Genomic DNA, 55,874 nt, shown 5'->3' with positions numbered 1-55,874 from the left:
CGACTACATCGGGGAGCACGCCGAGGCGGTGGTGCGCGAGACCGTGAGCAACGCGCTGCGCCACGCACACGCCACGGAGCTGACGCTCACCGTCGAGGCGGGCGACGCGTTGGTCATCTCGATGGTCGACAACGGCGTGGGCATGCCGCCTGACGTCGCCCGCAGCGGTCTGCGCAACCTCGAACAGCGCGCGGCCGAGCTGAACGGCGCGCTCACCGTCGGCGAAGAACCCGGTGGCGGCACGCGGGTGACGTGGCGGGTTCCGCTGGACTGACGGGTCAGCCGGTTTCGTTGTCGTGGGTGGGCTTGCGCAACTGCGAGGCCAGCACGGCGGCCTGGGTGCGGCGTTCGAGGCCGAGCTTCGCGAGCAGGTGCGAGACGTAGTTCTTCACGGTCTTCTCCGCGAGGAACATCTTGTCCGCGATCTGCCGGTTCGTCAGGCCGTCGCCGATGTGGTCGAACACGGTCCGCTCCTGCTCGGTGAGCGCGCGGACGGGGTCGCCCTGCTCTCGTTCGCGGCGGATGCGGTTGAGCAGCGCGGCCGTGGACCGGGCGTCCAGAAGGGACTGTCCGGCCGCGACGGTCTTCACCGCCGTGGTCAGGTCGGTGCCGAGGATGCGCTTGAGCACGAACCCGGACGCGCCGGCCATGATCGCGTCGAACAACGCCTCGTCGTCGGTGAACGACGTCAGCATCAGGCATTTGAGGTCCGGCATCCGGGACATCAGCTCCCGGCACAGCTCGATGCCGTTGCCGTCGGGCAGCCGCACGTCGAGCACCGCCACGTCGGGGTTGGTCGCCGGGATCATCGTGAGCGCCTCGGTCACCGAGGCGGCCTCGCCCACGACCTCCAGGTCGGGGGAGGCGCTGAGCAGTTCCCTGATGCCGACCCTGACGATCTCGTGGTCGTCCACCAGGAAGACTCGCGACACCACCGCAACCACCTTCTCTCGATCGTTCCGCGATCACGATCTCTCAGCCGGCCGGCGGCACACAGGGACCAAAGACCCTGTCACCGGGAATCGAGTGTCCTCCGGATCCGGCCGAACTCCTCGGTGTCGATGTCACGCCGGGCCGAGCTCGTCCGCGCGGAGAGTCCAAGTGCCCGACCCGGGTGAGCACGTCCGCTCTGTCCGCGCGGTGTGCCGCGGCGGAATCGTCGAGGCATGCGATGGAACCCAGCGGAGTCAGCGGAAATCGTCGAGGCAGCCGTCAAAGCGCCCGTGTACAGCGCGGACCGCCCGTGGGCGCTGGAGTTGCACGGCCGTTCGGTCTACCTCTTCGAGACAGGACAACGGTCAGGGCACGACCCGCTCGGCTTCGACCGGCTGCTCTCGTGCGGCGCCGCACTGGAACACGTGGTGCTCGCGATCCGGTACGCCGGGTGGCATCCGCACGTCGTGTTCCCGACCGACCAGGCCAGCCCCGACGTGCTCGCCGTCGTCCGGGCGGACCGCCGCGAGCCACCGGACCCGCAGGACCTCGACCTGCACCGGGCGATCCGCCTCGCCGACGCGTCCGGCTCCGGTGACGCTCACGCGCTCGGGTGGGCGAGCCACTGGGCGGGGACGGAGCTGCGCGCACTGACCGACCACGAACTCGTCGTGATCACCACCGGCGACCGGCGCCCTGACCACGTCCGGGGAGGTGCGGCCCTGCAGGCCGCGGTGCTGGCGGGACGCGGTGCGGGCGTGGCCGTCCGGCCGGTGGTCCACCTGGTGCACCGCCAGGAGTGGCGGGCGGGCCTGATCGAACGGCACGAGCTCGCCGGCTTCCCGCAGGCCGTGGCGATCGTCGGTGCCAAGGGCCCGGTCGGCACGGGACCTACGGCAGCGTCCGCCGGTCGTTCCGATTCCTAGCGTTGAAGCAGGTAAGGGAGTTCCCGTCGTCGACGGTGACGCCGTGCCGGGAGTGCGCCGTGCCCGTGTTCTGACTGGAGGACAACGATGAAAGCCCCATCCGCCCCGATCGTGGCCGGCGTCGACGGCTCCACCTCCGCCCTGCTCGCCGTGACCTGGGCCGCGCAGGAGTGCGCGCGGCACAAGGTGCCGTTGCGGCTGGTGCACGCCTACGTCCTGCCGACCCGCGGCTACCCCCAGATGATCCTCACCGGCGGCGAGATCCGCGAGGCGATCGAGCAACTGGGCCACGACAAGCTCGACGAGGCCATCGCGGCCGCGCGGGCGGCGGCACCCGGCGTCGAGGTGACCACCGAGATCGTGTGCTGCGGCTCCACCACGTTGCTGATCGAGGAGTCGAAGTCCGCGCGCCTCGTCGTGGTCGGCTCGCAGGGCCTGGGCACCGTGACCGGCATGATCGTCGGCTCCACCGCCCTGGCGCTGGCGGCACACGGCAAGAGTCCCGTCATCGTGGTGCGCGGCACGTCCGTGCCCGACGGGCCTGTCGTCGTCGGTGTCGACGGCTCCCCGACGAGCGAGGCCGCGCTGGCGTTCGCCTTCGAGACGGCGTCGATGCGCGATGCCCGGCTGACCGTCGTGATGTGCTGGACCGACTTCATGGTGGAGAGCGCGTACAGCGCGTCGCGGTTCACCGTGGACTGGGGTGAGGTGGAAGCCGACGAACGCAGGCTGCTGGCGCAACGCCTCGCCGGGTGGCAGGAGAAGTACCCGGACGTGCAGGTGCATCCGGTGGTCGTGCGCGATCGGCCCGTGCGGGCGCTGATGCGGTACGGGGCTGAGGCTCAGCTCGTGGTGGTGGGTAGCCACGGGCACGGCGGGTTCACCGGGATGCTGCTCGGCTCGACGAGCCAGGCACTCGTCTACAACGCGCCGTGTCCGTTGGCGATCGTGCGACCCGACTAGGCCGCGTTACCGGCCGGCTTCCCCTTCTCGATGAAGGGGAAGCCGGCTTACTTCAGCGGGTCGTGGTCGGAGGAATGACCACGACCGGGCATTCGGCGTGGCGCAGGCAGTTCGCGGCGACGCCATGCACGAGGAATTCGCGGACCGCTCCGCGCCCTCGCGTGCCGATCACCAGCAGCTCGGCGTGCTTCGAGGCCTCGGCCAGGTGGTCCGCCGCATCGCCCACCACGACGCACTCGGCGACGTCCGGTGCGTTGAACATCGTCGCGCGCACCTGCTGCACGGTGGCGTGGAGTTCGCGCGCCGGGTGCCGTCGAGGCATCTCGCCGTACGGGTTGAGGCCCATCGGCACGGCCGGCACGACCACGGGCTCCTGCTGGTAGGCCAGCATCGCCTCCACCCTGGCGCCCCGGTGCGCAGCCTCTTCCAACGCCCACCGCAACGCCGCGCGCGACTCCGTCGAACCGTCGACGCCGACCAGGATCACAGGTGTCCTCATGGCTGCTCCCGTCACTTGGAACCAGCGTGCGGCTCTGGGACGACCGTTGGCAGGGACCAACGTCACGAGCCAGGTGAGCCCATCCGCACTGCTGACGCGCACGCGCGTGACGAACTCTTGATCGCATAAACCGAACGGAGGACGTCATGAAGGCGAAGAGGGGCGACTGGCTGGTGGAGCCCAGCGGCCGGCGCGGACAGGTCACGGCGGTCAAGCACCAGGAGGGCAGACCTCCGTACCTCGTGCGGTGGCTGGACACGGAGCACGAGGCACTGGTGTTCCCCGGCCCGGACACGCACGTCGTCACGGCCGAGGAAGAGGCTGCGCGCCTGCGTGCGGGCTGAGCCGCCGGACATCGCTGGCGCACTCGGCCACCTCGCGATCGGGCCGGGCATGGCCTGGTGGAGCGGGGACGAAGGTCCCGGACGGCGCGGGACCGCGGGCACTCACCGGCCGCGGCCCGGACCGCGAGGCTGAAGTGCATGAGCGAGAACGAGTCCCGGCCCGTGGTGGTCGGAGTTGATGGATCACCCGCCTCACAGGCGGCGTTGCAGTGGGCCGTCGAGGATGCTCGGCGGCGCGGTTGCCCGGTCGACGTGATCTCCGCGTGGCACCCGGACTACGGCGGGATGATCGGCCCGGTGCCCGCCGAGGTGCTGATGGCGATGTCGCCGCAGGCGATGAAGGACGCGGCGCAGAAGGCGCTCGACGGTGCGGTGCACGGGTTCGAGGGCGTGGAGATCCGCCGGATCCTGGTCGAGGGCGACCCCAGGGACGCGCTCACCAAGGCGTCCGAAAAAGCGGAACTGCTCGTGGTCGGCAGCCGTGGGCGCAACACGGTGGTCGAGATCGTCCTCGGCTCGGTCAGCTCCTACTGCGTGCACCACGCGTCGTGCCCGGTCGTCGTGATCCGCGCGCCGAAGGTCGAGAAGGAGCACACGTTCGCTGCCGCGGCCGCGCCGCTGACGCCTGGGCCGCTGCTGTGAACGCGGCGGCGTTGCTGACGGACGGCTCGGTCGTCACGGTGCGCGAGCTGGGGCCGGGCGACGTCGCGGCGCTGCTCGCGCTGCACCGCGGACTGCCGATCGAGGACCAGTACCTCAGGTTCTTCAGCACGTCGCCGCGCCAACTGGAGGACTTCGTCGAGCGGATGGTCTCGCCGGACGCCCCGCACCACGTCGTGCTCGGCGCCTACCGCGACGACCGGCTGCTGGGGGCGGCGAGCTACGTGGTGGTGCGGCAGACGGACTTCGCGGAGGTCGCGCTGGTCGTGTCGCACGCCGAACAGGTTCACGGCGTCGGCACCCTGCTGCTGGAGCACCTGGCGTCATTGGCACGCGGCCGAGGGGTGCGGCGGTTCACCGCCGACGTGCTCACGATCAACGGCCGGATGCTGCGCGTGTTCACGAGCATGGGGCTCGTCACCTCGATCGTGCCCGACGGCGAGGTCATCTACGTCGAGCTGGTCCTCGAGCCCGGCGACCACTACCTCGACGTGATGAGCGAACGGGAGTCGCGCGCCGACGTCGCCAGCCTGACGCACGTGCTGCGTCCCGGCTCGATCGCCGTGATCGGCGCCGGCCGGGCACCGGATTCGGTGGGCCACGCGGTGTTGCACAACCTCGTCGAGGGCGGCTTCACCGGTGACCTCTACGCCGTCAACCCGCACGCGAAGTCCGTGGCCGGCGTCGACTGCTACGGCTCGGTGAACGACCTGCCGGAGGCACCCGAACTGGCGGTGCTGTGCGTGCCGGCGAAGGCCGTTCCCGCTGTCGCCGAGGAATGCGGTCGTCGCGGCGTGCGGGCCTTGGTCGTCATCTCGTCCGGTGTCGACGCGGAGGAACTGCTAAACGCGGTTCGTGGGCACGGCATGCGGCTCGTCGGGCCGAACTGCCTCGGTGTGTCGACCAGTTCGCCCGATGTGCGGATGAACGCGACCTTCGCGGCGCACAGCACGCTCGCCGGCGACGTCGGGCTGATCACCCAGTCCGGCGGCATCGCGATCGGCGTGCAGGAAGAGCTGCGCCGGCTGGGTCTCGGCCTGTCGAACCTCGTCTCCACCGGCGACAAGCTCGACATCAGCAGCAACGACCTGCTGATGTGGTGGGAGCACGATCAGGACACCCGGATCGTCGCGCTGTACCTGGAGTCCTTCGGCAACCCGCGCAAGTTCGCCCGCGTCGCCCGTCGTGTCGCCGCCACCAAACCGGTGCTGGCCATCCGCGCGGCCACCAGTGAAGCCGGCCAGCGCGCCGCCGCCTCGCACACCGCCTCGACCGCGACGCCGTCGGTCACCAGGGACGCGCTGTTCCGGCAGGCGGGCGTGATCGCGGTCGACAGCGTGCCGGAACTGACCGACACCGTCATGGCCCTGAGCTGGCAGCCGCTCCCGAGTGGACGGTCGGTCGCGGTGCTGAGCAACGCGGGCGGACTCGGCGTGCTGGCCGCGGACGCCTGCGTCCGGCAGGGACTGCACATGGCCACACTCGGTGAGGAGACGCGCAAGGCGTTGGCGCAGCTCGTTCCGCCGACGGCCAGCCTGCAGAACCCGGTCGACACCACCGCGGTCGTCGACGAGAAGACCTTCGCCCGCTGCCTCGACGTCATCGGCGCGGACCCTGCGGTCGACTCCGTGATCACCGTGACGGTGCCGACCGCACTCGGCGAACCCACGGGCAGCGTGCACAACGTCGAAGGCAAACCCGTGCTCGCGGTGCGCACCGGTCAAACCGAACGGCTCGTGGGTGACGTGCCCTGCTACGCCGAACCCGCTCGTGCCGCCGCGGCACTGGCGCGGCTGGTCGAACGCGCCGAATGGCTCGCCCGCCCGAGGGAGTTCGCCCGCCTGAACCGGATCGACCTCGACGCCGCGAAGTCGATCGTGGCCGGGGAAGAGGGCTGGCTGCCTCCGGGCGAGGTGATGGCGTTGCTGACCGCGTTCGGGCTCCCGGTGCTGGGCGGAACGCTCGCGACGACCACGGAACACGCGGTGGCGGCACAACTGGCCTACGACGCCCCGGTCGCGCTCAAGGCGGTGGCCGACGACCTGCTGCACAAGAGCAAGGGAGGCGGCGTGGAACTCGGTGTCACCGACGCGGGCGGTGTGGCGGAGGCCTTCCGTGCGTTCCAGGAACGCTTCGGCGACCGGCTGCGCGGCGTGTTCGTGCAGCCGATGGCGTCCGGCGGCCGGGAGTTGCTGGTCGGTGTCGTCACCGACGAGAAGTTCGGACCACTCGTGGTCACGGGCCTCGGCGGCGTGGACACCGATCTGCTCGACGACCGCGCCGCGGCACTCGCCCCACTGTCCACAGCGGACGCCGACGACCTGCTGCACGGCTTCCGCGCCGCGGGCCACGTGCTCGCCGGCGCCAACGAGGACGCCGTCAGGGAAGTGCTGCTCCGGGTCGCCGAACTGGCCGGCGCACTGCCCGAGATCGTCGAGCTCGACATCAACCCCCTGGTGCTGACGGACACGGGATGCGTGGTCGTCGACGCACGAGCGCGCGTCGCACCGGCCCAGCACACCGACCCGTTCCTGCGCCGCCTGCGCACCACCTGACAACGCGAACCAGAGGAGAAGAGCCATGAGCACCAAGCCGATCGTGGTGGGCGTCGACGGAACGCCCGCGTCGGACCGAGCGCTGGAGTGGGCACTGGACGAGGCGGTCGTGCGCGGATGCCCGCTGCACGTCGTCCACGCCTGGACCTTCGAGGCGCTCGCCGACTGGACCGAGACCACCGAACAGCGCGTGCGGGCCGAGTCGGAGACGTTGATCGAGAAGGCGGTGCGGAAGGCCTCGGAGCAGCGTCAGGATCTGCCCGAGATCATCCGCACGAGCCTGCGCGGCGACGCGGCCGAGACGCTCGAGAAGGCCTCGGAGGGCGCCGCGATGCTGGTCGTCGCCTCGCACACCGGGCACCGGATCCGTCAGATCGTCCTCGGCTCGACGAGCACGCACGTCGTGCGGCACGCACACGCGCCGATCGTCGTCATCCCGGTGAACGACCGCGAGCTCGCGGAGACCACGCGATGAAGGCCGCCGAGGCGATGGTCCGTCCCCTCGTCACGGTCGGACCGCGTGACTTCGCCCGCCACGCCGAGGGGCTGATGAACGACTTCGGCCTGACGATGCTGCCCGTCGTCGACGGGAACGTGTTCGTCGCCGTGGTGACCCAAGCCGGTTGCCGCCGCGGTGAGGGCGGCTCGCTCAAGGTCGAACAGGTCATGGCGCAGCCGACGCTGACGGTCGGGCCGGAGTTCGACGTGGCGACGCTCTTCGAGGCGATGACCCGCTACGAGGTGCTCTGCGTGCCGGTGCTCGACGACGGCCGGGTCATCGGCGTGGTCACCCGGCTCGACGTGCTGCGGGCCATCAGCCACGACGACCCGCACCTGCGAGTGGGCCATGCCGCTGAGCACGGCTGACCGCGAGGACGTCGTCCACCACGGACTGCCGGTGGCCGAGGTCGTCCTGATGGCGGAGACCGACGAGGCGGCCGGACTCACCACCACCCAGTGGCGGGACCGGCTGGCCGCGCACGGGCCGAACGAGCTGGCCGCCGTGCGCGGCCAGAGCTGGGTGGTGCGGCTGCTCGGACAGCTGCACCACCCGCTCATCTACGTGCTGCTGGTGGCCGCGGGCATCACCGCGGCGCTGGGCGAGGTCGTGGACGCCTCCGTGGTGTTCGCCGTCGTCGTGGTCAACGCCGTCATCGGGTTCGTCCAGGAGGCGCGTGCCGAACGGGCCCTGGACGCCCTGACGGCGATGGTGCGCACCGAGGTGACCGTCGTGCGCGACGGTCTCACCGCACGCGTTCCGTCCGCGGAGCTCGTGCCCGGCGACCTGGTCGTGCTGGAGGCGGGCGACCAGGTCGGCGCGGATCTCCGGCTGGTCACCACGAAGGAGCTGCGCGTCGACGAGTCGGCGCTGACCGGTGAGTCCCTGCCGGTGGCGAAGAGTCCGGGGGAGTTGCCCTCGGACACCGCGCTGGCCGACCGGACCAACATGGCCTACTCCGGCACGCTCGTGACCGCGGGGGGAGGGCGCGGTGTCGTGGTCGGGACCGCCGCGGACACCGAGATCGGCCGCGTGCACCACCTGGTCAGCACGACCACCACCGTGCAGACCCCGCTGACCCGCAAACTCACGCGGTTCAGCCAGATCCTGACCGTGGTGATCCTCGGGCTCGCGGCGTTCAGCGTTGTGGTCGGCCTGCTGCGCGGCGAACCGCTCGCGGAGATGGTCACCGCGGCCGTCGCGCTCGCCGTGGGCGCGATCCCGGAAGGCCTGCCCGCCGCGGTCACCGTGACGCTGGCCATCGGGGTGGCGCGGATGGCGAAGCGCAACGCGATCATCCGCAGGTTGCCCGCCGTCGAGACGTTGGGCAGCACCACGGTGATCTGCACCGACAAGACGGGAACGCTGACCGCCAACGCGATGACGGTCAACACGGTCGTCGCAGGAGGTACACGGCACGACCTGTCCGGCATCGGGTACGAGCCGGCCGGTGCCATCACGCCTGAAGTCACTCCTGCCTTGCGTGAGTGCCTGCTGGCGGGTCTCGCGTGCAACGACGCCCGGATCGTCGAGGACGGTGGGCGCTGGCTCCCGATCGGTGATCCGACCGAGGCCGCGCTCGTCGTGGCGGCGCGCAAAGCCGGGCTCGACGAGAGCGACGTACCCGCCAGGGTGGACGTGTTGCCGTTCAACTCGGAACGGATGTTCATGGCGACCCGGCACGCCACCGACGTGGTCTACGTCAAGGGCGCGGTCGAACGGATCCTCGCCCTCGCCGGGCAGGACAGGTGGGTCGAAGCCGAACAACTGGCCGCCGCCGGCCTGCGGGTCCTGGCCATCGGACGCGCGGCAGGCGTGGAGCTGTCGGAGGAAGGCCTGCGGGACAACGTGGTCCTGCTCGGCCTGGTCGCGATGCACGACCCGGCGCGGCCCGAGGCGATCGAAGCCGTGCGCGCCTGCCAGGCCGCCGGCATCGAGGTCAGGATGATCACCGGTGACCATCCGGCCACCGCCCGTGCCATCGCGGAGGAGTTCGGCATCACCGACGTGCACGCCCGCGTCGCACCCGAGGAGAAACTGAGGCTGGTCAAGGAGATCCAGGCCGGCGGCGAGGTCGTCGCGATGACCGGCGACGGCGTGAACGACGCACCCGCGTTGCGCCGCGCGGACATCGGCGTGGCGATGGGCAAGGGCGGCACCGAGGTCGCCAAGCAGGCCGCCGACATGGTGCTGACCGACGACAACTTCGCTTCGATCCGCGCCGCCGTCGAGGAGGGCCGCGCGGTCTTCGACAACCTGCGCAAGTTCATCATCTGGACGCTGCCGACCAACATGGCCGAGGGCCTGGTGATCCTGACGGCGATCCTGCTCGGCACGGCACTGCCGATCCTGCCGGTGCAGATCCTGTGGATCAACATGACCACCGCGGTCGCGTTGGGACTGACGCTCGCGTTCGAACCGCGCGAGGCGGACGTGATGAGCCGCCCGCCGCTGCCACCGTCGCTCCCGTTGCTGACCCGGCGGCTTGTCGGCCGGATCGTGTTCGTCTCGGCGATCCTGCTCGCGTGCTCGTTCGGCGCGTTCCGCTGGCAGCTCGCGTCGGGTGCCACGCTGGAGGTCGCGCGGACGGTGGCGGTGAACGTGTTCGTCGGCGCCCAGATCGCCTACCTGGTCAACTGCCGCTCGCTGGAGAAGTGGCGGCCGAGCACCGGGCCGAACCGGTGGCTGTGGGTGGGCGTCGGCGTGACCGTGGCGCTGCAACTGCTGCTGACCTACGTGCCGTTCATGAACGACCTGTTCCACACCGAACCGCTCGGGTGGCAGCCCTGGCTCGTGGTCTTCATGCTGAGTGCGGCGGCGTACGTCGTCGTGGAGCTGGAGAAGTGGCGGCAGCGTCACGGGAAAGGCAGTTGATGGCCAAGCTGGGACGCGAGGTGTACGAGCAGGAGCTGCTCCGGCTGCAGACCGAGCTGGTGAAGCTGCAGGAGTGGGTGAAGGCCACCGGCGCCCGGCTCGTGGTGGCGTTCGAGGGCCGGGACGCGGCGGGCAAGGGCTCGGCGATCAAGCGGATCACCGAGCACCTCAACCCGCGCGTCGCCCGCATCGTGGCGTTGCCCGCACCCAGCGAACGCGAACGCACCCAGTGGTACTTCCAGCGCTACGCGGCACATCTGCCGGCGGCGGGCGAGATCGTGCTGCTGGACCGCAGCTGGTACAACCGCGCGGGCGTCGAACGCGTGATGGGCTACTGCACACCGGAGGAGCACAGGCTGTTCCTCCGGCAGTGCCCGCAGTTCGAACGGATGCTCGTCGAGGACGGCGTCCTGCTGCGCAAGTACTGGTTCTCGGTCAGCGACGCCGAGCAGGAACGCCGTTTCCGCAAGCGCCTCGACGATCCTCTGAAGCGCTGGAAGCTGTCGCCGATGGACCTGGAGTCGTTGACGCGCTGGGAGGACTACTCCCGCGCCAAGGACGAGATGATGGTCCACACCGACATCGCCGAATCACCCTGGTACGCGGTCGAAGGCGACGACAAGCGGCGGGCTCGGATCAACATGATCGCCCACCTGCTCGGCACGATCGACTACCAGGAGGTCGCCGCGCCGAAGATCAAGCTGCCCGCGCGGCCACCGTCGAGCGGCTACCAGCGCACGGCCCGCGCTCTGCAGCGGGAAGTACCGGATCACGCCGCCAAACTGGTCTGAGACGTCTGTGGACGTACGAACGAGAAAGGGCGCCGCGAACTGAACTGGTCCCCAGAAGTTGGACTGGCTAACTGAAGGTTAGGCCGCGAGGGCCTGGGCTCGGTATTGGACCGGGCTCAGGCCGTTGAGCGTGGTCGAGATGCGGGTGGTGTTGTACCAGCCGATGTAGTCGTGCAGTGCCGCGGTGAACTCTGCGATGGTGTCGAACTTGTTGTGGTGGAACAGTTCTTCCTTGAGGTGACCGAAGAAGTTCTCGGCTAGGGAGTTGTCGAGGCAGTTGCCCCGTCTCGACATCGACTGAGTCAAGCCCGCGTCGGTCAGCAGGGTGCGCCAGGAGGCGTGCTGATACTGGAAACCCTGATCGGAGTGCATCAGCGGCCGGGCGCCGGCCTCGGTGGGCAGGGTCGCGATCGCCTTGCGCAGCGCGGAGTTCGTGAGTTCCAGTGTCGGTGATGGGCCGTAGGTGTAGGCGATCACAGACCGGTCGAACAGGTCGATCACCGGGGATAGATAGAGCTTGTCCACGCCGATCCGGAACTCGGTCACGTCAGTGACCCATTTCGTGTCCGGAGCGGACGCGCTGAACTCGCGGCCGAGCACGTTGTCCGCGACCGTGCCGGTGTGTCCCAGCCAGGACCGGTACCGCCGCGGCCGCCGCACCTTGCAGACAAGGCCGAGGACGTTCATCAGCTTCAGCACGGTCTTCTTGGTCACCCGCCGGCCCTGCCGTGCCAGCACGATGTGAACCCGCCGATGCCCGTAGCGGCCGTGGGCGGACTCGAACGCCTCGGTGATCGCGGTCTTGAGCTCGGCCTGCGGGTCGGGTGGGTCTGGCCTGGTGATAGAAGAACGTCGAGCGGGCAAGCCCGGCGGCCGCCAGCAGCACCGGCAGCGGATAGTCGGCCTTGAGGGTGGCGATGACCTGGGTCTTCACTCTCGCCCCTGCTCCTTCAAGGCCCGCAGTTTTTCCAGGAACGCCACCTTCGCGGACAGCTCCAGATTCTCCTGCCTCAGGCGGTCCAGCTCGCTGAGCCCGGACGGGTCGACAGGCTTGGCAGGCCGGCCTTTCGACTTGGGCCGCAACCCGTCCTCACCGTCACGCCGATACAACCTGACCCAGGTCTCGACCTGCTTGGGTGAGGCCAGATCATGCTCGCGGGCTAACTCGATCGCGGTCGCCTCACCCGCGACGAACCGGCGCACTATCCCGAGTTTGAACTCGAACGTGAACGACCGCTTACCCGGCATGGACACCAACGCTCCCGCGCTTCGCAGCCTCCAACGATCACGCAAGCGTCGCACCGCCGACCGCGACACACCCAGCCGGGTCGCGACAGCCTTCTCGCCATGCCCGGCTTCGAACAACGCGACAGCAGACTCCCGCTGCCACTCACTCAACGAACTACGCGGATGCAACAAACCGCTCCCCGGAGAGTCGGAACTGGATTCCCAGTCCAACTACCGGGGAGCGGTTCAGAACGCGGCGCCCTCGCTCACTTCTCTCGTAGTTCACCGCAGCCAAGGGTTCGCCTTGACCACCGCCAGGTCGTTCCACCAGTGCGCCAGGCCCCACGTGACGCCGGACGCGGTGGCCGCGAGGGCGATCAGCACGAGGGCGTAGACGACGTGGTAGTCGATGAGCGGGTTGGTCGACATCGTCGCCTCGCCGGTCGAGGTGTGCTGTGCCGGCGGCCATTCCGCGGCCCACATGAACGCCATCATCAGCGAACCGCTGACGGCCGCGATGCGCAGGCCGATGCCGAGCACCAGTGCCACACCGACCGCGAGCAGGCCTGCCATGAACAGCAGGTCGGCCCACCAGGCCCCGGCGATGTCGTGGAACAGCGTCTCGAACGGCCCGACGGCGACCCGGCTGAGGAAGCCGTTCGTGGGCGAGCCTCCCGAGAACCACGCGTTCTTGGGCTGCGTGGCGTAGCCGAGACCGAACGCCTTGTCGACGAACGCCCAGAGGAACAGCAACCCGGTCACGATGCGCAGCACCGCGAGGGGCACGGCACCCGTTCCGGTTCGGGTGCGGACAGGAGCGTGAACAGCGGACATCTTTACCTCCCAGGAAGTTCTTCTGGTTCGAGTCTTGTCCGGAAGGTCGTCCGCGAACGCAGACCTTGGTCCCGACCCGGCCGGGACGTCATCTGCGGGACTTCAGGAAACGGGCGGCCACGAAGATCACCGCGACCGCGACGGCGCCCACGGTGGCGATCAGCCGGTTCACGTCGACGGCGGGCACCCACCGGACGTCGTCTCCGTTGATCACGTAGGCCCCGGTCGGTTTCGCGGAGATCCCGAATCCGCCGCCCTCGCCCTCCTGGCCCTTCTCGTCCCGCCCTGAGCCACCACCGGTGCCGCCAGAGATGGACGCGGCGGCGATGACGGTCACCCCGTTGCGCTCGTACGGATCGGCGTAGACCCGCTTCGCCTCCACGGAGTTCTTGACGCTGGCGATCAGTTCCTCGATCTTCATCAGCACTCCCGGTTCGTCGGTCGTCGGCCCCAGCATCCGGTGAACGGACCCTGCCGGGCAGGGTCCTTCGACTCCGCGTGGTCGTGCCGATGTTCGCGCTGCTCGGAGTGGCCGCGTCGGGCTACGGTGTGCGGGCAGCACTGCGACCGCCGTCCTCATCGCTACCAGCCTGGCCGGACCTGGGCTGAAGGAGAACTGATGAAGCACGCAGGACAGCAGGAGATCGCCAACGTCGTGGTCGACGCCGGTGACCAGACCTCGCCGGACGCCAAGCAGTACGCGCACGACCGGATCGCGCCCCTCGCCAGGTTCGCACCCGAACCGACGAACTACGCGCACGTCCGCATCGCGAACCCCGGTCCGCGCACGGTCGAGGTGCACGCGAACCTCGACGTCAACGGCACCCGCGTGGTGGCGCAGGCGGAGGCGGGCACCGTCACCGAGGCGATCGACGCCGTCCGGGACCACCTGCACCGCCAGCTGCTGAAGATGCACAACTGAGGAGTCAGCGCGCCGCGACGAGCCGTTGGGCGATCGTGTACGCCCAGCGCTCGATCTCGTCCCAGTCCCGGACATCGCCTGCCATCGGGCCCTGCGCCATCTTCTTGGCGATGAAGCCGGCCGCGGTCTCGGGCGTGAGCCTGCCGCCGAAGGTGATGGGTTCGTCCGCACCGATGCGGGCGGCGATCTCGCGCACCTTGCGCGGCGCTCGCTGCGGGGTGAGGTCGGTGCCGAGCGGGCCGCTGTGGAAGAGCCACAACGGCCGGTCCAGCAGGAGCTTCTCGTTGCGGGTCAGCAGTTTCACGGCTTCCCGCCGCCATCGGCCCGCGTACAGCGCGCTGCCGAGCACGACCGCCCTGTAGGGCTCGACGGAGCCGACGTCCGCGGCGTCCAGCACGACGACGTCGTGCGACGCCGAGCGGATCCGTGTGGCGATCGCTTCGGCGATTTCCTTGGTAGCACCCATCTTGGTCGCGTAGGCGACGAGGATCTCGGTCATGCCACCACCATCGTTGCGTTGATCAGGGGTGGACAGAGCCCTTGTGCTCAGTGGCGACGGGACGCCGGTGTCTCGTGGCGGGGATGGACTCCTCCAGATCGGAGGACGCCGAAGAGCGGCGACGCGGTTCGGTTCGATCGTGACAATCTGCGTCCGCGCGCCGCCGCCGTTCTCCAGCCTCCTCAAGGGTTTCCCCGCGCAACAGGGCCGGCGGTGCATTCCGGTTCTGGCGCGAACGGGCCTGCCGCAACGACAACCGCCGTTCGGCCGATCCGATCGTCGTCCTCGTCGAAGTCGCGGATGCGGGTGGTCAGGTCCGCTCCTGGTCGCGGAGGAGGTCGATGACGGGACGGCGGGGCGTCGCGGGCAGCGGATCGGAGTTGAACGCGGCCCAGCCGACGCGGATCACCAGCTGCGGGCAGGAAGCGCCGTCGAGGACCTCGTCGCGCACCAGATCCCTGGTCTCCACGACCTCCAGCGGCTGGCTGAGCGGGCAGCTCGCCAGACCCGCGGCGGTGGCTTCCAGCAGCACCGCGCTGGTCGCCTCCCCGGCCCGCAGCCGCGACAGGTCGTCGTCGGACGACGTGCTCAGCACGAGCAGCGTTCCCGCGTCCTCACCGAGCAGGCTCGGACCACCCTGCAGCAACGATCCCGGGGCGAACTCGCGCATCCGGAGGTCGCCGTACTGGTGGGAGCCCGCGGGGATGTTCGCGGCGGGGACACCGGCCGACGCGCCGGGATACACGCCGCTCCACTGCCGGATCTCGGCCTGGCAGGCGGGGTCGGCTTCCTGGATGCCGGCGGCTTTGGCGGCGGCGATCAGGAGTTCGTCGTGCGCCTTGCCGGTGACGACGTGGGCGTCCACCCCTTCGGCGCGGGCGTTCCGCACGAGTTGCTGGAGGATCTCGTCGGGAGCGGGCCAGGAGGAGAAGGCGCGCCGGTCGCTGCGCCTGCGCGGGATCGCGGCGGCGAGAGCGACGTGCGACTCCCTCGGTTCGAACGGCTGGAACTCGATCGCCGCGAGGTGGTCGGGCCGGCCTGGGTTGGGCAGCCGGTGGATCTTCGCGCGCCAGCCGAGCGCCGCGAGCCCGACCCGCAGGTGGTGCAACGCGGCCCCACAGCTGACGACCAGGTCGGCGCCCAGCGGATCCGTCGCGGGCAGGCCGCGCGTGCGGTCGGCGAACAGGTGCAGGCTGTGCGCACCGATTTCCCAGCGCCACGGCTGGGAGTTGTGCACGGACGGCGCACGTCCGGCCAGCGCCACCGCCGCTCGTACCGTCGTCTCGTCGGGCTGACCGCGGTCCATCCCGCTCACCTCCACGTCGAAGTCCTGCTGTGAAGCTCGCAGCACGAGCGGCCGTTGGAGAGGGGACTACGTCCTGGTCTGGCCGGGCCCTTGGCAGGTGTCCGGCCGCTGCGGCGCCGACGAGGCTTGGTCGCACAGGAACCGAAGATCGCCGGACGCCTGATCCGCGCTCTGCCGAGCGTGGTGGACGTGCACAACAACCTGCGGCCCGAGTGGAACGACCCCACACACCCACCAGACCGAGATTTTCGGCTGAGGAGCGCCATGAGGACTCGAGACGTGATGACGACGGACGTAGTGGTCGTCGAACAGGACACATCAGCGCGTGACGCGGCCCGGTTGATCGCCGAACGCGGCTTCACCGCCCTGCCCGTGGTCGACGCCCGCGGAGCGTTGGTCGGCATGGTCAGCGAGGCCGATCTGCTGCGAGATCGCCTGCCTCAGGATCCGCGGGGACTGGTGCACGGCGAACCCGTCGAAGTCAGGCACGCGCCCGCGGACGTGGTCGCCGAGGTGATGACGAGGTCCCCGGCGACCGTGAGCCCGAACACCGACCTGGCCGAGGTCGCCGGCCTGATGCTCGACCAGGGTGTGCGCAGCGTGCCGGTCGTCCACGAGGGCCACCTCGCCGGCATCGTGACCCGCCGCGACATGCTGCGCTCCATCACCCGCGCGGACTGGGTCATCGAAGCGGAGATCCACCACCGCCTCGGCATGGTCGGTGGTGCGCAGCGGTGGCAGGTCGCGGTCGCCGGCGGCAAGGTGTCCATCGTGGACAAGGGCAACAGCGCCACCGAACGGCACGTGGTCGACGTGCTGGTCCGCGCGGTCGCGGGCGTGACCGACGTCGAGTTCTCCACCGAACCCGTGCGCGCGGGCAGCTGACCGTGTTGACGGAGTTGTAGAGTGTCGAATTGAAGAATTCTTCAAGTCGACAGGTCGTGGTCCCGTGAACGAGTTCGTGGACAGCCTGCTCATCCGCGTGGAGCAGGCGGAACGAGCAGTGCGGCAAGCGGTGGAGCGGCAGGACGAGTACGCGGCGGACGTGCACGCCGCGGATCTCGCCAACCTGCGGCGCCTGGCGGCCGAACACGGGGTGCCGGTCGGCACGCCCGAGGAGGGCTGAGGGGTGCCGGTTCCGCTGTACCAGGCGAAGGCCGAGTTCTTCCGGATGCTCGGCCACCCGGTGCGCATCCGGGTGCTGGAGTTGTTGCAGGACGGCCCCAAAGCGGTGCGCGACCTGCTGGCCGAGATCGAGGTCGAGCCGTCCAACCTCTCCGCGCAGCTGGCCGTGCTGCGCAGGTCCGGCATCGTGACGGCGACCCGCGAAGGGTCGACGGTGGTGTACGCGCTCGCGGGCGCGGACGTGGCCGATCTGATGAAGGCCGCCAGAAGGATTCTCACCGAGTTGCTGGTCGGGCAGAACGAGTTGCTCGCGCAGTTGCGCGAGGACTCCGCGTGAGAGCGTTCCTGCCCGCGAAGGCGGACTGGTCGGCCGCGACGCCGAGAGACGTCGTCGCGGGCCTGACGGTCGCGGTCGTGGCGTTACCGCTGGCACTGGGATTCGGGGTGGCGTCGGGCCTCGGTGCCGCCGCGGGACTGGCGACCGCGATCGTCGCGGGCACCCTGGCCGCGGTCTTCGGCGGCTCCAGCCTGCAGGTGTCCGGGCCCACCGGCGCGATGACCGTGGTGCTGGTGCCGATCGTCGCGACGTTCGGGCCGGGCGGCGTGCTGACCGTCGGGCTGATGGCCGGCGTGCTCCTGCTCGCGTTGGCGGTGGCCAGAGCCGGGCGCTACATGCGGTACGTGCCGGCTCCGGTGGTCGAGGGCTTCACCCTCGGCATCGCCGCGGTCATCGCGCTGCAGCAGATCCCCGCGGCACTCGGCGTGCCCACCCCGGACGGGCACAACGTCGTGGTGAACGCCGTCCACGCGTTCGGGTCCGGCCCCGCTCTGCCCGCCGTCGCCCTCGCGGGCGGAGTCGTCGTGATCATGCTCGTCGGCGCGCGCTGGAAACCGGCGATCCCGTTCTCGCTGCTGGCCGTGGCGGTGGGAACGGCGGTGGCGGAGATCTGGTCCCTTCCCGTGCCCCGCATCGGCTCGTTGCCCGCGTTGCTGTCCGCGCCGTCGCTGTCCTTTCTGGACTTGGGCGCGCTGTGGTCGCTGCTGCCGTCCGCGGTCGCGGTGGCGGCACTCGCGGCGCTGGAGAGCCTGCTGTCCGCGACGGTCGCCGACGGCATGAGCGTGAACCAGCGGCACGACCCGGACCGCGAGCTCTTCGGCCAGGGCATCGCGAACGTCATCACGCCGATGTTCGGTGGTGTGCCCGCGACCGCGGCCATCGCCAGGACCGCGGTCAACGTCCGCTCCGGCGCGACCTCGCGACTGGCGGCCCTGGTCCACGCCGCGACGCTCGCCGCCATCATGCTGGTCGCGGCCTCCGTGGTCGGACGGATCCCGCTGGCCGTGCTGGCCGGAGTGCTGCTCGCCACCGCCGTGCGGATGGTCGAGGTCGGTTCGGTCCGGGTCCTGATGCGCGCGAACCGCTCCGACGCGGTGGTGCTCGCCCTCACCGCGATCGCGACACTGGCACTCGACCTCGTCACCGCCGTGATCGTCGGCCTCGTCGTGGCGGGAGCCCTGGCCCTGCGAGCGGTCGCCAGGTCGGCGCGGATCGACGAGGAACCGCTGGAGCCCGGCGATCACACCCTGGAGGAGCACGAACTGCTCGCCCAGCACATCGTCGCCTATCGGTTGGACGGACCGCTGTTCTTCGCCGCGGCACATCGCTTCCTGCTGGAACTCACCGAGATCGCGGCGGTCTCCGTGGTGATCCTGCGGATGTCCCGCGTGTCCACAATGGATGGCACCGGGGTGCTGGTCCTGCGCGATGCCGTCGAGCGACTGGAGCACAGGGGCGTCACCGTGCTGCTCTCCGGCGTGCGCGACGAGCACCGTCACCAGCTGGAGACCCACGGCGTGCGCACGTTCGCCAGCACACCCGATGCCATCGAGCACGCGCGAGACCACTTGCGCCGCAACGGCACGCTGCCCTGACGGCGTTCAAGAATGCGGAAGTGGATTCTTCTTCGGTTCCACCCGACAGTTCTCCGCGGAATGAGTGCGCTAACAGATGTTCGACGATCTGTTCGCGTGCCCAGTCGAATGCATTCGACACTTCTTGACCGGACGGAGATCGTCCTCCACAGTTTGATGGACGCGACCGGTATCCGCAGCAATGGCACCTCTGTGACGTAATCACTGTTCGTTCAGAAAACGCGATAGGCCACTCGGCGCAAGTGGCCGGTCGAACGGTGCCCCGGTCGAGTTCTCCTTCACCTCAACGAAGAGGAGCACACTCATGGCCGGATCAGGCCATCACCCGCCCACCTCCGTCTCCCGCGCCGGCCGACGTCGAGTGGCCGGCGTCACCGCCGTCGTGGCCGTCCTGCTGGGCGGTCTCGTGGCGGCTTTCAGCGCGACACCCGTGTCGGCGGCGACCGTCGACACCTCCGCCTGGTACGTGCTGGTCAACCGCAACAGCGGTAAGGCTTTGGACGTCTACAACCTCGCCACGAACGACGGCGCGCGCATCACCCAGTGGGCCCGCAACGACGGCAACCAGCAGCAGTGGCAGTTCACCGACTCGGGCGGGGGCTACTACCGGCTGAAGTCACGGCTGTCGGGCAAGGTCCTCGACGTCTACAACTTCTCGACCGCCGACGGCGGCAACATCGTCCAGTGGGCCGACGGCAACGGCACCAACCAGCAGTTCCGCCTCGCCGACTCCGACAGCGGCTACGTGCGCTTGATCAACCGCAACAGCAACAAGAGCGTCGAGGTGCAGGGCGCTTCGACCGCCGATGGCGCGAACGTCGTCCAGTACAGCGACTGGAACGGCACCAACCAGCAGTGGCAGCTGGTCCGCGTCGGTGGCGGCACGGGCCCCACCACCACGACGACCACTCCGCCGGGCGGCGGCTGCCAGCTCCCGTCGAGCTACCGCTGGTCGTCGACCGGCTCGCTCGCGAACCCGAAGCAGGGATGGGTGTCGCTCAAGGACTTCACGCACGTCATGTACAACGGCAAGCACCTGGTCTACGCGACGACGCACGACACGGGGACGACCTGGGGCTCGATGAACTTCGGGACGTTCACGAACTGGTCGGACATGGCCTCGGCGAGTCAGAACGGGATGAGCGCGGGCACGGTCGCCCCCACGCTGTTCTACTTCGCACCGAAGAACATCTGGGTGCTCACCTACCAGTGGGGCGGGACCGCGTTCAGCTACCGGACGTCGAACGACCCCACCAACCCGAACGGGTGGTCGTCGGCGCAGACCCTGTTCACCGGAAGCATTCCCAACTCCGGCACAGGCCCGATCGACCAGACGCTCATCGGTGACGACACGAACATGTACCTGTTCTTCGCCGGTGACAACGGCAAGATCTACCGGGCCACCATGCCGATCGGGAACTTCCCCGGCAGCTTCGGCTCGTCCTGGACGCAGATCATGAGCGACACGACGGCGAACCTGTTCGAGGGCGTCGAGGTCTACAAGGTCCAGGGCCAGAACCAGTACCTCATGATCGTCGAGGCGATGGGCAACAACGGGCGCTACTTCCGCTCGTTCACGTCCAGCAGCCTCAGCGGTTCCTGGACACCGCAGGCCGCCACCGAGAGCAACCCGTTCGCCGGCAAGGCCAACAGCGGCGCCACCTGGACCAACGACATCAGCCACGGCGACCTGATCCGCTCCAACCCCGACCAGACCAAGACCATCGACCCCTGCAACCTCCAGCTCCTCTACCAGGGTCGCAACCCCAACTCCGGCGGTGACTACGGCCTCCTGCCGTACCGGCCGGGCGTGCTGACGCTGCAACGCTGAGCGTCTGACGCAGGTCGTTCCAACGAGGCCGGCTCTCCTCACCTCACCGGGTGGGGGAGCCGGCCTTCGTGGATCCTGAGTCAGGCGAGCGCGTCGTAGACGGCGGAGACGTAAGCCTCGCTGCGGTCCGAGCCGATGATGCCGGGCGCCATGCGGTTCATCGCGTACGAGATGGTGAGGCGGCGCTCGAGATCCACGATGATCATCGACCCGCCCCACCCGCCCCAGAAGCAGATCCTCCCGGCGGGGATCCAGGACAGGGTCTCCTTCTTCGGCAACGCGAAGCCCGTTCCCCAGCGGATCGGGATGCCGAGCACCAGGTCCACGCCGTCGGCCTGGTCCTCGAAGATCAGATCCAGGGTCGCCTGGCCGAGGTAGCGGGTGCCGTCGACGCTGCCGCCCCTGGCGATCACCGACAGGAGCCGGGCGACCGAACGGGCGTTGCCGTGGCCGTTCAGCGCGCCGATCTCGGCTCTGCGCCAGTCGGCCGTGTTGGCCGCGTCGGCACTCACGGCCGGCCCCGCGAACGTCCGGGCCGCGATGCTGCCGGGCTCGGGCAGCCGCGACGGCGGAGGCGGCGGGATGATCTCGGCGACTCGAGGCCAGTCCTCCTCGGCCGCGCCCAGCTGGAAGTCCGCCGCGAGTGGACCGCTCAGCTCGGTCGCGACGAACTCGCGCAGCGTGCTGCCGGTGACCCGCCGGACGAGTTCGCCGAGGAGATGGCCGTAGGTGGCCGCGTGGTAACCCGACGCGGTACCCGGTTCCCACCACGGTTCCTGACCGGCGAAGAGCGCCGTCGTGTCCGCCGGGTCGTAGAGGTCGGTGAGCTTCACCGGTTGCTCGAGTCCGGAAAGGCCGGAGGTGTGCGACAGGAGGTGGCGGATCTCGACGGCCTCCTTGCCGCGGGCCGCGAACTCTGGCCAGTACCGGGCGACCGGAGCGTGTGCGTCCAGCTGTCCGCGATCGATCAGCATCAGGATCGCGAGACTGGTGACGGTCTTCGTCGTCGACCAGACGTTGACGATCGTGTCCCGTTCCCAGCCGGCGGTGCGCGCGGCATCGCGGTAACCACCCCAGACGTCCACAACGGACTCACCGTCGATGTCCACGACGAGCGAAGCGCCGAGCTCCTCACCGGTGGCGAGGTTGTTCTCGAACGCGGCGCGAACGGCATCGAAGCGACCGTCGTGCGTGCCGGAGGAGAGGGTCATGCCGCCAGGTTAGAACCTGACGCCGGCGTCAGGTGCAAGGAGTGATTCGAGATGCGAATCGCTGAACTGGCAAGGCTGACAACGTCTTCGCGTCTTCGCTTGATTCGGCCAAGTTCGCTTGTTAACGTCCACATCCGCTTGTGGCGCGGGTCACACCGAAGCCGCCTTTTCGGCCTGCCTCGAACCGTGGCGACCGTCAACGTTGATCCACGCGAGGAGCAGGAATGGTATTCCCGAGGTTCGCTGTGCTGGCTGTCGTGCTGCTGGCGGCGGCGTGCGGCGGGCCAGCGGCCGGTGATCAGCCCAAACCCGGTGACGGTGCGCTCGTGGGCGTCACGATGCCGACGACCAAGTCGGAGCGCTGGATCAGCGACGGCGAGAACATCAAGCGAGACCTGGAGTCGCGCGGGCACCGGGTCGACCTCCAGTACGCCGAGAACGACGTGCCCACCCAGGTGAAGCAGATCGAGGACCAGATCGCCAAGGGCGCGAAGCTCCTGATCATCGCCTCGGTGGACGGCTCGGCGCTGACCAAACCGCTCGACACGGCCGCGAACGCCAGGATTCCGGTGATCGCCTACGACCGGCTTCTGCGGGGGAGCCCGAACGTCGACTTCTACGCGACGTTCGAGAACTTCCGGGTCGGCGTCTACCAGGCCGAGTCGCTGCTGACCGGACTGGGCCTGCGCAACGCCGACGCCAGCCCCGGCCCCGCGGCGGGTCCGTTCAACATCGAGCTGTTCGCAGGCTCCGCGGACGACAACAACGCGGCGTTCTTTTTCAACGGTGCCATGTCCGTGCTCAAGCCGTACCTCGACAACGGCAAGCTGGTGGTGCGCAGCGGTCAGACGGAGTTCCAGGCTGTCACGACGCTCCGGTGGGACGGCGAGACCGCACGCAAGCGCATGGAGGAGATCCTTGGCGCGACCTACCGCAAGGCCAAGGTGAACGGCGTGCTCTCGCCCTACGACGGCATTTCCCTCGGCATCCTCACCGCGCTGAAGACCGGCGGCTACGGCCCCGAGTTCCCGATCGTGACCGGCCAGGACGCCGAGCTCGCTTCGGTGAAGTCCATCCTCGCCGACGAGCAGTACTCGACGATCTACAAGGACACCCGCGAACTGGCGAAGGCCACGGCGTCGATGGCCGAGGCCGTGCTGAGGGACCGCACGCCGCCGCAGCTGAACAACCTCAACGACTACGACAACGGCGTCAAGGTCGTCCCGGCGTTCCTCCTGAACCCGGTGAGCGTCGACAAGGTCAACTGCCACAAGGTTCTCGTGGAGTCCGGGTACTACACCGACGACCAGCTCCGCTAGCCGCGTGAGCGTGGCGGTGACGTCACCGCCACGCTCCTGTGCCGTGGTGCCGTTCAGGGATTCCGGCTCCGCTATTCGAAAATCCCGTAGCCCGCGACGGCGTGTGCCCGCACGCCGTCCATGTCGAGCTCCACGCCGATGCCGGGGGTGTCGGGCAGCGTGATGTAACCGTCCTTCACGATCGAGCCGCTCCCGTCGGGCGCGTGGACGTAGCTGTCCCACACCGCGCGCTCTTCGAGCGCGTGCCATTCCTGGACGAAGAAGTTGGGGATGGCTCCACACAGGTGCGACGTGGCCATCGTGCCCAGCGGCGTCGACACCAGGTGCGGTGCGAACGGGATGTAGTGCATCTCCGCGAGGTTGGCGATCTTCTTGGCTTCGGCGAGACCGCCGCACTTCGGCACGTCCGGTTCGATGACGTCCACGGCGCCGCGTTCGAGCAGGTCGCGGAATCCCCACCGCAGGTAGAGGTTCTCGCCCGCGCAGATCGGGGTGCGGGTCTGCGCGCGCACCCGTGCCAGCGCGTCGACGTTCTCCGCCGGCAGCGGCTCCTCGAGCCACATCAGGCGGAACGGCTCGAGCTCCCACGAGATCCGGCAGGCGCTCGGCACGTCGTAGCGGGCGTGCAGGTCGATGGCCAGGTCGACGTCCGGACCGATCGCCTCCCGCACGGCCGCCACGCGCTCGACCATCGAGCGCAGCTCGGCGGCGTTGATCGTGTGGTTGAAGTCGTCGAACTTGGCGGGGTGGTGGAGGTCGTCGATGTCGAACTTGATGGCGGTGAAGCCCTCGGCGACCATCCGCTGGGCCCGGTCGACGCAGCCGGCGATCGAGCCCGCCGGGTCGTCGCCGTCACCGCAGTCGGCGTAGAGGCGGATCCGGTCGCGGAACTTCCCGCCGAGCATCCGGTAGACCGGCTGGCCCGCGGCCTTGCCCGCGAGGTCCCACAGCGCGATCTCGATCCCGGACAGGGCGATCACGAACACCCCGCCCTGGGGGCCGGCGAAGACCTTGTTGCGGCGCAGCTTCTCCCAGCACCGCTCGACGTTGCGCGGGTCCTCGCCGATCAGGAGGGGTGCCAGAAATTCGATCATTCCGACGACGGCGCCCGCGCCGGCGTCGGGATTGGCCTCGCCGAACCCGCTGAGGCCCTCGTCGGTGTCGATCCGGACCAGCGTGGCCTGGCCGTGGTAGTCCACCACCGCCGTCGTGACGTTGACGATCCGCATTGCTCTCCCGCCGCTGGGTTGTGCAGAGAACAGACTCTGTTGCTGTGTCCAACTTGTCCTATAAGCTGATGACATGCAAAGGGGACAAGAGTCTTCGGACGCTGTCAAGGTCCGGACTCTCCCGGTGCAGGTGGCCGCACACCTGACCCGGCGCATCGTCAGCGGCGAGATCGAGGACGGGCGTGCTCCGTCGGAACTCGACATCTCCCGGGAGTTCGGGGTGTCCCGCGTGGTGGCGCGGGAGACGCTCAAGATCCTCGCCTCGCTCGACATCGTCGAGGTCGCGCAGGGCCGCCGCGTCGTCGTGCGCCCTCCGGCCGAGTGGGACTACCTGAGCCCATTGCTGATCGAGTGGATGCCCACCGAGATCGTCGGTGAGCTGCTGCAGGAGCTGCACCAGATGCGCGTGCTGCTCGAACCCGAACTCGCCGCGATGGCCGCGGCCAGCGTCACCGGCGAGACGCTGGAGCGGCTCAAGGACGAGCTCGACCGCATGTCGGCGCTCGAGGGGGATCCCAACGCCTACCTCGAGGTCGACCACGAGTTCCACATGGAGATCTGCCGGGCGGCGGACAACCGCATTCTCGACCGGATCATGTACTCCGCCCGCTGGCTGGGCACGGCCAGCAGGCGCATCACCAACGAGGCGCCGGCCGCGCTGCGCAAGGCCACCGGCGACCACACGGAGATCTACGAGGCACTCGTGGCGCGCGATCCGGAAGCGGCCCGCGCGGCGATGCGCAAGCACCTGGCCAACAACTCCAATCTCCTCGCGGAGAAGGAGCAGCAGACCAAACGCGCCGCTCGACGGCGTTAGCGCACCGCACGAGAGTCTTTCGCTTCACCGTTCTTCAGCTCATGAACGACCCGGCAGCGCGGCTCACGCCTCGTTGTCCCGCCGGTTGCAACGTCGCCCCGTCGGTACGCGTCCGCTCGCCGGACGTGAGAGGAGTGGTCATGGAAGAGAAAACGGACTTATCGAGGCGCACCTTCCTCGGGGCGAGCGCGCTGGGCGTGCTCAGTCTCGCCGGGTGCGGGCCAGGCGCCGCACCCGCGCCGCAGGTCGACGTCCAAGTGCCCCAAGCACTGCTCGACCAGGCAGCGTCGCTGCGAGGCGGGTCGGTGGGGATGCTCTCGCAGAAGCTGTACGCGGAGGCCGCCAACCAGGCGCTGGACAGGTCGCTGCAGGTGTTCGCACAGGCAACCGGCACCACGGTCCGCAACGACCTGGTCTCCGGTGACGCCGGCGACATGGTCGCGAAGATGGACGCCGAGGTGAAGGCGGGCACCAGTCGCGACTTCGCCTTCGTGAGCGATCGGCGGTTCGTCGGGCAGCTCCACAACCTCGGCGCCCTCACCGACGTCACCGACGTGGTCGACGAGATGCGCAAGCTCTACGGCGAGCCCGCGACGGAGGCGACCAACTACTGCGTGTTCGGCGGGCGTTGGTTCGCGATCCCCTACCACTTCATCGCGTCCGCGATGTACCTGCGCAAGGACTGGTACCAGGAGAAGGGGCTGGAGCTCAAACCCCACTACACGTGGGAAGAGCTGCGCGACAACGCGCTGGAGGTCTCCGACCCGGCCAAGAAGCGCTTCGGCTGGGGTCTGACGGTGAACCGCTCCGGCGACGCCAACGGCTTCATCGCGAACGTCATCAACTGCTACGGCGGCGCGATCGCGGACAACACCGGCACGAAGGTGGTGTTCAACTCGCCGGAGACCGTCGCCGCCGTCACGTTCATCGGCGACATCTACACGAACCCGAAGTACACGCCGATGCTGCCGCCGGGGATCGGCAGCTGGACCGACTCGAGCAACAACGAGAACTGGCTGGCCCAGATCCTGGGGCTGACGCTCAACCAGTTCAGCGTCTACGCCGACTCGAAGACCAAGAACAACCCGGTCTACGCCAACACCCACCCGTTCAACGGCGCCACCGGACCGGCGATCGACAAGCCGCTCGCGTTCGGCGAGTCCAACTCGTTCGTCGTGTTCAAGGGGGCGAAGAACGCCGATCTCGCCAAGCTGGTGGCGAAGTACATGGTCAGCGGGACCGCGCTGCTCGGTGTCGCGAAGGGAGCACCGTGCCTGGTCAACCCCTCGTGGGACAAGGTGTGGGACTCCGACCCCTACTACACCAGCGGTGACCCGGCCTTCCCCGCGCTGCGGGAACAGACCCGCACGCCGCTCCCGGTGACCACCAGGACCGGCTTCAAGTTCCCCCAGGCGCCGAGCCCCGGCGAACAGGCCGCCACCGCCGCCTACCTGCTCACCGACATGATGCAGTCGGTCATCCAGGGCACCAAGCCGGCGGACGCCGTCGCCTCGACCCACACCCGCATCGTCCAGGTCTTCGAGCAGCAGGGCTACAAGCAGTGACCGTGGTGCGCACCAGGCCGGCGCCGGTTCGTCCGGCGCCGCGCGGGCCTTCTTCGCACACCAGGTCGCAGCGGATGTTCGGGCGCGACTGGCGCCTCGCCGCCGTGTTCATCGGGCCGACGCTGGTGCTGGTCTCCGGCCTGATCCTGTTCCCGATCGTCAGCTCGGTCCTCACCAGCACGACGGAACGCCACGGTGCGGAGACGGTCTTCGTAGGACTGGACAACTACACCGCCCTCATCGGCGACACCGTGTTCCACAAGGGAGTGCTCAACTCCTTCGTCTTCACCGCGTACGCCGAGATATTCAAGGTGACCCTCGGCCTCATCGCGGCGATGATGCTGCACCACATGCGCCGCGGCCGGGCGATCATCGCCGGGGTGATCCTGCTGCCGTGGGTCGTGCCGACGGTCGTCACGGCCTTCACCTGGCGGTCGTTGTTCGACCCGATCTTCGGCAGCGTCAACGTCCTGCTCACCGACTCGGGCATCGGGCCGGCCCTCGCTGCCGTCGGGCTCGTCGACAAATGGCCGGCGGAGTGGCTGTCCGATCCCGCGCTCGCCATGCCGGCGGTCATCCTGGTCAACGTCTGGAAGGGCATCCCGTTCTTCACGGTGACGTTCCTCGCCGGGCTCAAGGCCATCGACAGCGGGCTCTACGAGGCGGCGGTGGTGGACGGCGCCTCGCCGTGGCAGCGCTTCGTGCACATCACGTTGCCGGGCCTGCGTCACATCATGATCGTGACGGTGTTGCTGTCGTCGATCTGGACGTTCAACAACTTCGACCTGATCTGGCTGATGACCCAGGGCGGGCCGGGGGACGCCACCGCCCCGTACGTGATGGTGGCCTACTCGAAGGCCATTCAGCAGTTGCAACTGGGCGCGGGCGCCGCGGTCACGCTGGTGATGCTGCCGATCATCGGCATCCTCGTGGTGATCCTCGTGCGGATGATGCGGCGCAGCGACCAGCCGGGCGCGAGCGACATGGGGCGCAGGCGGCTCACTCCCGCCCAGCGCAGGGCGCTGCCGTGGGTGATCGTCGCGGGCTCGACGCTCATCCTGGTCTGGGCGTCGCCGCACATCGTGTGGAAGGCCGCTGTCGTGCTGGGCGTGTTCGTGCTGCTCGCGGCCGCCGTCGGACGGGTCGTCTCCATGCTCGCCGCGCGGGGCAACCAGCTGGCCGCACGGGTGGTCAGCGGTACCGGCAGCGGGATCGCGCTCATGGGTCTGCTGGGCTTCGTGCTCGCCCCGCTGTACTGGATGACGGTCACGGCCTTCAAGTCCGACAACCAGATCGTCGCGCGCACCGACGACCTGTGGCCGACCCCGTGGAGCACCGAGCAGTTCACCAACCTGTTCACGGGCAGGGCGTTCGGCACCTGGTACGTCAACACGATCCTGGTGTCGGTGGCGTCCACCGTGATCGCCCTGGTCTGCGCGGCGCTGGCGGGCTATGCGTTGGCGCGACTGAAGTTCCGGGGCTCGGAGAGCTTCACGGTGACGATCCTGCTCACCTACGTGATGCCGGGCGCGCTGCTGTTCATCCCGCTGTACCAGATGATGAGCGGGATCGGGCTCAACGACTCGTTGTGGTCGCTCGTGCTCGCCTATCCGACGTTCACCCTGCCGTTCGCGACATGGCTGCTCGTCGGCTACTTCAAGTCGATCCCCGCCGACCTCGAGGAGGCCGCGCTGGTCGACGGCTGCACGCGGTTCGGGGCGTTCATCCGAATCGTGCTGCCGCTGGCCAAGCCCGGCCTGCTCGCGGTCGCGCTGTTCACGCTCACCAACGCGTGGAACGAGTTCCTGTTCGCCTTCGTGTTCATCACCAAGGACGACTACAAGACGCTGCCCGTCGGCATGCAGTCGATGATCTTCGGTGACGTCGTGCCGCAGGGACAGCTGGCCGCGGCCTCGCTGCTGATCAGCATCCCGGTCGTGACCATGTACGCGTTCGGTCAGAGGTTCCTGACCGAGGGCCTCACCGCGGGGGCCGTGAAGGGATGAGCGAGACACCGGCGATCACGGAGGAGCACGTCGCGACGGCGTCCCGGCCGAGCGACCTGCGCATCACCGACCTGCGGGTGGCCAACGTGGCCGGCGTGCCGTTCCGCTCGTCGATCATCAGGATCGACACCAACCAGGGCCTGGTCGGCTACGGAGAGGTGCGCGACCAGGCCAGCGCCACCTACGCGCTCATGCTCAAGAGCCGGCTCGTCGGTGAGAATCCCTGCAACGTCGACAAGATCTTCCGCAAGATCAAGCAGTTCGGCTTCCACGGCCGCCAGGGCGGCGGGGTCTCCGGCGTCGAGATGGCGCTGATGGACCTCGCCGGCAAGGCCTACGGAGTGCCCGCGTACGCGTTGATCGGGGGACGGTTCCGGGACGAGATCCGTTGCTACGCGGACACTCCGTCGCTGCCGGACCCGCACGCGATGGGCGCCAGGCTGCTGGACCGGAAACAGCGCGGGTTCACGATGCTGAAGATGGACGTGGGCATCGACCTGCTGTGGGACGTGCCGGGGGCGCTGATCGCGCCGCCGGGCGCCCGCGCGGACCTGACGACGATGCATCCGTTCACCGGCATCCAGGTCACCGCCAAGGGTGTCGACCACCTGGCGTCCTATGTGGACACCGTCCGCTCCGTCGTCGGCTACGACATCGCGCTCGCCGCCGACCACTTCGGTCACATCGCCCTCGACTCCTGCATCCGGATCGGCCGCGCGCTGGAGCCGTTCACCCTGGCGTGGATCGAGGACCTGATCCCGTGGCAGCTGACCGACCAGTGGCGCCGGCTCACCGCGGCCGTCGCCGTCCCGACGTGCACGGGGGAGGACATCTACCTGCTCGACGGCTTCCGGCCGTTGCTCGACGCCGGCGCCATCCGCGTCGTGCATCCCGACCCGGCGACGGCGGGCGGGATCGCGGAGACCAAGCGGCTCGGCGACTACGCGCAGGAGCGCGGAATCGCGATGGCACTGCACCTGGCGGCGTCGCCGATCGCGACGATGGCGTGCGTGCACCTGGCCGCCGCCACGGAGAACTTCCTGGCGCTCGAACACCACGCGGCCGAGGTGGAGTTCTGGAGCGACCTCGTCACCGGCCTGCCCCGGCCGCTGATCCAGAACGGCCACATCACGGTGCCGGACACGCCAGGACTGGGGTTCGGCGACCTCGACGAGGAACTGCTGCAACGCCACCTCGACCCGCGCGACCCGGTGTTCTTCGCCGAGACGACGCACTGGGACGCGGAGTCGAGCCACGACAGGCTGTGGAGCTGAGTCAGGCCTTGCCCTGCTCGGCGCGCCACCGCTCGTACTCGGGCCGGGCCTCGTCCGACAGCGGGTAGTACCGCCGCAGGTCGCCGCCCTCGGACAGCCGGATCCGGGAGAACTCCTCCCACTCCGCGTGTTCCTGGGCGACGGCCACCAGAGCGGGCGCGAGCTTGATCGGCACCACCACCGCCCCGTCGTCGTCGGCGACGACGATGTCGCCCGGCACGACGATCGTGCCACCGCACGCCACCGGCACGTTGACGGCAGCGGGGACGATGTCGGTCTGGGCGTGGAAGTTCGGTGTGGCGCCCCGAATCCACAGCCCGAGCCCGAGCTCCTTGGCCTCGCCGATGTCGCGCAGGCACCCGTCGATCACCACGCCGGCACCGCCGCGACCCTTGAAGTAGGTCAGCATCATCTCGCCGAACACACCGCTGCCCATGTCACCGCGCGCGTCGACGACGATCATGTCGCCGGGCTGGGCGTGGTACATGACGTGCCGGTGCAACTGCTTCTCCGGCTCCTCGTACTCGTCCACGGGGTAGAGATCCTCCCGCTTCGGCAGGAACTGCAGCGTCAGCGCCGGACCGGCCACGCGCACGCCGGGCGTCACCGAAACGGGGCCGCGGATGAACGCGCTGCGGATGCCCATCCGGCTGAGCTCGGCGCTGGCCGTCGCACTGCCGATGGCCGCGAGGGCCGCACTCAACTCGGCAGGCGGGCGAACGATGTCGTGCGTCTCGACCACGTCGGCGACTCCTCGGATCCGCTGGCCGCAACCATCGGAGAGTTCGATGAGATTCCACTCCGGAGCCTAGTCCGGAGAACCCTGTGGTGGTACCAAAGTCGGCTACGCGGTCAGATGTGTTGGCAGGGCTGGCAGAACTGAACGCGGCTGAAGCACACGCGGCGGCGGGGGCGAGTTGCGGACGAGCGTTCGCTGGATCGACTCGCCCGGTGCGGAATGCGAGAGAAAGCGACAAGATGACAAGCGACGGAGAATCGACAGGCGTTGTTGGTCAACAATGGCTTGAAAGCAACTCATGCTTGTACACCCGGAAGTGTCACGTGTCGCGCTGACAAACCGATCTTGATTCCCGCTAACGTCTTGCCTTGCCACCCGATCCGGCCCTGCCGGATCGTGGCCTGCCCGTGAACGTGCTCTCCAACGTATGTCGTTCGGTGTGCCTGAGCAGGTGGAACAGTAATCCTGCTAACACGGAGCAAGTCTTGCGCGATGTCCCTCGGACACTTCATTCTGACCTGCGGGTGATGTGCGAACTCGACGGCCGGGGGGCTTCGACCATGCCGAAGGACGGCGAATTAAGGTCACGATCCGATGTCCGGCTGGACTCATTTCACGATCTTGAGGCGTACCAGCCCGCGCTCGGGAAGCACCTTGAACGGCTGCGGAAAGATTCCGGTTTTGCGCGGGAAGAAGCCGCGAGCATGATCGGCGTCAGCACCGACACGTTGCGTTCGTTCGAGGACGCCACCTGGCGACCATCGATGACACGCGTGGTGCGTCTGGCGAAGCTGTACGGAACGCACCCGCTGGAGATGCTGGCGGACATCACCAAGAGCATTCGGCCGCAGACGCCGAAAGCCGATCAGGTGTTGCACGGGTTGTTGTTCTTCTGCGGCGTGACTCCCGAACAACTGGACAGCGAGAGTCCGGCCTCCGAGGTCGAGCCGCAGCCCGCAGACCAACCTCTCGGTGATGTGCTCCGGCACCTGCGCAGCGACCACCCGCTGAGGCTGCGCGGCGGCATGGCGATTCGCCGCGAGTACGAGACTGGTGCCAGCATTCGCGCGCTCAGCGAGAAGCACGGGCTGGCCTTCGGGACCGTGCGTGCGCTTCTCGTGGAAGCGGGAACCAGGCTGCGGGGTCAGGGCGGAGCCCACGCCGGCGGCCGGTGAGACGCCCGTGCCGGACCGAGGGGAGTTCGTCGAGAACCGCGCAGAGGGAGTCTGCGGCACTGTCGTGCAGGCCGGGACGATCACCGGTGGCCTGCACGTTCATGAGAGCGCTCGCACGCCGACCCCGCGGCAGCTACCCGCCCCGCCCGCGCGGTTCACCGGCCGTGCCGGCGAATTGGCCGAACTGGAGGCCGCGTTGCGGGCGGCCGATGCCATGCGGCCTGCGATCGTGGTGCTGACCGGCCCCGCCGGTGTGGGCAAGACCGCGCTCTCTCTCCAATGGGCGAGTTCGCTGAACGTGCCGGACGGCCAGTTGTTCGTCGACCTCAACGGATTCAGCCTCGACGAACCGACGGATCCCGGCGCCGCGCTGGGTTCGTTCCTGCGCGCGCTGGGCACACCACCGGATCGGGTGCCCGTCCATCTGGCCGAACAGGCGGCGCTGTACCGGTCGCTGACCGCGGACAGGGCCCTGCTGGTCGTCCTGGACAACGCCTTCTCCGCCGCGCAGGCGAGAGTGCTGTTCCCGGCGTCGGCGGCGAGTGTCGTGGTCGTCAGCAGCCGGAGCAGGCTGACCGGACTCGTCAGCGACGGCGCGCACCTCGTCGAGGTGGGACCGCTCTCCCAGTCGGCCGCCGTGTCGATGCTGACGGCGACGGTCGGCGAGAGCCGGGTGGCGAAGGAGAGGAAGCGGTCCGAGGACCTGGTGGCGTTGTGCGGCGGGCTGCCCATCGCCATCCGGGTCGCCGCCGCGCGACTGCTGGTCCGGTCGCGGTGGTCGGTGCGCAGGATCTACGACGAACTCGCGGCCGAGCAGTCGAGGCTGGCGAGGTTGTCCTCGGCTGGGGAGTTGTCGGTGCAGGCCTGTTTCGATCTTTCGTACAAGATGCTCGCGCCCGCCGCGGCGACGTTGTACCGCAGGCTGAGCCTGCACCCCGACGGGGAGTTCGGCGGCGAGGTCGCGTCCGCGGCGGTGGCCGGTGACGCGGGAGAGCTCCTGGAGTCGTTGCTGGAGGCGAGTTTGATCGAAGAACCCGCCGAGGAGAGGTACAGGTTCCACAACCTCCTGCGGTTGCACGCCCAGCAGCGGCTGAGGCTCGACGAGCCCCCGGCGGAGGTGTCGGCGACACTGCGCCGCATCGGCGAGTGGTATCTCGCGACGGCCCGGAAGGCGGACGAGGTACTCACCCCGTATCGGAGACGTCTTCCCTACGTGCACTCGGTTCCGCCGCTGGAGGTGCGCCTGTTCGACGAACGCGACGAGGCCCTCGCCTGGCTCGAACTGGAGCGGCCGAACCTCATCGCCATGAGCAAGGCGTTGCTGCACCACGGTTTCGCTGAGCTGGCCTGGAACCTGGCGGACGTGCTCTGGCCGCTCTTCCTGCTGCGCAAGCACTATCGTGATCGACTGGCCGTGGACGAGCTCGGCGTCGAAGCGGCCCGGCGGTGGGGCGAGAGGTTCGCCGAGGCGGACATGCGCAAGCGGCTCGGCCGGGCGTACACGATCGCGGGGAGGTACGAGGAGGCCGAACGCGAGTACGCCGCGTCGATGCGGTTGTGGGCCGCGCTCGGCGACCAACGCGCGCTGTGCGACACCGGCAGGAGCTTCGCGCGCCTGTACTGGGACACCGGGAGGCTGGAGGACGCCCGTGCGCAGTACGAACGAGTGGCCGCGGCGGCCGGGGAACTCGGCGCACCGCGGCTCGTCGGGCTGACGTTGATCAACCTCGGACTGATCCTGCTCGACCTGGACAGGCCGCGAGAGGCCGTGCCCCGTCTCGACCGAGCCCGCCGGATCCTCGGAGAGGCGGCGGAATCCGACCCGTACAACGCCGCGCGGGCGCTGGTCGCGTCGGCGGTGGCGCTGTGCCGCACCAGCTCCCTCGCCGCCGCGGAGGAGGCGGCGGCGGCGGGGCTGCGGGCGATGACCTCGCTCGGCTCCGTCAACGGCCAGGCCGAAGCTCATCTGGCCCTGGGAGAGATCGCGGGTGCGGCAGGAGAGACAGAGCGCGCACGTGCTCAGTTCCAGTCGGCCGAAGACGCGTTCCGCTCGCTGGGCTCGTCCAAGGCCGGCATCGCACGGCAACGGCTGAGCGCGCTGGACTGACCGGCGCCGACCCACCAGCGGTAGACGTCCTTCACCAACCCTGCCCGCGTGCGACCGGTGCAGACCCTGCCTCGTCGCCCCACGAACACGGAGTCGCCGGTCGGCAGCTCCACGACGACCAGCGTGAGACCGGGCAGTTGGGCGAACACCCCGAGCGCCCAACCGAGGTTCACGCCAGGCGAGGAAGTGCGGATGACGTCCGCGAGTGCGCAGGCGCGTGGCATGAGGCCATCGGCCGCGTCCACCACCACGGGGTCCGGCGTCACGGTCGGCGCCAGTCGTGCGGAACGGGCACCGGCGCCAGGGCGCGGTGCGATCCCGGCTGGGACAGTCCCAGCAGCCGGTAGAAGGACCGCCGCAGGTTGCCCGCGGCGCGAGCGGGTCGTGCGGACACGGCCTCCGCGACGGACGCCGCGGCTCTGGCGCCGTCCCGCAGCTGCCCCAGGAGCGGCTGGTCGAGCTGGAGCCGTGGCGCGAGCCCCGCCAGCCTGGACTGGGGCGCGATGTCGGCCACCGCGAGCTGAGGCGGCGAGTCGACGAGCAGCACGGCCTTGCCGATCGCCGCCGCATAGGTCGCCGTGGAGCCGTGGTCTCCCAGCACGTAGTCGGCGGCCACGAGCACCGCCCGCCAGTCGAGTTCCGGTGGGAACAACAGCAGTCCGGCGTCGACGCAGTCGGACAGCCAGGCCCGCACCTGCCGCGGACCGTGCCCGAACCACACAGCCGGATGAACGAGCACGGCGACGCGGAAGCGATCGGAGGGCAGTTCGCTCAGCAGCCGCGGCAGCAGGTCGAGGTGCATGCCGAACAACGAGCTCGCGCCCCAGGTGGACGCCACGACGACGAGTTCCTGCTCTGGCGTGACGCCCAGCGCCTCCCGATAGGCGTCGCGGGACGGAACGCTGGCGACGAGCCGGTCGTAGCAGAGGTCCCCGATCACCTCCGCCACGTCGGCGGCCTCCGGGCACTGCTCCTTCAGCACGTCGAGCTGCTGGTCGTGCGACAACACGACCAGTTGCGCCACGGGCTTCCCGTTGTGCAGCAGGCGTTGGCCGTCCAGGCCGTAGGGGCGCATCGTCCCGGAGACCGTCCGCCCCTTCGCGTAGCCCGCTCCGTGCGGCATCACCACGACCGGCGCGTGCACCTGATGCAGTGAGCCGTACGCGCAGGCCAGGGCGAGGTCGAAGCCATGCCGCCTGGCCTGCTCCCACGGCAGCACGACCCCGCCGGTCGCCCGGAGGAAGTCGGCCACGCCGTTGCCGAACGCGTCGGGCGCCTGCGTCCACACCACCTGCACGCGCCAGTCGGACTCCAGCAGTTCCACCGCTTCGAGCAACCGCTCGCAGCTGGTGACCGTGTGCCCGACGGCGAGCACCGTCCGGCAGTTGCGCCGCGTCACCCACCGGTCGGCGTTGATTCCCACTGGAACGTCCAGCCACTCCGTTGCGCCCATGCCTGACCTGCTTTCCATATCGAAGAGAAATTCAGGAGTCGATGGAGAGCATCCGGGTGACATTTGCCAGTGAACTTGCAGTTCGGTTGCAGAAAGGTTCCTGGTCGCTGGCGGTCGCCGTTAGGATTTGTTGCCCGAGGGGGGAGGTGTCTTTGTGTTGTTCACGATCCTGGGGCCCACCACCCTGCGAGTGGGTACGCGGTCCGCAGACCTCGGCGCGTTGAAACAGCGAGCGCTGCTGACCGTGCTCCTGCTCAACGTTGCCCGTCCCGTGTCGGTGGAGACCCTGGTCAAGGTCCTCTGGCCGGACCGTGAGCGGGTCAGCGCGCGCAAGAATCTGCAGGTGCAGATCTGCAGAATGCGAAAGGCGCTTGTCAATTCCGGCGTCCAGTTTCGAGTTCGTCGAGAGGGTGACGCATATCGTCTGGACCTCGATTCCGATCTTGTCGACTATCACCGGTTCAGCCGTCTGACCGCCGCCGGGCGGGCCGCGAACTCGGCTGGTGATCATTTGCGGGCGAAGCGGCTTCTTTCCGAGGCGATCGGCCTGTGGGGTGGAATTCCGCTCGCGGACGTGCGTGGTGAATGGGGCACGGAAAAACGTTCGGTCATGGTGGCCAACGACCTGTTGCGGGCCTACTACGCGTTGTTCGAGGCTCAGCTCAGGCTGTCCGAGCACGTCGAGGTGCTGCAGCAACTGGTGCCGCTGATCGAGCAGCACCCACTGGACGAGACGCTGGCCCGGTTCCGGATGCTGGCGATGGAGGGCGTGGGCGACCGCAATGGCGCGACCGCGTACTACATGCGGTTCCGGCGGCTGCTGCACAACGAGTACGGCAGCCCGCCGGCGCTGGAACTGGAACGCCTCTACAGCCGGATGCTCGAAGCGCCGCACGCCGGCGTGCGGGACGACGCGCCGAAACCGCCGGAGCCGCCGGGGTACGACTTCCCGAGCCTGCGAGGGCCGTTCAAAGGGAGGGTGGCCCTGCTCGACCGGCTGGACGCGTTCCTCGACGCGCGGACGTACCCGCACCCGCCTGCCGTCGTGCTGCACGGCATGCCCGCCGTTGGTAAGACCAGGTTGGCGGTGCACTGGGCGAACCTGCACCGCGAGCACTTCGCGGGCGGCAGGGTACTGCTGGACATGAGGGGGTATGGACCTGACGAACCGCTCACCGCAGACAACGCGCTGGCGTTGCTCCTCGAGCGGCTCGGGGTGCCCGCGGACCAGATCCCGATCGCCGCCGAGCACAGGTCGCGGGCGTTGCGCAGGGCCCTGGCCGGAGGCGGGGTGCTGCTGGTGCTGGACAACGTGCGCGACGCCGCGCAGGTGCGGTCACTGGTGGACGCGGCGGGGGAGGCCTTCATCCTGCTGACGAGCAGGGACCGGCTGCCCGAACTCGTGATCAACGAGGGGGCGTACGCCCTGGTCGTGCCGGAGCTGGCGCACGCCGAGTGCGTCGACCTCCTTCAGAGCATGATCGGCCAGGACCGCGCGGCCCAGGACCCGTGGGGACTGGACGAGCTCACGACGTTGTCTGGAGGTCTGCCGCTCGCGCTGAAGATCATCGGACAGCACGTCGCGGACCGGCCGCGGGAGACGCTCGCGGACCTCGCGGGGCAGTTCCGGGCACACCGCGTGCTCATCTCGGGTGACGAGGAGACGTACAGCCTGGACGCGGTCTTCTCCTGGTCGTACCAGGCACTCGCACCGGACACCGCGCGGGTGTTCCGCGCCGTCGGACTGCATCCGGGACCACGCCTGCACGGGGACAGCGCCGCCGCCCTCGCCGGAATCACCTCCTCGCGGGCGAACCGGTGCCTGAAGCGTCTGGCCAGAGCGCACCTGCTGGACCACGACGTCGCCGGCGGGTTCAGGTTCCACGATCTGCTTCACCAGTACGCGGCCGACCGCGCCCGTGAGATCGACGCGCCGGGGGAACGGCGCCAGGCGGTCGAACGGCTGCTGACCTGGTACGTGGAGACGGCCATCGACGTGTTCACCCTGCTTTCTCCGCAGAGCCGTCCCGTGCCGCCGCTTCCCGTCTCATGCGTCGTGGTGGACCGCGTGATCTTCTCTGCGGACCAGGAGGCGCTGGACTGGTGTGCGCTCGAGCGGGAGAACATCGTCGCCGTCACGAAACTCGCTGCGGACAAAGGGTTCCACGAGCACGCGTGGCGCCTGCCCGCGGCGTTGCACGAGGTGTCCGAGAGATCGGGAAACCACGACGACATGCTCGCGTGCCACGAGATCGCGCTGGAGTCCGCGAAGGCCACCGGCGATGGCGAGGCCGAGATGGGTACGCGGAACAACTTGGGGTTGCTGTATCTGAACGTGCACCGTCTGGACGACGCCTACCGGCAGTTCACGATGAATCTCGCGATGGCGAGGCGAGCCTGCTTCGAGTTGTGCGAGGCCGTGAGCCTCAACAACATCGGCATCGTCCACTTCGAACACGGCGACGACCGCACGGCACTGCGGTACTACCAAGAGTCGCTGCCGATCCACCGCCGGCTCGGGTTGCGCGAAGGCGAGGGCTACCAGTTTCACCGCATGGGCATGGCCCTGCACCGGCTGGGGCAGTTCGACGAGGCGCGAGCGTCCTATTTGGAGGGATTGAGGATCCGGCTGGAGATCGGGCACGTGCGTGGCCAGGGCGCGACCCTCACGGCGCTCGCCGCGCTGCATCAGGAGCTGGGCGAGCCGGAGATCGGGCTCGAGTACTGCCTTCAGGGCCTTCGGGCGCACCGCACGACCGGTGACCGCGTGGAGGCCTGCCGAGCGCAGTGCACCCTCGCGGCCATCGAGTACGACCTCGGGGAACTCGACCTGGCGCGCGAGCACGCCGGCCAGGCGATCGCTCTGGCCGAGGAGCTGCACGAGCTCTACGCGGCCACGAAGTCGCTTCACCTGATCGGGCACGTGCTCACCGCTCTGGGCGATGAGGAGGCGGCTGTCGTCGCATGGATGAGAGCGCTGGACCTTTGCCCGTCCTCTGATGAGCTCCTGCGCGACTCACTCCGCGAGCACCTCGGCCTGAAGATCGACTGAACGGCGGCGTCGCTCAGGTCCGCACGGCGGAATCTCCAGGTTGCACTCATGATCGCGTGGGCCCCCGGATGGAGAGGTTTCAAGGCGCGGGCCTAAGGTCATCGCTGTGCAGACGAACCTCAAAGCGACCATGAGCGCCCAGGACGAGTGCTTCATCTGGCCGTGGTGGATCAAGTGCGGTTACTCTAAGTGACTTTGGTGCCCTGTCGGCTGAACCGACAGGGCCCGTTACTTCACTGTGGACGGTTGGTCAGGACACTGCGACCCAGGTATGGCCAGCAGGCCATTGGCCGGTCGTCCCTGCTTCGCCCCAGTGTCGATGGTCGTGGGAATGCCGCTGTGCCCGAGGCGTGCTGGCGTCCGACCTGTTCCACGTCGATTGCGCCGCGACCTCGCCGTGGGTGATCTCTGGCGGCTTCGTCACTCCTGGGAGGTGGCGCTTTCGCCGTCCAGCACCGCAAATGCGTTGCGGATGCCCTGGTCCAGGAGCTCGTCGGCGAGCCGCCGGTCGGTCAGAGCACGGGACAGTTGCAACGTGCCGACCATGAGGGCGTAGACGCTGAGAACCGTGGTGCGAGCCGACTGCGGGTCGTGTGGTGCGAGGCGGGCGGCGAAGTCGTCCATGATCGCCAGCACGCTGTCGGTGTAGGCCTGCTTCGTCGGGTCTCCGCAGCGGCCGATCTCGTCGAGCAGGGCCGCGGACGGGCAGCCCTCCTCCGGGTTGTCGCGGTGCTCGGGGGAGAGGTACGCGCGGACGATCTGCTCCACGCCGGCGCGGCCGGGTGCGACGGCCGCGAGTTGCTCGCGCTGGTCGCGCAGCTGGTCGGTGACGGCGGTGGCGACCAGGTCCTCTTTGGACTCGAAGTGCGCGTAGAAGGCGCCGTTGGTCAGTCCCGCGTCCGCCATGAGCGTGGCGACGCCGGAGCCGTCGATGCCGCTGCGCTTGAACCGGCGGCCCGCCGTCTCGATGATCCGCTGTCTCGTCGCCAGCTTGTGCTCTTTGCCGTACCTCGCCATGTGCTCCTCCGGCCTCGATGTTAGTACGATCATAATCTAAATCTGCCGGAACTCTTGCCCCGGGGTCCGTCCCGTCTTATGGTCGTACGATCATAATCCAATGGGTTGGAGCTCGTGATGACAGCAACACCGCAGGTCGCGCTTGTGACCGGTGCGTCCTCAGGCATCGGCAAGGCGGCCACGGTCGCCCTGGCGAAGGCGGGTTTCCGGGTGGTCGGCACGAGTCGTGACTCCTCGAGGATCACTCCTGCCGACGGCGTGACGTTCCTGGACCTCGACGTCACCGGCGACGAGTCGGTCGTCGCCGTCGTCGGGCAGGTGCTCGACCGGTTCGGGCGGCTCGACGTCCTGGTGAACAACGCCGGTGTCGGTGCCAACGGCGCCGCGGAGGAGATCTCCGTGGCTCAGGCGCAGACGGTCTTCGACGTCAACGTCTTCGGCCTGATGCGCATGACGAAGGCCGTCCTGCCGCACATGCGCGCCCGTGGCAGCGGCCGCATCATCAACGTCTCGTCCGTGGCCGGGTTCGTCCCCAACCCGTTCATGGCCGTCTACGTCGCGACCAAGCACGCGGTCGAGGGGTACTCCGAGTCGCTCGATCACGAGGTTCGCGAACAGGGCATTCAGGTCGTGCGCGTCCAGCCCGGTCCCACCAACAGCCCGTTCGACGCGAACATGGTGCAGGCCGACAGCCCGCTGCCGGTCTACGCGCGCCAGCGACGCGCCTACGACGACGTGATGGCGGAGTCGATGAGGGGTGGCGACGATCCCGCGCTCGTCGCCGGGGTGATCGCCACGGCGGCCACCGAGCCGAAACCGAAGCGGCGCTACACCGCGGGCTCGACCGCCGCGCGTGTCAGTGCGCTTCGCCGTGTCGCCCCCGCGTGGGCGTTCGACAGGAGCGTCCGCAAGCTGAACCGGATGGTGGGCTGACGTGCGGGCGTTCATCGTCGATCGCTACGGCAAGAGCGACAACGTCCTTCGGGCCGGCGACGTGCCGGAGCCGGAGGTGGGTGAGCACGACGTGCTGGTCCAGATCCACGCCGCGGGCGTCAACGCCCTGGACGTCAAGATCAGGGACGGGGAGTTCAAGCTCGTCCTGCCCTACCGCCCGCCGTTCGTCCTGGGCAACGACGTCGCCGGCGTCGTGATCGGTGTCGGTGCCGGGGTGCGGAGGTTCCAGCCCGGCGACGAGGTCTACGCGCGACCGGACAAGGATCGGATCGGCACCTTCGCGGAACTCATCTCCATCAAGGAAAGCGACCTGGCGCTGAAGCCGGAGCGGCTCACGATGGAGGAGGCGGCCGCGATCCCGCTGGTAGGCCTGACCGCCTGGCAGGCACTGGTCGAGATCGCCGGCGTGCGCAAGGGGCAGAAGGTCTTCATCCAGGCCGGTGCCGGCGGTGTCGGGACGTTCGCGATCCAGCTGGCGAAACACCTGGGCGCCACCGTGGCCACGACGACCAGCGCGGCCAACGCCGACCTGGTCGAGCGGCTCGGCGCCGATGTCGTCATCGACTACCGCGAGGACGACTTCGAAACCGTCCTGCGCGACTACGACGTGGTGCTGAACAGCCAGGACGACGAGACGCTCAGGAAGTCGCTGCGCGTGCTGAAGCCCGGCGGGAAACTCGTCTCGATCTCCGGCCCACCGGACCCCGCCTTCGCCAGGGAGCTCGGCAAGCCGTGGTTCCTGCGGCCGGTGATGCGCATTTTGAGCCACAGCGTCAGGAAGGCCGCCCGGCGCCGCCAGGTCAGTTACTCGTTCCTCTTCATGCGGGCGAACGGGAAGCAGCTGGGCGAGATCACCTCGCTCATCGACGCCGGCGTCATCACACCGGTCGTGGACCGGATCTTCCCCTTCGAGGCGACCAACGACGCCATGGCGTACGTCCAAACAGGACGCGCCAAGGGCAAGGTCGTCGTGAAGGTCAGGTAGTTCGTCCGAGGAGGAGTCATGACCGTGATCACCGCTTACAAGGACACGCCGACCAGGACCGCCGACATCGGTGGCACAACGCTCGCCTACCGGGAACTCGGCCAGGACACCGGCACGCCGGTGATCTTCCTGAACCACCTGGCCGCGGTGCTGGACAACTGGGATCCCCGTGTCGTGGACGGCGTCGCCGCCCGGCACCGGGTGATCACCTTCGACAACAGGGGAGTCGGTGCCTCGCAGGGCAGGACACCGCGCTCGGTGGACGAGATGGCACGGGACGCCGTCGCCTTCGTCCGGGCGCTGGGCCACGACCAGGTCGATCTCCTCGGCTTCTCGCTGGGCGGCTTCGTCGCCCAGGTGATCGCCGAGCGGGAACCGCGACTCGTGCGCAGGATGATCCTCGCGGGCACCGGTCCGGCCGGTGGCGAGGGCATCGACAGGGTCACCGCCGTCACCGTGCTCGACACCCTGAAAGCCCTACTCACCTTCAAGGATCCCAAGGAATACCTCTTCTTCACCCGGACGGCCAACGGCAAGGCGACGGCGCGGCAGTTCGTGAACCGGCTGAAGGAACGCGCGGACGACCGGGACAAGCCGATCTCCGTGACGGCGTTCCGCAACCAGCTCAAAGCGATCCACGCGTGGGGCGTTCAGCGGCCTGCCGACCTGACGGTGATCCGGCAGCCGGTCCTCGTCGCGAACGGTGACCACGACAGGATGGTTCCGAGCAGCAACTCCGCCGATCTCGCCCGGCGCCTGCCCGACGCCCGGCTCACGCTGTACCCGGATGCGGGGCACGGCGGCATCTTCCAGTACCACGACGAGTTCGTCGCCGAGGCTCTCAGGTTTCTCGAGGCGTGACCGCGATCGGTGTCAGTCCGCGGCCGAGAAGGTGACGTCGACGGTGTCGTCGGACTGCGAGAGCGCGTCCCCGAGCCGGTCGATCCTGCCGATCATGACGATGCCGGGACCGGGGATGGACTCGCCATCCCGGTAGTAGACGGCGATCTCGGTTCCCGGTGACCAGAAGCCGAAATCTCCCACCGCGTGAGTGCTCTGTCCGGTGCCGGCCGCGAGCGGTCTCTGCAGCGGGCCGTACTTCTCCTCACCGTGCAGGTCCTTCATGTGGATCGTCAGCGGGAGCAGAGAGGCGAAGTCACGGGCGGTGGCGTTGTCGAGCAGCCTGGCGTCCAGGGGCGTCTGGCCGATCGTGACACGAATCCTCATGGCGGACGCTTCCGGTGGGTTCTGGGTGTTCGCCGAGCTCGGTTGGTCGACGCTGCCGCACGCGGTCAGGAGCGTGAGGATCATGGCGAAAGCCGAGATCTTGGCTGTGTTCATCGGAGTCCTTCGCTGATCCCGGTGTGAACGGCGGCGCGGGTGCTGATCTCGCCCGCCTGGGCGTCGCTGGTGCGGTTGCGGATGGTGGCCAGGTAGCCGAGGGCGGCGAGCAGGGTGGCGGCGACGGTGACGAGCCCGAGGGGGAGGGCGTCGTGGCTGCCTCCGAGGCCGACGAGCGGTGCGGCGAGGGCGCCGAGGCCGAAGCGGGCCAGTCCGAGCAACGAGGAGGCGGTACCGGCGAGCTCGGGGTAGTTCGCCAGGGCGAGGGACGTCGTCGGCGGGGTGGTCGTGGCGACACCGGCGACCATGGTGAACAGGGAGAGGATCACGGCCATCACTGGCAGGTGGAGAACGGCGGTGACCAGCAGTCCTCCCGCGCCGGCCAGGCACATCGCCAGTCCCGCGACCAGGGTGCCCTGTTCGGACCAGCGTTCGCAGAGGCGTGCCGCCGTGAAGCCGAACAGCATGAACCCGAGCGAGTTCAGGCCGAACGCGAACGAGTAGCCCTGAGGGGAGAGTCCGTAGATGTCCTGCAGGACGAACGTGGCGCCACTGAGGTAGGCGAACAGCGCGGCGTTGACCAGGCCGGTGACCAGCACCGCGCCCAGCAGGACCCGGTCGGAGAGCAGGCGGCGGAAGTCGCGGCAGGTCTGGCCGAGGCCGCCGGTGGTGCGCTGCGGTCCGGGCAGCGTCTCGCGGAAGATGATCAGGCAGGCGAGCAGGATCAGCACACCGACCGCGGCGAGGAAGACGAACAGGCCGCGCCAGTCGGTGAGGGCGGCGAGCTGTCCGCCCAGGACCGGGCCGATGATCGCGGCGAGTCCGGCGATCACCGTCAGGCGACCGTAGTACCGCACGAGTTCGCTGCCGCGGTAGAGGTCACGGCCTGCGGCCTGGGCGATGACGATGCCCACCGCGCCTGCCAGTCCCTGCACGAAACGCGCGGCGACGAGCGCGGGGATGGTGGGGCTGAAAGCGCACAGGGCCGAGGTGACGATGTAGGCGAGGACGCCCGCCAGCAGGGGCGAGCGGCGTCCGAAGCGGTCGGAGATCGGCCCCGCGACGACCTGACCGAGCGCCAGGCCCAGCAGGCAGGCGGTGATGGTCAGCTGCGCGGCCGACGTCGTGGCGTTCAGCTCCGTGGTGAGCGCGGGCAGCACGGGCAGGTAGAGGTCCATGGAGATCGGGCCGAAGACCGTCAGCAGGCAGAGCACGACCGCCAGGGAGCGGCTCACGGCGGGACTGTGAGCGTGGCTCACGCGGCATCCTTTCGGTTGAGGAAGGGTGTTCGGTCAGACGCGCAGCAGGGCTTTGACGGCACGGCGCTCGTCCATGGCCCGGTACGCCTCGGCGGCCTGGTCGAGCGGAAGGTCGAGGTCGAAGACCTTGCCGGGGTCGATCCGGCGGTTCCAGACCAGCTCGATCAGCCGGGGCAGGTACTGGCGGACCGGGGCGGGGCCGCCGTGCAGGTGGACGTGGGAGAAGAACAGCTCCTGGCCGTCCAACGCGACGTCGTGGGCGACTCCGACGTGGCCGACGTGCCCGCCGGGCCGCGTGGAGCGGATGGCCTGCAGCATCGACTCCTGGGTGCCGACCGCCTCGATCACGCTGTGCGCGCCGAGCCCGCCGGTCAGCTCCTTGATCCTGGCCACGCCGTCGTCGCCGCGTTCGATGACGACGTCGGTCGCCCCGTACTCCAGCGCGAGCCGTTGCCGCGACTCGTGGCGGCTCATCGCGATGATCCGCTCGGCGCCGAGTTGCCTGGCCGCCAGCACCGCGAGAAGGCCGACGGCGCCGTCGCCGACGACCGCGACCGTCCTGCCGGGACCGGCCTGCGCGGCGACGGCGCCGAACCAGCCGGTGCCCAGCACGTCGGAGGCGGCCAGCAGGCCGGGGATCAGGTCGTCGTCCGGGATGCCCGGAGTGGCGACGAGCGTGCCGTCCGCGAGAGGCACGCGCAGCAGCTCGGCCTGCGCGCCGAGTGCGCCCATCGGTTCGCGGCGAACGCACGAGGACTGGTAGCCGGCCCGGCAGATCTCACAGGTGTTGTCGGAGGCGAAGAACGAGCCGACCACGAACTGGCCGGGCTTGACCGTCGTGACGTCATCGCCGACGGCCTCGACGATGCCGGCGTACTCGTGGCCCATCGGGGTCGGGCCGTCGACGGGTTCGATCCCGCGATAGGGCCACAGGTCCGACCCGCAGACACAGGTCGCGGACAGGCGGATGACGGCGTCGGTCGAGACGATGATCCTGGGGTCGTCGCGTTCCTCGATCCGGACGTCGCCGGGGGCGTGCAGCACAGCGCCGCGCATGGTGGTCCTCTCTCCTGGGGTGTTTCCATGACACCGCTGAAGTCGTGGACCAGGGAGTTTCTCCCGAAAGGTGTACCGACAGGACACCCCTCGCGACGGCCGCCCGGCCTACCGTGAGGGCGTGGACAATCGCAAGGAGGTCCGCGAGTTCCTCATCTCGCGGCGAGCCAAGATCTCCCCGAAGCAGGCCGGACTGCCCGCGGGGAGCAACCGCCGGGTACCGGGACTGCGCCGCAGCGAGGTCGCCGCGCTGGCCGACGTGAGCATCGAGTACTACTCGAAACTGGAGCGCGGCGCGCTCGCCGGGGTCTCGGCCGGAGTGCTGGACGCGGTGGCGCGTGCGCTGCGGCTCGACGAGGCGGAACGCGCGCATCTGTTCGACCTGGCGCGGGCGGCGGACGGCACGAGCGCGATAGTGCGGCCCCGGCGCCGGGCGAAGAGCAGGCAGTGGACCCCGCACCGGAGCCTGCAGTGGGCTCTGGACGCGGTCACCGAAGGGCCCGCGTTCGTCCGCAACGGCAGGATGGACCTGCTCGCCGCGAATCGACTCGCACAAGCCTTCTACGCACCGGTCTACGCGAGCCCGCAGCAACCCCCGAACATCGCGCGCTTCCAGTTCCTCGACCCGGCCTCGCACGAGTTCTACCCGGACTGGGACATGTTCGCCGACGTCTGCGTGGCGATCCTGCGCACGGAAGCGGGCCGCAACCCGTACGACAAGGAACTCCACGACCTGATCGGGGAGCTGTCCACGCGCAGCGACGAGTTCCGCACGCGGTGGGGCGCCCACGACGTCCGCCACCACGGCACCGGCTCGAAGACCTTCCACCACCCCGTCGTCGGGGACGTCACGCTGTCCTACGAGGGGTTGGAGATGGCCGCGGAACCGGGGCTGACCCTCACCATCTACGCCGCCGAGCCCGGCTCACCCTCCGAGGAGGCCTTGCGGCTGCTCTCCTCCTGGGCGGCCTCGCAGGAACCGGGCACACGGCAGCTGTCCGGCTGACCAGGCTCAGAGCAGCGCGTCGGCGGTGATGGGGAAGTCGCGGACGCGGCGTCCGGTGGCGTGGAAGACCGCGTTGGCGATGGCGGACGCGACTCCGACCAGCACGATCTCGCCCAGGCCCTTGACCCCGATGGGGTTGGCCTCGGGATCGTTGCCGTTGAGGTAGATGGCGCGCACGTCGGGGATGTCGGCGTTGACCGGCACGAGGTAGCCGGCCAGATCGGCGTTGACGATGCGGCCGTCGCGCGGGTCGGTGACGGTGTGCTCCAGCAAGGCGGCTCCGATGCCGCCGACCATGCCCCCTATCGCCTGGCTGTCGGCGAGCTTCGGGCTGATGATGCGGCCCGCGTCGTACACGCCGAGCATCCGCCGCACGCGGACCATGCCCAGCCTGGCATCGACGGCCACCTCGGCGAACACCGCGCCGTAGGCGGACATCGAGAACCGGTCGTGCGCCGACCCGGTGTAGGTCCCGATCGCTTCGAGGTGCGGACGGCGGTTGCGGCTCAGCAGTTGCTGATAGGTCTCACCCCTGGTGGGGTCGTTCTTCACGTGCATCCGTCCTTTGCGGACGATGACCTCGTTGAGGTCGATGCCGTGCAAGGGGGAGCGCGGGTCGTTCACCGCCATGGTGATGGCCTGCCGGCGCACGGTGTCGCAGCCGGTCTGGGTCGCGGTGCCGACGCTGGCCATGGTCGTCGAGCCGCCGTGTGGCCCGGTCGGCGGCATGTTCGAGTCACCGAGCCGGAACTGGACCGTCTGCATCGTCAGGCCGAGGGCGTCGGCGGCGACCTGGGTCATCGAGGTGTAGGTGCCGGGGCCCATGTCGCTGGTCGCCGACTGGACCAGTGCGGTCCCGTCGGCGTGCAGCCGGACGTGGGCCTGGGCCGGAAACCCGCTGGTGTGGTAGACGGCGGACGCCATGCCGGTGCCGACGAGCCAGTCACCGTCCTTTGTGGAACGTGGCTTGGGATTGCGGTGCTGCCAGCCGAACTCGCGGGCACCCGTGGCGTAGCACTCGCGCAGCCGGCGGGTGGAGAACGGCAGCCCGGTGGACTCGTCGGCGGCGGGTTCGTTGCGCAGGCGCAGTTCGATCGGGTCGACGCCGAGTTCGGCGGCGAGTTCGTCCAGCGCGGACTCGATGACGAACGACGCGGTGGTGAAACCGGGGCCGCGCATCCAGATCGGGGTGTTCACGTCCAGCGGCACCGTCGAGTAGGCCTGCCGGACGTGGGGCGTGCTGTAGAGCATCTGCCCCGGAGCCAGCACCGCCTCGGTGAACTTCTCGTAGCTCGACGTCTCCGCCCGGATGTCGTGGATCATCGCGGTCAGCCGGCCGCTCCGGTCGCTGCCCAGCCGCACCCGGTAGTCGTAGGCGGGCCGGAAACCGGTCCCGAAGTACTGCTGCCGGCGGGACAGGACGAGCTTGACCGGCCGCCCGGTCTCGCGGGCCGCCAGCGCCGCGATGGTGGTGTGCGGCCAGGCCCGCAGCCCGCTGCCGAACCCGCCGCCGACGAACGGCGAGATCACGCGCACCGACTGCTGGGGGATGCCGAACACGGCGGCGAGTTCCTGTTGTGTGCCGCCCACGACCCATTGGGTCTTGTCCCACACCGTGAGGCGGTCGCCGTCCCATCGGGCGATGGTGGCGTGCGGCTCCATCGGGTTGTGGTGATTGCGGGCGAGCCGGTAGGTCAGGTCCAGCCGGACGGCCGCGGCACCCAGCGCGGTGTCGGCGTCGCCGCGTGCGTAGGTCTCGGGCTGGTCGGCCGGGGCTGAGGTCAGGTCGGTGGTGGGCTGCTCGGCGGCGTAGGAGACCTCGACCAGGCGTGCGCCGTGCTGGGCGGCCTCGAGGGTGGTGGCGACCACGACCGCGACCGGCTGACCGAAGAACCGGACGCGGTCGTCCTGGAAGACCCGCAACCGGGTGTTCGGCCCGGGGTTGTTCGATCCCGGGTTGTCCACATAGGGCAGTCGCGGCGCGTTGAGGTGGCTGATCACTCGCAGCACACCGGACTGCGCGGTCGCGGCGCGGGTGTCGACGCCGGTGATGCGCCCGCGGCCGACACGGCTGTCCACCACGGCGGCGAACACGACGCCCTCGGTGGCGTGATCGGCGGCGTACATCGCGTGGCCGGTCACCTTCAGGCGTCCGTCCACTCGGGACTGAGGAGTGCCGACGGCGTTCTGCGGTTGCGATGTCACTGGGCGCCTCCGACGATGCGCAGCTGGCGTTCCACCGTGCGCTTGAGCAACTCGACCTTGAAACCGTTGTGTTCCAACGGGCGCGCGTCCTCTGCCGCCCGTTGCGCCGCCTCGGCCCACAGCGCCGGCGAAGGCCGCTTGCCCTGCAGATGCCGCTCGACAGCGGGCAGCTTCCACGGAACGGTGCCCACGCCTCCGGCGGCGACCTTCGCCGTGCGGATCACACCGCCCTGGACGTGCAGTGCGACCGCCGCGGAGGTCAGGGCGAACTCGTAGCTCTGCCGATCACGCACCTTGAGATATCCGGACCGCAGCGGGCGCGGATGAGCGGGGATCTCCACGGCGGTGATCAACTCACCTCGTCGCAGGGCCTGTTCCCGGTCCGGACTGGCACCCGGCCGCAGGAGGAAGTCGGCGAAGGGGACGCGGCGCTCGCCGTCCGGACCCAGCAGGTGCACGGTCGCTTCCAGCGCGGCGAACGCCACGGCGACGTCCGAGGGATGCGTCGCGACGCACTGGTCCGAGCCGCCGAGGATGGCGTGACCGCGGTTGAACCCCCGCAGGGCGGCGCAGCCCGAGCCGGGTGCGCGTTTGTTGCAGTTCGCGGTCACGTCGCGGAAGTACGTGCAGCGCGTGCGTTGCATGATGTTGCCGCCGATGGTGGCCATGTTCCGCAGCTGCGCGGACGCACTCAGTTCCAGGGCCTCGGAGATGACCGGGTAGGTACCGCGGACGCCGCGATCGGTTGCGGCATCGGCCATCCGCACCAGCGCACCGATCCGCAGGCCGCCGTTCGCGGTGCCGGTGATGTCCCGCAGCGGGAGGGTGCCGATGTCGACCAGTGCGCCGGGGCGTTCGACGGTCTCGCGCATCAGATCGACCAGAGTGGTGCCCCCTGCGACGAACCGCCCGCCTCGCTGCCCGGCCACGACGGCTTCTCCGGTGGTGGAGACTTTGGTGTAGGAGAAGGGATGCACGACCTCACCTCCCCTTCGCGGCCTGCTGGACCGCCCGGACGATCTTGACGTAACAGCCGCAGCGGCAGATGTTGCCGCTCATCCACTCCCGGATCTCCGCCGCCGACCCGGTGTGTCCCTCTCGGGCGCAGGCGATGCCGGACATGATCTGTCCCGGCGTGCAGTAACCGCACTGGAACGCGTCCTGGTCGATGAACGCCTGCTGCAACGGATGCAACCGGCCGTCCTCACCGGGGCTCAGACCCTCGATCGTGGTGACCTCCGCGCCGTCCAGTCGCACCGCCAGCGTCAGGCACCCGTTGACCCGGCGACCATCGACCAGAACCGTGCAGGCACCACACGCGCCGGCGTCGCACCCCTTCTTCGTCCCGGTCAGCCCGAAGTGCTCGCGCAGCAGGTCCAGCAACGAGGTGCGGTTGTCGATCGTGATGGTGCGCCGATTCCCGTTGACGGTCAGCGACACCTGGCTGCTGTGCCCGCCGGCGGCAGACGCCGCCGGGGCGCCCAGAAGCGCCGGCCCCGCGACGACAGCGGCACCCGTGGCGGCCGAGGCGGCGATGAACGTGCGCCGGGGCAGTGCGGACGTGGACGCCGACTCGGACTCCGCGGCGGGGGAGCGAGGCGGATCAGGAAGCTCGGGCGACATGCGACCGACCAGATCACGCACCGGCGTCCCCTGGGGACTCCCTGTCAGAACATGTACCGGCAGAGACTCCCGGCGTCGGCTCGCGCGCCGTAATGTCGCACGGTTGCGGTCAGGAGGAATCGCCTCGGACCGCGGGCAGGCCGGCAGCGGTGGCCGCGATGAAGCGTTGCAGCGTTGGCCGGAAAGGCGGGAACACAGCCGCGATTCCGGGTTCGCGGGCGTAGAGCTCGGCCAGCGTCGGCGGGGGCTGGGACAGGGGATACAACCTGCCGACGAACGCTCCCGCGGCGAAGACCACGGAGGAGCCGTCCCTGCCGGTCAGTTCCGGGCACGCGGCCATGATCTGCTCGCCGGCCCGTGCGTACATGTCGATCGCCCACAGCTTGTAGGTGTGCAGCACCTCGAGCGAGACGTTGTGCTCCAGCATGGTCTCGGCGTGGCCGATGAGGTCGCAGTACAGGGGCCGTTCGGCGAAGGAGTCCGCCAGCGCGGAGGCCATCTGGTCGATGCCGGAGGCGTTCTTGAGCCGGTCTCGCACGGCGTCGGCCCAGTCCGTGCCGTCGCGCATGGTGATCTGCAGGTAGATCTCTTCGCGGGTGCCGAAGTAGCGCAGGACGTTGGACTTCACCAAGCCGACCGCGGCCGCGATGTCGCCCAGGCTGACCTGGGCCACGCCCTTGTCCGCGGCGAGGTCGCGGGCGGCCGCGAGGATCGTCTCCCGCCGCTGCTCCTTCTGGTCCGGGCGCCGTGCCCGCCGGAACGACGCTTCCATGTTGAAAGGCACTCTACCAGGACGTTTTGTTAAAAGTACGGTGTTCCTTTATCGTCTGGCTGGTCAGCACCCCCTGCGCGGCCGGAGGCCACGACTCATGACCCAGCAGCAGCGCTCCCTGTCCGCGACGGTCGACGAGTTCGTCGACGCCTTCAACGTCAACGACCTCGACCGCGTCATGGCCTTCTTCGCCGACGACGCCGAGTACGAGCCGGGAGACGGCGCGAAGCACCAGGGCAAGGCAGCCATCCGCGCGGAGTTCGCACCCCAGTTCGCCGGCAGGTACGGCGCGATGCGTTTCGACGTGCACGACAAGCTCGTCGACGAGCCCGGGCGGCGCGCGGCGATCCGCTGGGCGTGCCGGATCGACGTCTCCGGGCCACGCGGCCGCGGCGTCTTCCCGCTGCTGCGGTTGCTCGGGTTGCTGCGGTACGGCCCGCGCATGGTCTGGCAGGGAATGGACGTCTTCCACTTCGACGCCGACGGCTCGATCACCGGCAAGTACTCCTACGCGAACTTCAAGATCCCGCCGATGAAGCGCGACCGGGGAGTGCCGTGGAGCGTCCCCGTGCCCACTGCGTAACCCGAAAACCGTGTAGGCGTTGATCCTTTCCTGACGGAGCCGTTCGTCGCGCGCGACGCGGCACGGCTCTGGGCCGAACCGGGATCAGGCGGTCTGGCCCACGACGACCTTCACCGTGGAGTACTTGCGCCGGAGGTCCTTGAGCGGCTGGTACTCCGGCGAGTCCCAGAACGCCTGAGCCGCGGCCCTGTCGGCGAACTCGTGGATCACGAGCGTCGGCGGGGTCCAGTCGCCTTCGAGCACCAGCGCGTCGGCGTCGGTGAGCACGTTGCGGCCGCCGGCCTTCTCGAGCAACGGCATCACCTCGTCGACGTACTGCTGGAAGCCGGCCGGGTCCGCGACGTTCAGATCGATCACGACATATGCGGTCATGTCCGCGTCTCCTCAAGATGCGATGTGGTGGACGCCATCGACACTAAGCGCTCGGGATGGTCCTTCCAATGCTTGTTTCGGCCGCATACATACGCGATACGACCGTGCGGAGCGCTGTAACCTGATGTCATGGACGTCTTCAGCGACGTGATCTCCACGGTTCGGGCTGGCCGGGCGAAGTTCACCCGTTCCCGTCTGAGCGGCCGGTGGGGGTACGCGTTCGGCCCGTATCCCGGAGCCGGCTTCCACGTCGTCCTCGAGGGCAACTGCTGGCTGATTCCGCCGTCCGGCCCTCCGGTCGCCCTCGGCGCGGGCGACGTGGTGTTCCTGCCGCACGGCGCGGTGCACGGCATCAGCGACAGTCCGGACAGGACCATCGCCGAGCTGCCCTTGGCGCCGGAATCAGGCCCGCCGGACCACGAGCCCGCGCCCGGCCAGGCGCAGTTGCTGTGCGGGGCCTACCGGCTGGATCGCGGACAGGCCCACCCGTTCCTGCGGACCCTGCCCGAGGTCGTCCACCTCCCCGCCCGGCTGGGTGACCACTCCGCCCTGCGCAGTGCGGTGGACCTGCTCGGCGCGGACCTCATCGAGGCTCGTCCCGGTGCCGCGGCGGCCGTTCCCGCCCTGATGGACCTGCTGCTGGTCTATCTGCTGCGCGCCTGGCTCGACGAGGAGGCCGCACGCCACGGCCCGCGCGGAGGCTGGTGTCTCGCGCTGACGGATCCGGTCGTCGCCACGGCGCTGCAGCACATCCACCGCGCGCCCGCCCACCCGTGGACGGTCCAGGAACTGGGCGCCGAGGTCGGACTGTCCAAGACCGCCTTCGCCCGCAGGTTCACGTCCCTGGTCGGGCAGTCCCCGATGGCCTACCTGACGTGGTGGCGGCTGAGCACCGCCGCACAGATGCTGCGGGACGGCCAAGCGCCGCTCGCCGCGATCGCCCGCAACGTCGGCTACACCTCGGAGTTCGCCTTCTCCACCGCGTTCAAACGGGAGTTCGGCGCGGCGCCGGGCAAGTTCCGCCGGCAGCAGCGCGACGTCGACGACGTGGTCGCCTCGAACCGGTGAAAGTGCTGTCGCGCAACGTGTTGAGATCTTGTGGTGCGTCCACAGAGGACTTCCATTCGCGGTCCCGACACGCGCTGTTGCGGCGTACGAGGCACATGCCGGCGGATGAGGTGTAGTATTGCCGTCTATCGGGGCCTGACTTCGTCAAATCTTCCCGAACCCCCTAGCGCCGTGCGGCTGCTTCGGCTCCAGTACCACTCGCTGAGAGCACGCACAGGATGCAAAGAAAGTCGGAAACCCATGCAATCCCAGTACTTTTCGCGTAACGACGTGCCCGACCACAGCGCAGACGGCGCAGGTGCCGGGACGCGTCCAGCGGCCGCGTTCTCGGGCGACGGGCTCTTCAGCCATCCGGACACGGATCACCTCGATCCGAGGTCCGACTCGTCGCCCGACGGGGACCAGCGGTCCTACACCGGTCTCTTCCGCGAACCTGCTGACGAGTCGCAGCACTCCAGCGAGACGGCCTGACCCCGCAGCTCTGTTCGCCGGCGGGTTCTCACGGATCCGTGACGAGCTCGAACTCGGTGTCCAGCAGCCGCCGGGCGTCGAGATCGCCCCAGGAGGCGGCCCGTTCGAGCACGTTGGCGGCCTCGTCCTCATCGCCGTGCTCGAGCAGGAACGCGCCGAGGTGGTAGCCGGCCGCGGGCTCGCCGAGATCGTCGGCTGTCCGGTACTCGCGTTCGGCGGCCGCGAGATCGTCGCGGCGGCGGTGCAGGAACTTGGCGTAGTCGATGTGCGCCTGCTGGGCGTCCAGGTCGATGGCCGCGCGCAGCAGGCGCTCGGCTTCGTCCAGGCGTCCGAGCTCGGCGTAGACCTCGGCCAGCGCGCAGTAGGTCGTCGGTCTGGCCGCGTCGAGGTGCTGCTCGGCGACGGCAAGCGCGGTGTCGACGTCGTGCCGGTCGTGCAGGTGGAGGCGGGCCAGGTTCGCGGGCGCCAGTGTGTCGCCCAGGGCGACGGCGCGCTCGAACATGCCCACGGCCTCGTCGAATCGTCCCAGCTCGGCCAGGAACAGGGCGAAGTTGTTCATCGCCTTGCTGTGGCCAGAGGCGACCGCCAGCAGGTAGGCGTTCTCGGCGTCGTCGGTCAGGTCGAGGTCGGCCAGCACGTCGGCCAGGACGTCGGCGAGATCGTCACGTCCTGCCGCGACCAGGGGACCGAGCAACTCGTGCGCCTCGATCAGCCGGCCCTGCTCGAGATACCCGAGGGCCAGCAGCCGTGCGGCCGCGGGTTCTCCCGCGGCGACTGCCTGTTCGAGCACTTCGATCGCCTGCTCGTGCGGCGCCTGTTCGGTGGTGCTGTCGAGCATCTCGGAGCCATGACGGCTCAACGGGCCTAAGTCAGGCTCACTCATTTGGTCACCCACAATCTGTGCGAAGGCTAGCCCATTCGCGGTGGGCGGGTGACCATGCCGTGCCAGAGCCTGGTCAACATGGGCTCCGGCGTGACCGAACAGACACGAACCCGAACAGCCTCCGCTCCGAACCAAAGAGGAGAACGGAGGTCTCGTCGTGAACTCGCACCGAAACGAAAACCCCGTACTGATCACCTCTGCCGCCCCGTCCTACGAGGACCAGCTGGCGGCACGGCGTCGCCGGTACGCCCTGATGATGAGTCTGCGCATCCCGTGCATCCTGCTGGCCCTGCTGTTCGCGAAGATCTGGTGGCTCGCGCTCATCCTGATCCTGCTGTCCGTTCCGCTGCCCTGGATGGCGGTCCTGATCGCCAACGACCGGCCGCCGCGCAAGGCCGAGTCGCCCCAGCGGCTGCGTCCGTCGCGGCCCGCGCTCACGGCAGGCGACGACGAGGAGTCGCGGTGACCGGCCTGACCGTGGTGGTGGGGTACGGGGACGCGGCTCTGGACGTGTTGCGGCATCTTCCGTCGCGCTTCGATCGACCCGATGTCGTGGTGCTCGACCATGACGCGATCGCGCTGACCAGTGCGTTCGCCAACGGTGCCAGGGTCGCGCGGGGCGATGGACGGGACATCTGCGCGTTGCGGCACGCCGGAACGGAGTTCGCGGCACGGGTGGTCGTCGCGGTTCCCGACGACCTGGACGGGCTGCAGGTCACGATGGCCGCGCGCAGCCTCAACCGGACGGCGACCATCGTGGCGGCGGTCCGCGATCCCCGTAACCAGAGCCTGTTCACCAGGCTGGGCGCGGACGAGGTCTTCGTGCGGGCCAGGTCAGCCTGACAACCCGCGGTAGAGCGTGGCGAACGGATCGGCGACGGCGTCGATGCGGAACCGCTCGCGCACGGTCCTCTGCCCGGCCGCCGCGATCGGCGCGGTGGCTGCGCCGAGACGCACGACCTGCGCCAATCCCTCGCCGAGCGACCGCGCGGCCGACGTGTCGACGAGAAAACCGTTGTGCCCGTGCTCGACGTAACAACTCAGGCCGCCGCGAAGCGGACCGATCGCGAGCAACCCTGCCTCCATCGCTTCGAGCACCGCGATGCCGAACTCCTCCTTCGTGCTCGCGCAGGCGTAGACGTGCGGTGCGCCCGAGGACGGCTTGGCGGCCGCCAGTTCGTGCTGGAGCAGCCGCACGTCGTCGTTCGACCAGGCCGGCAGGACGGCGAGCCGTCCCCGTGCCGAGGGTTCGGAGCGGGCCAGGCCGAGCACCTCGTCGAGCACCTTCTGCTCGTCCGGTGTCCGGTCGGTGGAGGAGCCACCGATGATCACCAGCGCGGTCGAGTGGTGCAGACCCGCCTCCAGCCAGGCGCGCACCAGCAGCGGCTGCTGCTTCATCGGGTGCAGCCTGCCCACGTTGAGCAGGACGGGCAGGCCCTCGGCGGAGACGTCGAGGCGGGGCAGCGCGGAGGGCGCGAACAGCTCCCGCACCAGTGACCGGCCGGCGGGTTGGGGCGCCGGCGCGATGCCTTCTTCGAGTGCCTCCAGGGCCGCAGGGGTGAGCTGGGGGAAGTGCGTCAGCACCTCGTCCTGCCTGCCGCCGATGGTGATC

The 55,874-nt window shown here is 69.2% G+C and carries 58 protein-coding genes (2 of these 58 running past the window's edge); 33 read left to right on the top strand and 25 right to left on the bottom strand.

Annotated elements, in window-relative coordinates; translation table 11 throughout:
- A protein-coding gene (locus OG205_RS12325; protein WP_330276350.1) for a sensor histidine kinase crosses the window boundary here: on the top strand, window positions 1–274 show its 3' end. The gene continues 1,400 nt to the left of window position 1, outside the view; 274 of the gene's 1,674 nt are visible here — the last part of the coding sequence; the start codon falls outside the window, past its left edge; it ends in the stop codon at window positions 272–274.
- 4 nt (window positions 275–278) lie between these two features.
- Here the strand turns inward: OG205_RS12325 and OG205_RS12320 are convergent, their stop codons facing one another.
- Entirely contained in the window at window positions 279–935 is a 657-nt protein-coding gene (locus OG205_RS12320) for a response regulator transcription factor (RefSeq protein WP_330276349.1), read from the bottom strand.
- A gap of 231 nt (window positions 936–1,166) precedes the next feature.
- On the opposite strand from OG205_RS12320, the gene OG205_RS12315 reads away from it, so the two are divergent.
- Window positions 1,167–1,859 (top strand): hypothetical protein, encoded by a 693-nt coding sequence (locus OG205_RS12315; RefSeq protein ID WP_330276348.1) that lies wholly within the window; start codon window positions 1,167–1,169, stop codon window positions 1,857–1,859.
- Window positions 1,860–1,946: 87 nt separating this feature from the next.
- On the top strand, window positions 1,947–2,822 hold the full coding sequence (locus OG205_RS12310) for a universal stress protein (protein ID WP_330276347.1): 876 nt from the start codon (window positions 1,947–1,949) through the stop codon (window positions 2,820–2,822).
- Window positions 2,823–2,874: 52 nt separating this feature from the next.
- Here OG205_RS12310 and OG205_RS12305 read toward each other — a convergent pair whose 3' ends face one another.
- On the bottom strand, window positions 2,875–3,321 hold the full coding sequence (locus OG205_RS12305) for a universal stress protein (protein WP_330276346.1): 447 nt from the start codon (window positions 3,319–3,321) through the stop codon (window positions 2,875–2,877).
- A gap of 146 nt (window positions 3,322–3,467) precedes the next feature.
- On the opposite strand from OG205_RS12305, the gene OG205_RS12300 reads away from it, so the two are divergent.
- The 7 genes from OG205_RS12300 to ppk2 all read left to right on the top strand — a co-directional run bounded on the left by OG205_RS12300 (window position 3,468) and on the right by ppk2 (window position 11,044).
- Window positions 3,468–3,665: a DUF1918 domain-containing protein gene (locus OG205_RS12300; RefSeq protein ID WP_330276345.1), complete on the top strand. Its 198-nt coding sequence runs from the start codon at window positions 3,468–3,470 to the stop codon at window positions 3,663–3,665.
- 138 nt (window positions 3,666–3,803) lie between these two features.
- On the top strand, window positions 3,804–4,307 hold the full coding sequence (locus OG205_RS12295; protein WP_330276344.1) for a universal stress protein: 504 nt from the start codon (window positions 3,804–3,806) through the stop codon (window positions 4,305–4,307).
- Window positions 4,304–6,880, top strand: a complete 2,577-nt coding sequence (locus OG205_RS12290) for a bifunctional acetate--CoA ligase family protein/GNAT family N-acetyltransferase (RefSeq protein WP_330276343.1) — start codon at window positions 4,304–4,306, stop codon at window positions 6,878–6,880. Before OG205_RS12295 ends, OG205_RS12290 begins: the two co-directional genes overlap by 4 nt.
- Before the next feature lie 25 nt (window positions 6,881–6,905).
- Entirely contained in the window at window positions 6,906–7,355 is a 450-nt protein-coding gene (locus OG205_RS12285; protein WP_330276342.1) for a universal stress protein, read from the top strand.
- Window positions 7,352–7,747 carry a CBS domain-containing protein gene (locus OG205_RS12280; protein WP_330276341.1) on the top strand — a complete coding sequence of 132 codons (396 nt, stop codon included), beginning with the start codon at window positions 7,352–7,354 and terminating at the stop codon, window positions 7,745–7,747. The genes OG205_RS12285 and OG205_RS12280 overlap by 4 nt, the downstream gene beginning before the upstream one ends.
- Window positions 7,728–10,253, top strand: coding sequence for a cation-translocating P-type ATPase (locus OG205_RS12275; RefSeq protein WP_330276340.1), 2,526 nt, complete (start codon window positions 7,728–7,730; stop codon window positions 10,251–10,253). Before OG205_RS12280 ends, OG205_RS12275 begins: the two co-directional genes overlap by 20 nt.
- Window positions 10,253–11,044 carry a polyphosphate kinase 2 gene (ppk2, locus tag OG205_RS12270; protein WP_330276339.1) on the top strand — a complete coding sequence of 264 codons (792 nt, stop codon included), beginning with the start codon at window positions 10,253–10,255 and terminating at the stop codon, window positions 11,042–11,044. The genes OG205_RS12275 and ppk2 overlap by 1 nt, the downstream gene beginning before the upstream one ends.
- 78 nt (window positions 11,045–11,122) lie before the next feature.
- Here ppk2 and OG205_RS12265 read toward each other — a convergent pair whose 3' ends face one another.
- The 4 genes from OG205_RS12265 to OG205_RS12250 form a co-directional block, all read right to left on the bottom strand.
- On the bottom strand, window positions 11,123–11,908 hold the full coding sequence (locus OG205_RS12265; RefSeq protein ID WP_330276338.1) for an IS3 family transposase: 786 nt from the start codon (window positions 11,906–11,908) through the stop codon (window positions 11,123–11,125).
- 66 nt (window positions 11,909–11,974) lie between these two features.
- Window positions 11,975–12,442, bottom strand: a complete 468-nt coding sequence (locus tag OG205_RS12260; RefSeq protein ID WP_442916576.1) for a transposase — start codon at window positions 12,440–12,442, stop codon at window positions 11,975–11,977.
- 111 nt (window positions 12,443–12,553) lie between these two features.
- The gene (locus OG205_RS12255) at window positions 12,554–13,105 is read right to left on the bottom strand and encodes a hypothetical protein (protein ID WP_330276337.1); all 552 of its coding nucleotides are present in this window, start codon (window positions 13,103–13,105) and stop codon (window positions 12,554–12,556) included.
- A gap of 88 nt (window positions 13,106–13,193) precedes the next feature.
- Window positions 13,194–13,562: a spore germination protein GerW family protein gene (locus OG205_RS12250; RefSeq protein WP_330276336.1), complete on the bottom strand. Its 369-nt coding sequence runs from the start codon at window positions 13,560–13,562 to the stop codon at window positions 13,194–13,196.
- Between the two features lie 162 nt (window positions 13,563–13,724).
- Here OG205_RS12250 and OG205_RS12245 point away from each other — a divergent pair, with 162 nt between their 5' ends.
- On the top strand, window positions 13,725–14,027 hold the full coding sequence (locus OG205_RS12245; RefSeq protein ID WP_330276335.1) for an HPF/RaiA family ribosome-associated protein: 303 nt from the start codon (window positions 13,725–13,727) through the stop codon (window positions 14,025–14,027).
- Between the two features lie 4 nt (window positions 14,028–14,031).
- Here OG205_RS12245 and OG205_RS12240 read toward each other — a convergent pair whose 3' ends face one another.
- Together OG205_RS12240 and OG205_RS12235 are read right to left on the bottom strand one after the other, a co-directional pair.
- Window positions 14,032–14,526, bottom strand: coding sequence for a flavodoxin domain-containing protein (locus OG205_RS12240; RefSeq protein WP_330276334.1), 495 nt, complete (start codon window positions 14,524–14,526; stop codon window positions 14,032–14,034).
- A 310-nt stretch (window positions 14,527–14,836) separates the two neighbouring features.
- Complete coding sequence (locus tag OG205_RS12235) at window positions 14,837–15,877, bottom strand: Acg family FMN-binding oxidoreductase (protein WP_330276333.1); 1,041 nt, start codon at window positions 15,875–15,877, stop codon at window positions 14,837–14,839.
- A 219-nt stretch (window positions 15,878–16,096) separates the two neighbouring features.
- On the opposite strand from OG205_RS12235, the gene OG205_RS12230 reads away from it, so the two are divergent.
- From OG205_RS12230 to OG205_RS12210, 5 genes are all read left to right on the top strand, one after another.
- Complete coding sequence (locus OG205_RS12230) at window positions 16,097–16,717, top strand: CBS domain-containing protein (protein ID WP_330276332.1); 621 nt, start codon at window positions 16,097–16,099, stop codon at window positions 16,715–16,717.
- Between the two features lie 64 nt (window positions 16,718–16,781).
- Entirely contained in the window at window positions 16,782–16,958 is a 177-nt protein-coding gene (locus tag OG205_RS12225) for a hypothetical protein (protein ID WP_330276331.1), read from the top strand.
- Window positions 16,959–16,961: 3 nt separating this feature from the next.
- A complete protein-coding gene (locus tag OG205_RS12220) occupies window positions 16,962–17,294 on the top strand; it encodes an ArsR/SmtB family transcription factor (RefSeq protein ID WP_319979335.1) in 333 nt (110 codons plus the stop codon).
- Window positions 17,291–18,889, top strand: a complete 1,599-nt coding sequence (locus OG205_RS12215) for a SulP family inorganic anion transporter (RefSeq protein WP_330276330.1) — start codon at window positions 17,291–17,293, stop codon at window positions 18,887–18,889. The genes OG205_RS12220 and OG205_RS12215 overlap by 4 nt, the downstream gene beginning before the upstream one ends.
- Before the next feature lie 304 nt (window positions 18,890–19,193).
- Complete coding sequence (locus OG205_RS12210; RefSeq protein ID WP_330276329.1) at window positions 19,194–20,720, top strand: non-reducing end alpha-L-arabinofuranosidase family hydrolase; 1,527 nt, start codon at window positions 19,194–19,196, stop codon at window positions 20,718–20,720.
- Between the two features lie 80 nt (window positions 20,721–20,800).
- Here the strand turns inward: OG205_RS12210 and OG205_RS12205 are convergent, their stop codons facing one another.
- Window positions 20,801–21,931 carry a serine hydrolase domain-containing protein gene (locus OG205_RS12205; RefSeq protein WP_330276328.1) on the bottom strand — a complete coding sequence of 377 codons (1,131 nt, stop codon included), beginning with the start codon at window positions 21,929–21,931 and terminating at the stop codon, window positions 20,801–20,803.
- A 224-nt stretch (window positions 21,932–22,155) separates the two neighbouring features.
- Here OG205_RS12205 and chvE point away from each other — a divergent pair, with 224 nt between their 5' ends.
- Window positions 22,156–23,250 (top strand): multiple monosaccharide ABC transporter substrate-binding protein, encoded by a 1,095-nt coding sequence (chvE, locus tag OG205_RS12200; RefSeq protein WP_330276327.1) that lies wholly within the window; start codon window positions 22,156–22,158, stop codon window positions 23,248–23,250.
- Window positions 23,251–23,321: 71 nt separating this feature from the next.
- Here chvE and OG205_RS12195 read toward each other — a convergent pair whose 3' ends face one another.
- Complete coding sequence (locus OG205_RS12195) at window positions 23,322–24,479, bottom strand: mandelate racemase/muconate lactonizing enzyme family protein (RefSeq protein WP_330276326.1); 1,158 nt, start codon at window positions 24,477–24,479, stop codon at window positions 23,322–23,324.
- Between the two features lie 73 nt (window positions 24,480–24,552).
- Between OG205_RS12195 and OG205_RS12190 the strand changes: the two genes are divergently transcribed.
- From OG205_RS12190 to OG205_RS12175, 4 genes are all read left to right on the top strand, one after another.
- Window positions 24,553–25,296, top strand: coding sequence for a FadR/GntR family transcriptional regulator (locus OG205_RS12190; RefSeq protein WP_330276325.1), 744 nt, complete (start codon window positions 24,553–24,555; stop codon window positions 25,294–25,296).
- A 140-nt stretch (window positions 25,297–25,436) separates the two neighbouring features.
- A complete protein-coding gene (locus OG205_RS12185; protein ID WP_330276324.1) occupies window positions 25,437–26,861 on the top strand; it encodes an ABC transporter substrate-binding protein in 1,425 nt (474 codons plus the stop codon).
- Window positions 26,862–26,863: 2 nt separating this feature from the next.
- Entirely contained in the window at window positions 26,864–28,867 is a 2,004-nt protein-coding gene (locus OG205_RS12180; RefSeq protein WP_330276323.1) for an ABC transporter permease, read from the top strand.
- Window positions 28,864–30,141 (top strand): mandelate racemase/muconate lactonizing enzyme family protein, encoded by a 1,278-nt coding sequence (locus tag OG205_RS12175; RefSeq protein WP_330276322.1) that lies wholly within the window; start codon window positions 28,864–28,866, stop codon window positions 30,139–30,141. Before OG205_RS12180 ends, OG205_RS12175 begins: the two co-directional genes overlap by 4 nt.
- A gap of 1 nt (window position 30,142) precedes the next feature.
- Here OG205_RS12175 and OG205_RS12170 read toward each other — a convergent pair whose 3' ends face one another.
- On the bottom strand, window positions 30,143–30,883 hold the full coding sequence (locus OG205_RS12170; protein ID WP_330276321.1) for a ribonuclease activity regulator RraA: 741 nt from the start codon (window positions 30,881–30,883) through the stop codon (window positions 30,143–30,145).
- A 365-nt stretch (window positions 30,884–31,248) separates the two neighbouring features.
- On the opposite strand from OG205_RS12170, the gene OG205_RS12165 reads away from it, so the two are divergent.
- Together OG205_RS12165 and OG205_RS12160 are read left to right on the top strand one after the other, a co-directional pair.
- The gene (locus tag OG205_RS12165) at window positions 31,249–32,055 is read left to right on the top strand and encodes a helix-turn-helix domain-containing protein (RefSeq protein ID WP_330276320.1); all 807 of its coding nucleotides are present in this window, start codon (window positions 31,249–31,251) and stop codon (window positions 32,053–32,055) included.
- Complete coding sequence (locus OG205_RS12160) at window positions 31,988–34,162, top strand: tetratricopeptide repeat protein (RefSeq protein ID WP_330276319.1); 2,175 nt, start codon at window positions 31,988–31,990, stop codon at window positions 34,160–34,162. The genes OG205_RS12165 and OG205_RS12160 overlap by 68 nt, the downstream gene beginning before the upstream one ends.
- On the opposite strand, the gene OG205_RS12155 is transcribed toward OG205_RS12160, so the two are convergent.
- The 3 genes from OG205_RS12155 to OG205_RS12145 are packed head-to-tail and all read right to left on the bottom strand — an operon-like array spanning window position 34,075 to window position 36,126.
- Window positions 34,075–34,428 carry a hypothetical protein gene (locus OG205_RS12155; RefSeq protein ID WP_330276318.1) on the bottom strand — a complete coding sequence of 118 codons (354 nt, stop codon included), beginning with the start codon at window positions 34,426–34,428 and terminating at the stop codon, window positions 34,075–34,077. The two genes, OG205_RS12160 and OG205_RS12155, sit on opposite strands and share 88 nt — an antisense overlap.
- Complete coding sequence (locus OG205_RS12150) at window positions 34,425–35,615, bottom strand: hypothetical protein (protein WP_330276317.1); 1,191 nt, start codon at window positions 35,613–35,615, stop codon at window positions 34,425–34,427. Before OG205_RS12150 ends, OG205_RS12155 begins: the two co-directional genes overlap by 4 nt.
- A 31-nt stretch (window positions 35,616–35,646) precedes the next feature.
- A complete protein-coding gene (locus OG205_RS12145; RefSeq protein WP_330278389.1) occupies window positions 35,647–36,126 on the bottom strand; it encodes a hypothetical protein in 480 nt (159 codons plus the stop codon).
- On the opposite strand from OG205_RS12145, the gene OG205_RS12140 reads away from it, so the two are divergent.
- On the top strand, window positions 36,040–38,667 hold the full coding sequence (locus OG205_RS12140) for an ATP-binding protein (RefSeq protein WP_330278150.1): 2,628 nt from the start codon (window positions 36,040–36,042) through the stop codon (window positions 38,665–38,667). The two genes, OG205_RS12145 and OG205_RS12140, sit on opposite strands and share 87 nt — an antisense overlap.
- Window positions 38,668–39,087: 420 nt before the next feature.
- Here the strand turns inward: OG205_RS12140 and OG205_RS12135 are convergent, their stop codons facing one another.
- Entirely contained in the window at window positions 39,088–39,684 is a 597-nt protein-coding gene (locus tag OG205_RS12135; RefSeq protein ID WP_330276316.1) for a TetR/AcrR family transcriptional regulator, read from the bottom strand.
- 117 nt (window positions 39,685–39,801) lie between these two features.
- On the opposite strand from OG205_RS12135, the gene OG205_RS12130 reads away from it, so the two are divergent.
- From OG205_RS12130 to OG205_RS12120, 3 genes are read left to right on the top strand one after another with little or no spacing between them, the layout of a single operon-like run.
- Window positions 39,802–40,617, top strand: coding sequence for an oxidoreductase (locus tag OG205_RS12130; protein WP_330276315.1), 816 nt, complete (start codon window positions 39,802–39,804; stop codon window positions 40,615–40,617).
- A 1-nt stretch (window position 40,618) separates the two neighbouring features.
- Entirely contained in the window at window positions 40,619–41,623 is a 1,005-nt protein-coding gene (locus OG205_RS12125; protein WP_330276314.1) for an NADP-dependent oxidoreductase, read from the top strand.
- Window positions 41,624–41,641: 18 nt separating this feature from the next.
- Window positions 41,642–42,484, top strand: a complete 843-nt coding sequence (locus tag OG205_RS12120; RefSeq protein WP_330276313.1) for an alpha/beta fold hydrolase — start codon at window positions 41,642–41,644, stop codon at window positions 42,482–42,484.
- Window positions 42,485–42,496: 12 nt separating this feature from the next.
- Here the strand turns inward: OG205_RS12120 and OG205_RS12115 are convergent, their stop codons facing one another.
- The 3 genes from OG205_RS12115 to OG205_RS12105 are packed head-to-tail and all read right to left on the bottom strand — an operon-like array spanning window position 42,497 to window position 45,279.
- Window positions 42,497–42,964, bottom strand: coding sequence for a cyclophilin-like fold protein (locus OG205_RS12115; RefSeq protein WP_330276312.1), 468 nt, complete (start codon window positions 42,962–42,964; stop codon window positions 42,497–42,499).
- Entirely contained in the window at window positions 42,961–44,199 is a 1,239-nt protein-coding gene (locus OG205_RS12110) for a multidrug effflux MFS transporter (protein WP_330276311.1), read from the bottom strand. Before OG205_RS12110 ends, OG205_RS12115 begins: the two co-directional genes overlap by 4 nt.
- Window positions 44,200–44,256: 57 nt before the next feature.
- Window positions 44,257–45,279 carry a zinc-dependent alcohol dehydrogenase family protein gene (locus OG205_RS12105; protein WP_330276310.1) on the bottom strand — a complete coding sequence of 341 codons (1,023 nt, stop codon included), beginning with the start codon at window positions 45,277–45,279 and terminating at the stop codon, window positions 44,257–44,259.
- A 121-nt stretch (window positions 45,280–45,400) separates the two neighbouring features.
- On the opposite strand from OG205_RS12105, the gene OG205_RS12100 reads away from it, so the two are divergent.
- Window positions 45,401–46,285 (top strand): helix-turn-helix transcriptional regulator, encoded by an 885-nt coding sequence (locus OG205_RS12100; RefSeq protein ID WP_330276309.1) that lies wholly within the window; start codon window positions 45,401–45,403, stop codon window positions 46,283–46,285.
- Window positions 46,286–46,291: 6 nt separating this feature from the next.
- Here the strand turns inward: OG205_RS12100 and OG205_RS12095 are convergent, their stop codons facing one another.
- The 4 genes from OG205_RS12095 to OG205_RS12080 form a co-directional block, all read right to left on the bottom strand.
- Window positions 46,292–48,490 carry a xanthine dehydrogenase family protein molybdopterin-binding subunit gene (locus tag OG205_RS12095; protein ID WP_330276308.1) on the bottom strand — a complete coding sequence of 733 codons (2,199 nt, stop codon included), beginning with the start codon at window positions 48,488–48,490 and terminating at the stop codon, window positions 46,292–46,294.
- A complete protein-coding gene (locus tag OG205_RS12090; RefSeq protein WP_330276307.1) occupies window positions 48,487–49,467 on the bottom strand; it encodes an FAD binding domain-containing protein in 981 nt (326 codons plus the stop codon). The genes OG205_RS12095 and OG205_RS12090 overlap by 4 nt, the downstream gene beginning before the upstream one ends.
- A 4-nt stretch (window positions 49,468–49,471) precedes the next feature.
- Window positions 49,472–50,113 carry a (2Fe-2S)-binding protein gene (locus tag OG205_RS12085; RefSeq protein ID WP_442916818.1) on the bottom strand — a complete coding sequence of 214 codons (642 nt, stop codon included), beginning with the start codon at window positions 50,111–50,113 and terminating at the stop codon, window positions 49,472–49,474.
- Window positions 50,114–50,222: 109 nt separating this feature from the next.
- On the bottom strand, window positions 50,223–50,885 hold the full coding sequence (locus OG205_RS12080; protein WP_330276305.1) for a TetR/AcrR family transcriptional regulator: 663 nt from the start codon (window positions 50,883–50,885) through the stop codon (window positions 50,223–50,225).
- A gap of 97 nt (window positions 50,886–50,982) precedes the next feature.
- Between OG205_RS12080 and OG205_RS12075 the strand changes: the two genes are divergently transcribed.
- Entirely contained in the window at window positions 50,983–51,468 is a 486-nt protein-coding gene (locus OG205_RS12075; protein WP_330276304.1) for a YybH family protein, read from the top strand.
- Between the two features lie 84 nt (window positions 51,469–51,552).
- Here the strand turns inward: OG205_RS12075 and OG205_RS12070 are convergent, their stop codons facing one another.
- Window positions 51,553–51,840: a DUF1330 domain-containing protein gene (locus OG205_RS12070; protein ID WP_330276303.1), complete on the bottom strand. Its 288-nt coding sequence runs from the start codon at window positions 51,838–51,840 to the stop codon at window positions 51,553–51,555.
- A gap of 129 nt (window positions 51,841–51,969) precedes the next feature.
- On the opposite strand from OG205_RS12070, the gene OG205_RS12065 reads away from it, so the two are divergent.
- Window positions 51,970–52,908 carry an AraC family transcriptional regulator gene (locus OG205_RS12065; RefSeq protein ID WP_330276302.1) on the top strand — a complete coding sequence of 313 codons (939 nt, stop codon included), beginning with the start codon at window positions 51,970–51,972 and terminating at the stop codon, window positions 52,906–52,908.
- 270 nt (window positions 52,909–53,178) lie between these two features.
- Window positions 53,179–53,379, top strand: a complete 201-nt coding sequence (locus OG205_RS12060; RefSeq protein ID WP_330276301.1) for a hypothetical protein — start codon at window positions 53,179–53,181, stop codon at window positions 53,377–53,379.
- Window positions 53,380–53,407: 28 nt separating this feature from the next.
- Here OG205_RS12060 and OG205_RS12055 read toward each other — a convergent pair whose 3' ends face one another.
- A complete protein-coding gene (locus tag OG205_RS12055) occupies window positions 53,408–54,262 on the bottom strand; it encodes a tetratricopeptide repeat protein (protein ID WP_330276300.1) in 855 nt (284 codons plus the stop codon).
- 157 nt (window positions 54,263–54,419) lie between these two features.
- Here OG205_RS12055 and OG205_RS12050 point away from each other — a divergent pair, with 157 nt between their 5' ends.
- The gene (locus OG205_RS12050) at window positions 54,420–54,728 is read left to right on the top strand and encodes a DUF3099 domain-containing protein (RefSeq protein ID WP_330276299.1); all 309 of its coding nucleotides are present in this window, start codon (window positions 54,420–54,422) and stop codon (window positions 54,726–54,728) included.
- Complete coding sequence (locus OG205_RS12045) at window positions 54,725–55,105, top strand: NAD(P)-binding protein (RefSeq protein WP_330276298.1); 381 nt, start codon at window positions 54,725–54,727, stop codon at window positions 55,103–55,105. The genes OG205_RS12050 and OG205_RS12045 overlap by 4 nt, the downstream gene beginning before the upstream one ends.
- Here OG205_RS12045 and OG205_RS12040 read toward each other — a convergent pair.
- Window positions 55,097–55,874: the 3' portion of a glycosyltransferase family 4 protein gene (locus OG205_RS12040; protein WP_330276297.1), read on the bottom strand. The gene runs 773 nt beyond the window's last position; the window shows 778 of its 1,551 coding nt (coding positions 774–1,551); its start codon lies beyond the right edge, outside the window; its stop codon occupies window positions 55,097–55,099. The two genes, OG205_RS12045 and OG205_RS12040, sit on opposite strands and share 9 nt — an antisense overlap.

It is taken from the genome of Lentzea sp. NBC_00516, from assembly GCF_036346835.1.
GTDB classification, from domain to species: domain Bacteria; phylum Actinomycetota; class Actinomycetes; order Mycobacteriales; family Pseudonocardiaceae; genus Lentzea; species Lentzea sokolovensis.
This window is presented reverse-complemented; position numbering and strand designations above follow the sequence as displayed.

Bases quoted from the DNA above. Each gene is read 5' to 3' on its own strand.
- OG205_RS12315 (WP_330276348.1), top strand. From the start codon at position 1,167: ATGCGATGGAACCCAGCGGAGTCAGCGGAAATCGTCGAGGCAGCCGTC.
- OG205_RS12310 (WP_330276347.1), top strand. From the start codon at position 1,947: ATGAAAGCCCCATCCGCCCCGATCGTGGCCGGCGTCGACGGCTCCACC.
- OG205_RS12305 (WP_330276346.1), bottom strand. From the start codon at position 3,321: ATGAGGACACCTGTGATCCTGGTCGGCGTCGACGGTTCGACGGAGTCG.
- OG205_RS12300 (WP_330276345.1), top strand. From the start codon at position 3,468: ATGAAGGCGAAGAGGGGCGACTGGCTGGTGGAGCCCAGCGGCCGGCGC.
- OG205_RS12295 (WP_330276344.1), top strand. From the start codon at position 3,804: ATGAGCGAGAACGAGTCCCGGCCCGTGGTGGTCGGAGTTGATGGATCA.
- OG205_RS12285 (WP_330276342.1), top strand. From the start codon at position 6,906: ATGAGCACCAAGCCGATCGTGGTGGGCGTCGACGGAACGCCCGCGTCG.
- OG205_RS12280 (WP_330276341.1), top strand. From the start codon at position 7,352: ATGAAGGCCGCCGAGGCGATGGTCCGTCCCCTCGTCACGGTCGGACCG.
- OG205_RS12275 (WP_330276340.1), top strand. From the start codon at position 7,728: ATGCCGCTGAGCACGGCTGACCGCGAGGACGTCGTCCACCACGGACTG.
- ppk2 (WP_330276339.1), top strand. From the start codon at position 10,253: ATGGCCAAGCTGGGACGCGAGGTGTACGAGCAGGAGCTGCTCCGGCTG.
- OG205_RS12255 (WP_330276337.1), bottom strand. From the start codon at position 13,105: ATGTCCGCTGTTCACGCTCCTGTCCGCACCCGAACCGGAACGGGTGCC.
- OG205_RS12250 (WP_330276336.1), bottom strand. From the start codon at position 13,562: ATGCTGGGGCCGACGACCGACGAACCGGGAGTGCTGATGAAGATCGAG.
- OG205_RS12245 (WP_330276335.1), top strand. From the start codon at position 13,725: ATGAAGCACGCAGGACAGCAGGAGATCGCCAACGTCGTGGTCGACGCC.
- OG205_RS12240 (WP_330276334.1), bottom strand. From the start codon at position 14,526: ATGACCGAGATCCTCGTCGCCTACGCGACCAAGATGGGTGCTACCAAG.
- OG205_RS12230 (WP_330276332.1), top strand. From the start codon at position 16,097: ATGAGGACTCGAGACGTGATGACGACGGACGTAGTGGTCGTCGAACAG.
- OG205_RS12210 (WP_330276329.1), top strand. From the start codon at position 19,194: ATGGCCGGATCAGGCCATCACCCGCCCACCTCCGTCTCCCGCGCCGGC.
- OG205_RS12205 (WP_330276328.1), bottom strand. From the start codon at position 21,931: ATGACCCTCTCCTCCGGCACGCACGACGGTCGCTTCGATGCCGTTCGC.
- chvE (WP_330276327.1), top strand. From the start codon at position 22,156: ATGGTATTCCCGAGGTTCGCTGTGCTGGCTGTCGTGCTGCTGGCGGCG.
- OG205_RS12195 (WP_330276326.1), bottom strand. From the start codon at position 24,479: ATGCGGATCGTCAACGTCACGACGGCGGTGGTGGACTACCACGGCCAG.
- OG205_RS12190 (WP_330276325.1), top strand. From the start codon at position 24,553: ATGCAAAGGGGACAAGAGTCTTCGGACGCTGTCAAGGTCCGGACTCTC.
- OG205_RS12185 (WP_330276324.1), top strand. From the start codon at position 25,437: ATGGAAGAGAAAACGGACTTATCGAGGCGCACCTTCCTCGGGGCGAGC.
- OG205_RS12175 (WP_330276322.1), top strand. From the start codon at position 28,864: ATGAGCGAGACACCGGCGATCACGGAGGAGCACGTCGCGACGGCGTCC.
- OG205_RS12150 (WP_330276317.1), bottom strand. From the start codon at position 35,615: ATGGGCGCAACGGAGTGGCTGGACGTTCCAGTGGGAATCAACGCCGAC.
- OG205_RS12145 (WP_330278389.1), bottom strand. From the start codon at position 36,126: ATGATCACCAGCCGAGTTCGCGGCCCGCCCGGCGGCGGTCAGACGGCT.
- OG205_RS12135 (WP_330276316.1), bottom strand. From the start codon at position 39,684: ATGGCGAGGTACGGCAAAGAGCACAAGCTGGCGACGAGACAGCGGATC.
- OG205_RS12130 (WP_330276315.1), top strand. From the start codon at position 39,802: ATGACAGCAACACCGCAGGTCGCGCTTGTGACCGGTGCGTCCTCAGGC.
- OG205_RS12120 (WP_330276313.1), top strand. From the start codon at position 41,642: ATGACCGTGATCACCGCTTACAAGGACACGCCGACCAGGACCGCCGAC.
- OG205_RS12115 (WP_330276312.1), bottom strand. From the start codon at position 42,964: ATGAACACAGCCAAGATCTCGGCTTTCGCCATGATCCTCACGCTCCTG.
- OG205_RS12105 (WP_330276310.1), bottom strand. From the start codon at position 45,279: ATGCGCGGCGCTGTGCTGCACGCCCCCGGCGACGTCCGGATCGAGGAA.
- OG205_RS12085 (WP_442916818.1), bottom strand. From the start codon at position 50,113: ATGTCGCCCGAGCTTCCTGATCCGCCTCGCTCCCCCGCCGCGGAGTCC.
- OG205_RS12080 (WP_330276305.1), bottom strand. From the start codon at position 50,885: ATGGAAGCGTCGTTCCGGCGGGCACGGCGCCCGGACCAGAAGGAGCAG.
- OG205_RS12075 (WP_330276304.1), top strand. From the start codon at position 50,983: ATGACCCAGCAGCAGCGCTCCCTGTCCGCGACGGTCGACGAGTTCGTC.
- OG205_RS12070 (WP_330276303.1), bottom strand. From the start codon at position 51,840: ATGACCGCATATGTCGTGATCGATCTGAACGTCGCGGACCCGGCCGGC.
- OG205_RS12065 (WP_330276302.1), top strand. From the start codon at position 51,970: ATGGACGTCTTCAGCGACGTGATCTCCACGGTTCGGGCTGGCCGGGCG.
- OG205_RS12055 (WP_330276300.1), bottom strand. From the start codon at position 54,262: ATGAGTGAGCCTGACTTAGGCCCGTTGAGCCGTCATGGCTCCGAGATG.